The organism is Streptomyces sp. NPDC018964, from assembly GCF_044390325.1.
Classification (GTDB): Bacteria; Actinomycetota; Actinomycetes; order Streptomycetales; family Streptomycetaceae; genus Streptomyces.
On record NZ_JBIRYZ010000001.1, the window covers coordinates 564750 to 609672 of the forward strand.

Genomic DNA, 44923 nt, shown 5'->3' on the forward strand with positions numbered 1-44923 from the left:
GCCGCGCTGCGGCTGGCGTCGGTCGGAGGAGTGTGGCTGCTCAGTTTCCTGGTGGTGGCCCTGAACGTCGCCGTGGCCGTGCTGGTCGCGGTCCGGCGGGCCCGGGTGCCCGCCCTGGCCGGGCTCGTCGCCGCGGCCGCCGTCGCCTCCGCCGCCTGGGTGTTCTCGCCCCGGCCCGGCACCGACGACCGGGTGCGGATCGCCCTCGTGCAGCCGGGTGTCGTCGCCGGGCCCGACAGCGCGGACCGGCGTTTCGACCTCGAGGAACGGCTCACCCGCGAGCTCGCCGGGCAGGACGTGGACCTGGTCGTCTGGGGTGAGAGCAGCGTCGGCTTCGACCTCGGGGCCCGGCCCGACCTCGCGCGGCGGCTGGCCGCGCTGGCCCGCGATACGGGCGCCGGACTCCTGGTCAACGTGGACGCCCGGCGGTCGGACAAGCCCGGCATCTACAAGAGCTCGGTACTGATCGGCCCGGACGGCCCGACCGGCGACCGGTACGACAAGATGCGGCTGGTCCCGTTCGGCGAGTACGTCCCGGCCCGCTCCCTGCTGGGCTGGGCGACCTCCGTCGGCGAGGCGGCCGGCGAGGACCGCCGGCAGGGCTCCGAGCAGGTGGTGATGGACGCGGGGAACGGGCTGCGGATCGGCCCGATGGTGTGTTTCGAGTCCGCGTTCCCCGACATGAGCCGGCACCTCGCCGAGGACGGCGCCGAGGTGCTGCTCGCCCAGTCCTCCACGTCGACGTTCCAGCAGAGCTGGGCGCCCGCGCAGCACGCCTCGCTCGGCGCGCTGCGGGCCGCCGAGACCGGCCGCCCGATGGTGCACGCGACCCTGACGGGCGTCTCCGCGGTGTACGGGCCGGGCGGGGAGCCCGTCGGCCCGCGGCTCGGCACGGACACCGCCGCCGCGCGGGTGTACGAGGTTCCGCTGGCGCACGGCACCACGCCCTACGTCCGCTTCGGCGACTGGGCGCTGTACGGGGCTCCCGTGATCCTCGTGGTCTGGGGCGTCGCCGAGGCGCTGCGGGTCAGGCGGGGCGCTCGTGGACCGCTCGCACCACCCGCTCGCACAGCTCATGGGTCGCCAGCGCGTCCCGGGCGCTGAGCACCTCGCCCGCGCGGACCGCGTCCAGGAAGGCGAGCACCGCCTGCTCGATGCCGCGCTGCCGCGACACCGGGACCCAGTCGCCGCGCCGGCGCACGGTGGGCTGTCCCTTGTGGTCGATCACCTCGGCGAGGTTGACCACCTGACGCTTGGTGTCCTGCCCGGAGACCTCGAGGATCTCCTCGGCCGAGCCGCTGAGCCGGTTCATCACGCCGAGCGCGGTGAAGCCGTCCCCGGAGAGCTGGAGCACCACGTGGTGCAGCAGCCCGTTCTCGGTGCGGGCGCGCACGGTCACGTCGTCGACCGTGCCGGGCACCAGGAAGCGCAGGGTGTCGACGACGTGGATGAAGTCGTCGAGGATCATCGTGCGGGGGTCCTCGGGCAGTCCGACGCGGTTCTTCTGCATGAGGATCAGCTCGCGCGGGTGGTCGGCGCACTGGACGTAGCCGGGGGCGAAGCGCCGGTTGAAGCCGACGGCGAGGCTCGTGCCCCGTTCCTCGGCGAGCGCCACCAGCCGCTCGGAGTCGGCGAGTTCGTAGGCGAGCGGCTTGTCGACGTACGTCGGCACGCCCGCCTCCAGGAGCCGGGTCACGATCTCGGGGTGGACCTCGGTGGGCGCGTGCACGAAGGCCGCGTCGAGGTCCTGGGCGATCAGGGAGGCGAGGTCCGCGTGGCGCCGCGCGGGCGGGAGGTGGAGGCCGTCGGCGACCCGGTCGAGGGTCGCGGGGGTGCGGGTCTGCAGGTGCAGTTCCACTCCGGGCTGGTGGGCGAGCACCGGGAGGTAGGCCTTCTGCGCGATGTCACCGAGTCCGATGCAGCCGACCTTCACGGGGTGTTCTCCTCTAGCCCTTGCCTTGCGTGGTGTGCTGCGAAGCATACGGCTGCCGCGGCGGCCGCCAGTCGGCGATCGAGTCGAAGCCGCGCAGGAGCAGGGCCGGTCCGGCCTTCGACAACGCGGCGACCGCCTGGTCGCGTACGGCGACGCCGACGCGGTCGGTCATCAGGTTGAAGCGGGCCACCCTCACGGCCCGGCGGGCGATCCGGGTGGTGCGGGGCAGCCGGGCCGCGGTGTAGGCGGGCAGGTCACCGGCGTGGTGGGCGAGGGTGATCGCGTCCTCGATGGCCTGGTTGCCGCCCTGGCCCAGGGTCGGTGGCATGGCGTGCGCGGCGTCGCCGACCAGGGCCACCCGGCCGTGATGGTGGGTGGGCAGCGGCTCGGCGATGTGGTGGACGTCGTGACGGAGTACGTCCTCGGGGCGGGTGGCGGCCAGTACCTCGGGGATCGGGGTGTGCCAGTCGCCGTAGAGCCGCAGCAGTTCGGCCCGCTCGTCGTCGGGGGCGTGCTCTCCGGCGGGGGCCACGGCGGCGGCGTAGGCGTAGATTCGGCCGTCCTTGAGCGGATGCGTGCCCCAGATGCGGCCCCGGCCCCAGGTCTCGTGGGAGGCGAACTCCGCGCCGGGCAGCGGGATCACCATCCGCCAGGTGGTGAACCCGGCGTACACGGGCCCGGGGTGGCCGGGGAACAGCACGCGGCGTACGGCGGAGTGGATGCCGTCGGCGGCCACCACGAGGTCGGCCTCCAGTTCGCCGTCGGGGGTGCCGACGCGGGCCGGCCTGCCGGGGTCGCCGGGGACACCGGGGTCGAGGAGGCGGGCGTCGGTGGCCGTGCGGACGGCGTCCGGTGGGAGCAGTGCGGCCAGGCGGCCGACGAGGGTGGCGCGGTGCAGCAGGACGAGGGGGCCGCCGAAGCGCTCGGCCGCCGCGGCGGCGCTGGTACGGGACAGCCACCGTCCGCCCGGCGCGCGCAGCCCTCCGTCGCCCTGCCAGGCGGACAGGGCGCGGATGTCGTCACCGAGGCCGATCACGTCGAGGCCGCGCAGCGCGTTGGGGGCCAGGGAGATGGCCGCGCCGACCGGTTCCAGCGAGCCGGCCCGCTCCAGCACCGTCACGCGCACACCGCGCCGGTGCAGGGCGGCCGCCGCGGTCAGGCCGCCGATCCCTCCGCCGATGACGACCGCCCGCTCGATCCGCGTCATGACTCCTCCTCGCACCCCACCTGGACTACATCTGTAGTGAACGCAGGACTCCAACGTACTACACCTGTAGTGAGGTGGGTAGTTTGACCTCCATGTCCGTACGCACCGCAGGCGCCGCCCGTGCCGATCTCGTCGCCGACACCGCCCTCGCCCTGCTCGCCGAACGCGGGATGCGCGGCCTCACCCACCGGGCGGTCGACGAGGCAGCCGGACTCCCCCAGGGGTCCACCTCGAACCTGGCGCGCACCCGTCAGGCACTCCTCGATCTGGCGGTACGGCGGCTCGCCGAGCGGGAGGCGCGGGTCCTCGCACTGCACGAGATGCCCGACCCACGGGCCGGCGCCGGCTCACTGGTGGACGCCCTGGCGCTGGCCACGCACCGCGCGCTGACCCGTAACCGGGCGCTGACGATCGCCCGCTACGAGCTGGCCCTGGAGGCCACCCGCCGCCCCGAGCTGCGGGCGCACTTCGACGCGGCCGGCGCCCGCTTCCGCGATCAGCTGACCGCCCTCGTCACCGGGCTGGGCTCGACGGACCCCGACCGTCATTCCCTGTCGCTGATCGCCTGGGCGGACGGCCTGATGTTCTCCTGCGTGGCCGGTTCCTTCAGCGCACGCGTACCGAGCCTCGCGGAGGTGCGCGCGGACCTCGGGGAACTGCTGGCGGGAATGCTCGGCACCGAAAAGCCCTGGTGAAGGAAGCTCACGCCGGGCAAGGATGGCGGCATGACGACCGAACGCAGTGAACCCGCCGTCGACGCCGACGAACGCACCATGCTGGAGGGGTGGCTCGACTACCACCGCGGCACCCTCGCCCAGAAGTGCGAAGGACTGACCGACGAGCAACTGCGCACCGCGTCGGTGCCACCCTCGGAGCTGTCCCTGATGGGCCTGGTACGGCACATGTCGGAGGTGGAGCGAAGCTGGTTCCGCAGGGTGCTCGCGGGCGAGGACGCCGGCCCCCTGTACTACAGCGAGGCCGACCGGGACGGCGAGTTCCATCCGACCGAGGCGGACACCTGGCAGGAGGCGTACGCGACCTGGCAGTCCGAGATAGGCGCCGCCCGGCGCAACGCGGCCGGCTTCGCCCTCGACGATCCGTCCCGGGGCCGCCACCGGTTCAGCGAGGATCCGTACACCCTGCGTTGGATCTACACCCACATGATCGAGGAGTACGCGCGTCACAACGGCCACGCCGATCTGCTCCGCGAGCGCATCGACGGCGCCACCGGCGACTGACGTCACCCGCGGGACATCCGAAAGCCCCCGTACGGGGCGGGAGATCACCCGTGCGGGGCATGCTGTGCCGGTCCGGCCTCCCCCGGGCGGCCGGAGCCAGCAGAGTGGCGCGGGTGCATCGAACGACGACCACAGCAGCGCTTCTGGTGACCGTGGCTGTCTCGGCCCTCTCGGGCTGCGTGACGGTCCACCGTCCCCTCGCGCCCGGACCGGCGACGGCACCGTCGCGGGGGACGGAGCCACGTCCGGTCGGGGGGAACGAGACGGAGCTCGTGCAGGCACCGGCGCGCGAGGCCCTGGAGATGATCGGCCCGTCCCAGCCCTCGAAGACGCCCGCGCCCCCGTCGCACCGTGCCGCTCCCCGGGCCACCCCGGAGCGGGAGACACCGTCCGGCGACCGGAGCGGGCAGGTCCGGCCCACGCGCCCGAGAACCGGCGGGAGCCGTCGGCCGCGGCCTCCCGCGACGGACCTCCCCGACGTGGCGGAGCCGACGCGCCGTGGCACCCCCGGCGCACCGGACGTGTGCGCGCTGGGCAGGCAGTACGGCGGCTGGCGCCCGGACAGCCCGGAGGCGACCATCTGCGAGGAGGCGTACGGAGGCCGAACCGACCGGAGCGCGCACGGACGCCGGTCCTAGGAACGCGACCCCGGCGGCAGCCGGCCCCCGGGCGTCCCGTCCTCGTCCAGCCGGATCTCCAGCCGCCGGATGGCGGCCCGCACGCCCTCGCCGTAGCGGTCGTCGGCCAGGGTGCGGGCCGCGCCCCGGGCCCGGTGGAGATGGGTGCGGGCGGCGTCGGGGCGGCCGAGGCGGGCGTAGTCGGCGGCCAGGTTCAGCTGCAGGGACGGGTAGAGCGCGCGCACGGCGGGGGAACCCTCGTACGCGTCGACGCGGTCGTCCGCGACCTCCTCGGCCGCCGTCAGCGCCCGCAGGTCCCAGGCCAGTTCGTCCTCGGGGTCGTCCTGTGTGTCGGCGAGGTAGTGGGCCAGGGTGCAGCGGTGCAGCGGGTCCCCGTGCTCGCCGATCTCCGCCCACAGGCCGAGCAGCCGGTGCCGGGCCTCCTCGCGGTCCCCCGCGTGGTGCAGCATCACGACCTGACCGATCCGTGTGAGCACGGCGTCCGGTGCCGCCCGCTCCTGTCGCTCCGCCACCATGCCCTCCGCACCGCTCGCCGTCTGTCGCCCCCGACGCTAGCCGCAGGCCGGGGCAATACCGGACAAGCCGCTCCGTGGTATCCCGAGCGGGCCGGATGCGGGGCCGACGGAGCGGCCCGCACCCGGCGGGGCGGTGTCAGCCCAGGTCCGGGATCGTCCAGTCGATCGGCTCGTGGCCCTGCGCGGCCACCGCCTCGTTGATCTGCGTGAACGGCCGGGACCCGAAGAACTTCTTCGCGGACAGCGGCGAGGGGTGCGCCCCCTTGACCACCACGTGCCGGCTCTGGTCGATCAGCGGCAGCTTCTTCTGCGCGTAGTTGCCCCACAGCACGAAGACCGCCGGGTCGGGGCGGTCCGCCACCGCGCGGATCACCGCGTCGGTGAACTGCTCCCAGCCCTTGCCCTTGTGCGAGTTGGCCTCACCGGCGCGGACCGTGAGCACCGCGTTGAGCAGCAGCACGCCCTGCTCGGCCCACGGCATCAGGTAGCCGTTGTCCGGGATCGGCGTGCCCAGTTCGGCGTGCATCTCCTTGTAGATGTTGCGCAGGGACGGGGGGATCCTCACGCCCGGGCGGACGGAGAAGCACAGGCCGTGCCCCTGCCCCTCGCCGTGGTAGGGGTCCTGGCCGAGGACCAGGACCTTCACCTTGTCGTACGGCGTGGCCTCCAGCGCCGCGAAGACCTCCTCGCGGGGCGGGTAGACCGGACCGTTCGCCCGCTCCTCCTCGACGAACTCGGTCAGCTCCTTGAAGTAGGGCCGCTGCAGCTCGTCGCCCAGAACCCCGCGCCAGGACTCGGGCAGCATGGCGATGTCGGTCACGTCAATGTCCTTACGTGTGCGGTCGCTTCCAGACCACAGAACCTACAGGCGACCACTGACAACCCGCCCGGCGAACGGTCGCGTCCGGCTCTACCAGCTCGTCTTCCGGGAGAGCTCCCACATCGTCATGATCGTGGACGGGTCCAGCGCCCGCTCCGCGCCCGAGATGTCCCGGCTCGCCGCCACGTACGCCCGTCCCTGCCACAGCGGCAGCAGCCGCGCGTCGTCGACGAGGATCCGCTGGGCCTCCTCGAACTGCTTCACCACGTTGCCGCGGTCGCTCTCCCGGCGGGAGCTGGGCAGCAGCTCGGCCGTGATCTCGGTCACCTCGTAGGGCGTGCCGAGCGCGTTCTGCTTGCCCACGAAGGGGGCGATGAAGTTGTCCGCGTCCGGGAAGTCGGGGAACCAGCCGCGCCCGAACACCGGGTACTCGCCCTTCTGGTAACCCTCGACGTACGTCTTCCAGGGGCGGCTCCTGAGCGTGACGTCGAACAGCTTCGACGCCTCCAGCTGGCGCTCGAGCTCCTTGAACTCCAGCGCGGTCTCGGAGCCGTAGCGGTCCGTGGTGTACCAGAGGGTCAGCGGGACCGGCTCGGTGATGCCCGCCCCGGTGAGGATCCGCCGGGCCTTGGCCGCGCTGGGCTCGCCGTAGTCGTCGAAGAAACCGGTGGTGTGCCCGGTCAGGCCCTTGGGGACCATGGAGTACAGCGGGTCGACGGTGTCCTTGTAGACCTTGTGCGCGATCGCCGCGCGGTCGACGACCTGGGCGACGGCCTGCCGCACCTCCTTCTTGCCGGCCCACGGGTCCTTCGGGTTGAACACCAGGTAGTTGATGTCCGTCCCGGTGCCGTCGATCAGCTGGAGCTCCTCCTCCTTGGAGGTCTCGCCCTGGAGATCGATGATGTCGCCCGCCGCCAGACCGCGGTAGGTCAGGTCGATCCGGTCGTCCCGCAGCGCCTTGACCATGGTGCCCGAGTTCTGGAAGTAGCGGATGGTCACCGCGTCGTTCCGGTGCTCGGCGAAGCCCTCGTAGCGGTCGTTGCGGACGAGTTCGGCCTCCTCGCCCTCCTCGTACGACCGGAGGGTGTAGGGGCCCGAGCCGACGACGCCGTCGTCCTCGCGCAGGGCGTCGGCCGGGTAGGCGTCGGGGGCGACGATGGACATCGCCGGGGTGGCCAGCACGAACGGGAAGGTGGCGTCCGGCTTGTTGAGGTAAAAAACGACCTCGCGCTCGCTGGGCGCCTGCACCCGTTCGAGGCTGCCCAGCAGACCTGCCGGACCGCCGTTGACGTCGATCTCCCGGATCCGGTCGATGGAGTGCTTGACGGCCGCGGCGTCGAGGGGGCTGCCGTCGGAGAACGTCAGCCCCTCGCGCAGCTCGCAGCGGAACACCTGGTGGGAGGCGTCGGAGAACTCGCAGCTCCTGGCGGCGTCCGGCTGCGGGGTGCTCGCGCCGACCGGATAGCTCAGCAGGGTCTGGTAGATGTTGCGGAACAGCTCCCAGGAGCTGTCCCAGGAGGCGGCGGGATCCAGCGTGCTGGGCGAGCTGGTGGTTCCCACGACGATGGGTCCCCCGTCGTCCGAGGTGTCCGACGACAGGACGCCGCATCCGGCCACCAAGGACGATATGGACGCGATGGCCGCCACCCGTCGCAGGCATCGGTTCCGGTTGAACACGCGCATGCTCCTCGATCTGCCGTCCCAAGAGTCGGCAGACCATACCGCAGTGTTCGCCCCGTTGACCCCCCTCTGTACGGCCCTTGAGATCAACTCTCCGATGACTACGTTGTCACGCACCGTCGCGATCCCGGCGCGCCGGCGCGGGCGCCGTTCTCGTCGACGGACGCCCGTGCCGGACCGTCGGACAGGGGTCCCGCGCGGGCACGCGCGTCACCCGCGCGGGGCGTGGAACCCTCCCGCGCGGCGCACGTGCCGCACCGCGCGGGAGGTACGGGTTCAGGCGACGCCGGCGTTGAGGAAGATGCCGCCGTCGACGACCAGGGTCTGGCCGGTGATCCAGTCCGACTGGTCCGAGGTGAGGAAGGCGGCGGCGCCGCCGATGTCGGAGGGCACGCCGAGCCGGCCCAGCGGATAGCCGGCGGCGGCCTCCGCCTCCCGGCCCTCGTACAGCGCCTGCGCGAACTTGGTCTTCACCACGGCCGGGGCGATGGCGTTGACCCGCACCCCGGGCGCGAACTCGTGCGCCAGCTGCTGGGTCAGGTTGATCAGCGCGGCCTTGCTGACGCCGTAGGCGGCGATGAACGGCGAGGGCGCGATGCCCGCGACGGAGGCGATGTTGACGATCGCGCCGCCGTTGTCCTTCTGCCAGGCGTGCCAGGTCTTCTGCGCGAAGCCGAGCGCCGAGATCACGTTGGTCTCGAACACCTTGCGCGCCACGTTCAGGTCGAGATCGGCGATCGGCCCGAACACCGGGTTGGTACCGGCGTTGTTGACCAGGTAGTCGATCCGGCCGAAGGCCTCCATCGCACGCTCGACGGCGACGGCCTGGTGGGCCTCGTCGTGCGCCTTGCCGGCGACGTAAACGGCACGGTCGGCGCCGAGCTTGTCGACGGCCTCCTTGAGGGCGTCCTCGCCCCGGCCGGTGATGCAGACCCGGTCGCCGCGCGCGACCAGCGCCTCGGCGACGCCGTAGCCGATGCCGCGGCTGGCACCGGTGATCAGGGCGACCTTGCCCGAGAGTTCCACAGCAGTCATGTTCCCGGTCTTCCTAGTCGAGCGGTCCGCCGGCGACGTACAGCACCTGGCCGGAGACGAAACCGGCCGCCTCGCCGGTGAAGAAGGCGATGGCGTTGGCGATGTCCTCGGGCTCACCGACGCGGGCGACCGGGATCTGGGTGGCGGCGGCGGCCTTGAATTCCTCGAAGCCCATGCCGACGCGGTCGGCGGTGGCCTTGGTCATCTCCGTGGCGATGAAGCCGGGGGCGACGGCGTTGGCGGTCACGCCGAACTTGCCGAGCTCCTTGGCGAGGGTCTTGGTGAAGCCCTGCAGGCCGGCCTTGGCCGCCGAGTAGTTGACCTGGCCGCGGTTGCCGAGCGCGGAGGAGGACGACAGGTTGACGATCCGGCCGAACCCGGCGTCCACCATGTGCTTCTGACAGGCCCTCGACATCAGGAACGCGCCGCGCAGGTGCACGTTCATGACGGTGTCCCAGTCGGAGACGCTCATCTTGAACAGCAGGTTGTCGCGCAGCACGCCCGCGTTGTTGACCAGGACGGTCGGCGCGCCGAGCTCCTCGGCGACGCGCGCGACGGCGGCCTCGACCTGCGCCTCGTCGGAGACGTCGCAGCCGACCGCGATCGCCTTGCCGCCGGCGGCGGTGATCTTCTCGACGGTGTCCTTGCAGGCGGCCTCGTCGAGGTCGATCACGGCGACCGCGCGGCCCTCGGCGGCCAGGCGTACGGCGGTGGCGGCGCCGATGCCGCGCGCGGCGCCGGTGACGACCGCGACCCGCTGCTCAGTGGTGGACATTGCTGCTTCTCCTCGCGCTTGGGATGCGGCTCCTGCGGTCGGACCGGGATCGGTGAGCGACCGCTTAGTACCTTCAGCAGACGTGACGCTAGAAGCACTGGCACCCGGTGTCAACGGCACACCGCGCGTGTGTGATCCATTCCCCGCGCGGCGGCCCTCTTCCGCCCGCCGTGGCCGGGACGCGCCCGGTATCCGCGCGGAGCACCCGATCGGCCCAGCGCTGCGCGCCCTCGCGCCGGGCGGCCCCTAGCGTCGAGACGCGAGCCACCCGCGGCCGGAAAGGAGGCGTTCCATGCGCCGTCGCACCGGTGCCATGGGCACACTGATCGCGCTCGCCGCGATCGTGCCGTTGGCCGACCCCGCCCACGCCCAGGACCTGGACTGCGGCGACTTCACCTATCAGGAGGACGCACAGACCTTCTTCGAAACGGACCGGAGCGATCCGCACCGGCTCGACGAGGACCCGGGTCCGGACGACGGAGTGGCCTGCGAGGCGTTGCCCCGGCGCGGTCTCACCTCGTCCACCTTCCGGCCCGTCCCCTCCGCCCCGGCACCGACGGCCGTTTCGCCCACCCGGTCAGCGTCACCGGCGACCGTTTCGCCCACCCGGTCACCGCTGCCGACGACTGTTTCGCCCACCCGGTCACCATTGCCGACGACCGTTTCGCCCACCCGGACCGTGACCCCCACCACCGCGCCGACGACGCGGTCCGCGCCCGCGCCCCCCACCGCAACACCCACCGCAACACCCTCCGCACCCACGACTCCCGCAGCCGTCGCGCCGACGCGCGGGGTGCGGGGCGGGCTGGGCGGCTCGTCGGAGTCCGGACCGAGCGGCTGGGACCTGGGCGTCGGCGCGACGTTCGTGACGGGCGCCGCGCTCGCGGCCGGACACCTGGTGAGACGCCGTCGGAGCTGACGGGCGGTGGGCCACCGCGGGTGGCCGTCGGCCGGTCGCGCGTGCGCGGCGGAGCGGCCACGCACCACCCGCGGTCACGCACCACCCGCGGTGGCCCACCGCCCCGGTCAGCGCACGAGCAGCTCGAGCAGCCGTTCCGCTTCCGCCGCCGGATCGGCGGTGAGCCCGGTGTGCACGGGACCGGGCTGGACGATGGTGGACCGGGGCGCGATCAGCCAGCGGAAGCGCCGCCCGGCGTCGTCCCCGGCCGCCTGCCCGGCCGCGTCCCCACCCGCGCAGACGCCCTCGACGGCACGCAGCGCGGCCCGGACGCCGGGCAGGTCGGCCTCCGGGTCGAGGGCCAGCAGCCGCGCCTCGTCGAGGTGGGTGCGGGCCGCGACGAACGACTTGGGGCGGCAGTACACGAGCACCCCGGCGTTGACGCACTCACCGCGTTCGACGCGCGGCACGACCCGCAGCAGCGCGTACTCGAAGACGTGCCGGTCGCTCACTGGTCCCCCTCGAGGCCGTGGATGTGCTGGTGGACGGTGGCCGCGCGGGCGATCAGCGGCCGCGCGTAGGCCGACCGGAGCTCGTCCGGGGTGTCGAAGCCCGGCTCGCCGGTCAGCCAGAGGTCGGGGATCTCCGCGGTGACCTCGGCGAGCAGTTCCTCGGTGACCCGCGGCGCGAGCTGGGCCGCGGCGGACTCGATGTCCGGCGCGCAGGACTTCAGAGCGTGGTCGGAGGCGTCGTAGGGGCGGGCTGCGGAGGCCGTGGCGCCGGGCCAGTTGTGATGCCAGATCATGGTCGCGCCGTGGTCGATGAGCCACAGGTCGCCGCGCCACCGGAGCATGTTGGGGTTGCGCCAGGAGCGGTCGACGTTGTTCACCAGCGCATCGAACCAGACGATCCGCCCGGCCTCCTCGGGACCCACCTCGAAGGCGAGCGGATCGAAGCCGAGGGCGCCGGAGAGGAAGTCCATGCCGAGGTTGGTGCCGCCGCTGGACTTCAGCAACCGCTGCACCTCCTGCTCGGGCTCGCCGAGCCCCAGCACGGGGTCGAGTTCGACGGTGACCAGGCGGGGCACCCTCAGTCCCAGCCGACGGGCGAGTTCCCCGCAGACGACCTCGGCGACCAGCGTCTTGCGGCCCTGTCCGGCACCGGTGAACTTGAGGACGTAGGTGCCGAGATCGTCCGCCTCGATCAGTGCCGGCAGCGAGCCGCCCTCGCGCAGCGGCGCGATGAACCGGGTCGCGATGACTTCCTTGAGCATCGCCCCAGGCTACTGGCGCGTCACCGTATGTCGGAGGCGGCCCGTGCGGTCGGCGGCGACCCGTGCGGGAGGGCGCGGCCACGGGCCGGGGCCCGACAGCGAAACGACAGCCGTGGTTTACGCCCGCCCGACCGCGCACAGGCCAAGCTCTCGGTACCGCATGAACGGCGTGGGCCCGCCGACCGTACCTCTCCGCAGATCACGCATCCTCCCCGGAAGGAACACACCGGCATGACCAGCGCATCGCTCAAGTCCGCATCGGGACCCGCCCGTCGAACCGTCGTGGCGGCGGCCGGAACGGCGGGCCTCGCCGTCGCGCTGACCGCGTGCGGGGGCTCCGACGACGACGCGTCGGGCTCCTCCGCGGACTCCGGCTCCACCGGCGCCTCGTCGGACGGCGGCGGCACGAGCGGCGGGGGTTCGGGCGGCGGCGAGAACGCCGGCGCCGGTGCCGACCCGCTCGCCGCGACCGCCGACATCCCCGAGGGCGGCGGAAAGGTCTTCGCCGACCGTAAGGTGGTCGTCACCCAGCCGACGGCGGGCGAGTTCAAGGCGTTCTCGGCGACCTGCACCCACCAGGGGTGCGCGGTGAAGAGCGTCGCCGACGGGGTCATCAACTGCCCCTGCCACAACAGCAACTTCTCCATCAGCGACGGCAGTGTGCAGAGCGGCCCGGCGACCAAGCCGCTGCCCGCCGTGGAGATCACGGTGAGCGGGGACTCGATCACCCTCGCCTGAGCCGTCGGCACCGGGCACGACACGAGAGACGAAGGGGCCGTATGACCGCCACGCAGCGCCGGGGCCGGAAGATCATGATGACGCCCGGTGAGCTGGACGACTTCCTCACCGTCCAGCGCACCTGCCGGGTCGCCACCGTGTCCGCGGACGGAGCACCGCACGTCAGCACGCTCTGGTTCGCCTGGGACGGCACCTCGCTGTGGCTGTACTCCGTGGTGCGCAGCAGGCGCTGGGCGGATCTGCGGCGGGATCCGCGGGTGGCGGTCGTGGTCGACACGGGCGAGGAGTACGACGAGTTGCGCGGCGCGGAGCTGTCCGGGCGGGTGGAGTTCGTGGGCGAGATCCCGCGCACCGGCGAACTGCGCGCGGAACTCGACGTTCCGGAAACGCTGTTCGCCCGCAAGAACTTCGGCCTGGACGAGATGCCCCACGACGGGCGGCACGCCTGGCTGCGCCTGACCCCGGAGAAGATCGTGTCCTGGGACTTCAGGAAGCTGCCGACACTGCCGTAGGGCTCTCCGCCGCCGCCCGCAGCGCCCGCACCGCCGCCCGGATCGACGGGCGGCGGTCGGCGTCCGCGCGCCAGACGACGAAGACGTGCCGCCGTACGCGCTGCCGGAGCGGGACGGTCACCACCCCGTCGGGCAGCGGGTCGCGGCCCAGCAGCGGGGCGATGCAGACGCCGAGCCCCGCCGCGACCAGGCCGAGCTGGGTGTGGCTCTCGGCGGCGCGGTGGCCGATGACCGGCTCGATGCCCTTGGAGCGCAGGGTGAACATCAGCCACTCGTGGCAGAACTCGCCCTCGCCCCAGGTGATCCACTCGTCCTCGGCGAAGTCGGCGAGGTCCACCTCGTCGCGGCCGGCGAACCGGTGGCCGGCCGGGAGCGCCACATCGACCGGGTCGTCCAGCAGGGGCGCCTTGACCAGGCCGTCGGGCAGCGGCATCGGCTTGTTGTACCAGTCGAGCACCACCGCGAGGTCGAGGTCCCCGCGCGCCACTCCCCGGATGCTCTGCTCCGGCTCCTGCTCGCGGGAGCACACGCGCAGCGCGGGGTGCCGCTCACGCAGGTCCCGCAGGGCCACCGGGAACAGCCTCCGCGCGGCGGTCGGGAACGCCGCGACCCGCAGCTCACCGGCGACCTGTCCAGGCTGCGCCTCCAGGTCGGACTGGGCCAGTTCGACCTGGGAGAGGATGCGCGCCGCGTGCTCGGCGAGCAGTCGGCCCGCGTCCGTGAACCGGACGCCCCGCCCGTTCTTGGCCAGCAGTTGCTGACCGACCTCGCGCTCCAGCTTGGACATCTGCTGCGAGACGGCCGAGGTCGTGATGTGCAGTTCCTCGGCCGCGCCGCTGACCGAGCCGTGCCGGGCGAGTGCGTCGAGGGTGCGCAGGTGCTCCAGCTTCAACATGTAAGCGATGCTACGAGATACCGGGTGCGAAATCTCGATTGTGCTACGAGATGGATGCCCCGCATCGTTGCGTCCATGAGCAGCGTCACCGCGACCACCACCGCACCGGCCCCGGCCGGCCCCGCCCCGGAACCCGTCCGACCCCGCCTGGACTGGCGGCTGCGTTTCGGCGCGCTCTCCCTGATCTGGGGGTTCAGCTTCCTCCTCATCAAGGTCGGCACCCAGGGCTACGCCCCCTTCCAGGTCACCTTCGGCCGACTGGCCTTCGGTACCGCCGTCCTGGCGGTGGCGATGGCGGTGCGGCGGGAGGGGCTGCCGCGCGGTGCGCGCACCTGGGGTCACCTCGCGGTCGCCGGGTTCCTGCTGAACGCCCTGCCGTTCTCGCTGTTCGCCTTCGCGGAACTGACCATCCCGTCCACGCTGGCCGGCATCTGCAACGCGACCTCGCCGCTGTGGGGCATGGCCCTGTCACTGGTGGCGCTGTCCGAGGACCGGCCGACCCGGGTGCGGGTGGCGGGGCTCGGCCTCGGCTTCCTCGGGGTGCTGACCGTGCTGGGCGCCTGGCAGGGCTTCGAGGGCCTGGACGCCCGCGGCACGACGCTGGCCCTGCTGGCCTCGCTGAGCTACCCCGTCGGCTGGATCTACGTCCGCCGCACCCTGGCGGGCAGCAGCCACTCGAACCTCTCCCTGACCGGCGGCCAGTTGCTGCTGGCCACGGTCCAACTGGCCGTCGTCACGCCGCTGTTCACCACACTGCCGACCAGGTTCGCCGTCGGCCCGCTGCTGGCGATCGCCGCGCTGGGCACGCTGGGCACGGGTCTGGCCGTGCTCATCCAGTACGGCCTGGTCGCCGAGGTCGGCCCGACGACCGGCCAGATGGTCACCTACTTCGTCCCGGTGATCGCCGCCGCGGCCGGCATCGCCCTCCTCGGCGAGACCCTGACCTGGTCGACACCGGTGGGCGCGGCGATCGTCCTGGCGGGCGCGGCCCTCACCCAGGTGAGACCGAGGAAGCCCGCGTAGCCCCCACCCCGTCGCCGCGGGCAGTGGTGCCTCCCTCGGTGCCTCAAAGGCCTGGGAGGCGCCCCCGGGACGATGGGGTCCCTCGCTCGAGCGGAGCCGGGAGCAGGGGAGGCCCCCCGCAAACGCCGGACCGCGCGAGCACCCCCGCCCGGCCCGCCCTCCGGAGCTCACCACCGACGCAGCCGACCGCGGGCGGCCCGCCCCTGGACACCCACCTCAGGCATACGTCCGCCCTGGCCCCCCGGCCGGACCGATCGCCTCGGTGATCGCCTCGGCCAGCGGCCCGATCTCCTCCTCGCCGAGCGTCGAGACCGTGATCCGGATCCCCGGCTCCGCGCTCATCCGGAAGCGGGCGCCGGGCGCCACCGCCCAGCCCGCGTGCAGCAGGCGGGCGACCGCGCCGGTCTCGTCGGGGACCGGCACCCACACGTTCATGCCGCTGCGCCCGCGCGCGGCGACCCCGCGCCGGGCCAGCTCCCCGATCAGCGCCTCCCGGCGCCGCCCGTACCGCGCGGCCACGGCCGCCGGGTCCACCGCGCCCTCGCTCCACAGCCGCACCACCGCGCGCTGGACGATCCTGCTGACCCAGCCCGGCCCGAGCCGCTGCCGTCCGCGCACCCGGTCGAGGGTGACCGCGTCCCCGGTGAGCACCGCGAGCCGCAGGTCGGGTCCGTAGGCCTTGGCCGCCGAGCGCACGAAGGCCCAGCTGCGGATCGTGCCCGCCAAGGCGTGCAGCGGCAGGTCGACGATGTGGTGCCCGTGGTCGTCCTCGACGAGCAGCGTCTCCGGGTGGCCGGCGAGCACCGCGCGCAGGGCACGCGCGCGTGCGGCGCTCAGCGCGGCGCCGGTCGGGTTCTGCGCCCGGTCCGTGACGATCAGGGCCCGCGCCCCGCCCGCCAGTGCCCTCCGTACGTCATCGGGCAGCGGGCCCTCGTCGTCGACCCCCACGGGGACGGTCCTCAGCCCCAGCGCCGGGACCAGGTCCAGCAGGCTCCCCCACCCCGGATCCTCCACCGCGACCGCGTCCCCGGGCCTGAGGTGCGCCGTGAGCACCCGCTCCATCGCGTCCAGCGCGCCCGAGGTGACCGCGACGGGCCCGTCGGGAACGCCGTCGGCGTCCAGCCCGGCCCGCGCCAGCCGCGCCAGTTCGGGCTCCACGGGCGCGTGCCCGTACAGCACCGGCTCCCGCTCGCCCTCCCCGGCCGCCGCCGCGAACGCCCCGGCCAGCGCGGGCAGCAGCGCCGGGTCCGGGTTGCCCTCGGACAGGTTCCGCACGCCCGGCGGGACCTCCACCCGGATGAGTTCACGCGCGGTGGTGGCCGGCTTGGACCGCACCCGGCTCCCCCGCCGGCCCGCGGTCTCGATCACCCCGCGCTCGCGCAGGGTCCGGTACGCGGCGGCGACGGTGTTCGGGTTCACCCCGAGCCGCTCCGCCAACTCCCGCAGGGGAGGCAGCGGTTCACCCGGCTCCAGCGCCCCCTCCCCCACCGCGCGCTCGATGCTCGCGGAAATCTCCGCTGCGCGCCGCCCACTGATCCGATACTCTCCTAGCACAAACTCGATTATGCACTAGTGCAATGGAGAACGCCATGCAGGGGACCCGGCAGCAGCAGCCCTCCGCCACCTACCCGCCCACCGAGCGCACCGTCCCCACCCGCTCCCCCCACCGTGCCGCGTACGACAAGGAGCTGGTGCACGCGATACTCGACGAGGGCTACGTCTGCCATCTCGGCTTCGTCCGGGACGGCGCCCCGGTGGTGCTGCCCACGTTGTACGGCCGGGTCGGCGAGCGTCTCTACGTGCACGGTTCGACCGGCTCGCGCCCGCTGCGCGCGGCGGGCCAGGCCGACCCCGGGCTCCCGGTCTGCCTGACCGTCACCCACGTCGACGGGCTGGTGCTGGCCCGCTCGGCCTTCCACCACTCGATCAACTACCGCTCCGTGGTGGTGCACGGCACGGCGCGCGACGTCACCGACCCCGAGGAGAAGCGGCGGGCCCTCGACGCCCTGGTCGACCACGTCGTACCGGGCCGCGCCGCCGACTCCCGCCCTGCGAACAGGAAGGAGCTGGCCGCCACCGCGGTGATCCGCCTCGACCTGGACGAGGTCTCCGCCAAGCTCCGCACCGGCGGCGTCAACGACGAGCCCGAGGACCTCGCCCTGCCCCACTGGGCCGGCGTCGTCCCGCTGCGCAAGGGCTACGGCCCCCCGCTCGCCGACCCGCACCTGGCCCCCGGCACCGAACTGCCCGGCTACCTGACGTCCCCGGGACGCTGATCCGCGCCCGGGGCGTGGGACAGTCGGTCCATGGACCGATCGCCTGCGCCCGCGGACGGGGCGCCTTTGACCGCCGAGGAGTACGAGGCGGTGCGCCACGCCGTCTCAGCCACCACCGGACACCGGGCCGGCGGGGAGCCGTACACACTCAACTCGCTGTTCGAGAGCTGGCGGAACGTCGTGACGGACGTGGAGGAGGGCTATGCGTGGTGCGCGCCGGAGTTCGACGCGGAGCTCCGGTGCCGGCACGCGCTGGCGGGCGCCTGGCGGCTCCTGCCTCCGCGGGTGCGGGTGACGCGGCTCCCGGAACTGGCCGGGCTCGACGACCGTTTCCGCGCGGCCACCGTTCCGTGGCCCGGCCGGGACGAGGATCCGCACCAGTGGTGGAGGCTACGTGTTCCCCGGATCCTCGAAGCCGAACGAGGGGAGCGTCGAGTACGTGGCTGGCCCGTCGGCTGGGAGATGCTGCCGTTCCCCAAGCCGGACGCCGTCGAGATCGTCGAGTGACCGCGTCGCTCGGACGACGGAGCACCGGAGCGGGCCCCTCCCGGCCGGAGGGTCCCCGCCCCGAAGGACCCCCTCGCCGTCACCCGGGCACGGCCGCCGGCTCCCCCTCACGGGCCCGCGCGCCCCGCGCCTCGCCCACCGCGAGCCCCGCGACCGAGCCCAGCATCAGCAGGGTGCCGGCCAGCGTGGCCGCCGTCAGCCGCTCACCAAGGAGGGCCACCGCGAGCACCGCCGCGCTCACCGGCTCCAGCAGCATGATCACGGAGACGGTGGCCGACCGTACGACGGCCGCGCCGGCGAAGTAGAGGCCGTACGCGAGCGCCGTCGGCACGGAGGCGACGTACGCCAGCAGGCACAGCAGCGCGCCGGGGTCGTCGGTGTGCGGCACCAGTCCCTCGGCCGCGGCGAACGGCAGCAGCACCAGGCTGGTGACCGCGAACGCCCCGACGGTCGTACCGGAGGAGTCCGTGCCGCCGTCACGTCCCCACCAGCGGGTGAGCAGCGTCATCACCGAGTACCCGGCCGCGGACGCCAGGGCGAGCAGGACGCCCCACGGGTCCACGGCCGCGCCCCCGCCGCCGAGGACGAGCACGACGAGTCCGGCGAGCGCGCCCACGACGGCGGCCAGTCCGCCGCGCCCGAGGCGCTCCCCCAGGGTCAGCCGCGCGCCCAGCGCGATCAGTACGGGTCCGGCGCCGAGGGTGACGACGGTGGCCACGGCGAGTCCCGTGGCGGAGACGGCCGCGAAGTAGGCGGTCTGGAAGACCGCGAGCCCGGTGCCGGTGGCCCCGGCCCGCAGCGCCCGGCGGCCGAACGGCTCGGGTGCGGCGGACCGGGGTCGGCGGGACAGCGGCCGGACGGCGAGCAGCAGGACCAGGCCTGCGGCGCAGCGCCAGAAGGACAGGGCGACGGGACCCATGTCGCTGGTCCGGTAGACCAGCGACGCGGCGGCGCCCGCGGTGCCCCAGGCGGCACCGGCGACGATCAGATAGAGGAGGCCTCGCCCGACGGGCAGGCCGGAGACGGTGTTCGGCACGTGTTCTCTCCGCGGATGTACGCACCACGCGCGTCGGCGTGGGCGCGGAAGTTCGGGAAGGGATCCCGGGTCAGTCCCGGCCGGGGCCGGGGCGGCGGGATCCGCGGACTCCGTCTGCGGGCAGCACCGTCACGCCCGGCGACCAGCCGGGCGGATGTACCGGAGGGCCCGCCTCAGGCGGCCGGAGGCGGGAGGACACGTGCGCGTGCGTGCATGATCAGCACCCTAGGCGGTCGTTCCCGGCGTGGACAACTCCCGTTCGGTCCCGCCACTCGCCACCGGCTCCCCGGAGCCCTTCACCGGGGTCGAGGACTGGGCGATGAAAGCGCCCGCCAGGACCACCGCGCCGCCCACGATCTGCGGTGCCGACAGGTGTTCGCCGAGCAGGACCCAGGCGAGGACGGTGGCGATGACCGCCTCCAGACAGGCCACGACACCGGCGACCTGCGGGGAGAGCCGGCGCACCGACACCACCCCGGTGACGTACGCGGCCACCGTGGCGACGAGGACGATCCAGGCCAGCAGGACGAAGGCGGCGACCGGTGTGCCGTCCAGCTCCGCGCTGCCGGCGAGCACGGACCAGTCCATGGACCAGGGGCGGGCGACGACGGTCAGGACGGCGGCGCCGACCAGCAGCCCGTAGGCGATCACACCGAGCGGGTCGGGGGCCTCCTCGCCGTCGCCTCCCCGGTCGGACAGGACGAAGTAGCCGACCTGGCAGCAGGCCGCGCCGAGCGCGAGCAGCAGACCGAGCGCGTCGAAGCCGAGGCCCGCCCACACCTCCACGACACAGGCGAGCCCGCCCACCGCCAGGACCACGCCGACCGCGGCGGCACGGGTCACCGGCCGCCGCTGCACGAACCGCACCCAGCCGAGCACGAGCGCGGGCGCCAGGTACTCGACCAGCAGCGCGACCCCGACGGGGATGCGGGAGAGGGCGGCGAAGTAGCAGGCCTGGACGCCGGCCACGGCGAACAGGCCGAACCCGGCGAGCAGTCCGGGCCTGTCGCGCAGGAGTCCCCGGTGGCGCACCGCCGACGGCAGCATGACGAGCGCCGCGCCCGCCACTCGCAGCCATACGACGTGGAGCGGGTCGAGGCCCGCCTCGATCAGCGGCTTGGCCGCCACACCGGAACCTCCGAAGGCCAGCGCGGACAACAGCGCGAGGCCGAGTCCGACGCCTTTTCGGTGGTCACCCAGGGTGCTGGCAGAGGTAGGCACCGGCACATGATGACAGGCCCCGACAGGAGCGTCACCCTTTGTGGCACCTGTCTCACCGGCTGGACGGCACCTCGAGCCGGGCGACGAGTTCGCGGGAGTCGATTCCGGCGCGTTCGAGGACCTCGACGGCACGCGCCCGCGGGTCGACGACGATCGCCGCGAGCAGGTCCGTACCGCACGCCGGGCCGCGGCCGTGGCGGGCGGCGCGCTCGTGGGCGTACTCCATGCAGCTCGCGGCCAGCGGCGAGAGGCCCGCGGCCTCGGTCACCACGGGGATGCCGCCGGAGTCCTCGACCGCGCCCTGCCAGCGCAGGCCGTAGCCGATGCTGCGCTGGACCAGGTAGCCGAGCAGCCGGGCGATCCGCGGGCCCTCACCGAAGACGGCCCTCACCTCGGCGTCGGACTCCAGGAGCGAATGCAGCAGGTGGGCGGTGTCGATCTGACGGTCCCCGTCCCGGACCGCTCTGCGCCGGGCACCGGCCACCACCGCTGCCAGTTCGGCGCCGAGCCTGGCATCGTTCTCCGCGCGGTGGACGCCCTGCTCCTGGAGCTCCTGGGCCTGTTGCCGGGGGATACGGGGTTGCACGTCCCCACCCCATCAGTCCCACGGGCCCGGGGCATCCCCGGCGGGAAGCATCTTGGCGTCCCACGGGAAGCGGACGCCCCGGGCCGGAATCTCCTCCTTGCGAAGGAGATCAGGGTGTTTCCGCCCGAGGGGCGCGCGCCGGTTTGCGTCACGCCCCTCGACGGTCCTCACCGACCCGTCAGTCCTCGTCGGCGAGGATCAGGTACAGCTTCTTGCGGGCCTCGTTGATGACGGTGAGAGCCTTTTCCCGCTGCTCCTTGCTGCCCGTCTTCCAGACCTGTCCGAAGGCCTCCATCAGGCCGAAGCCGGCCTGCCGGATCTCACTCAGCGCCTCCCAGTCGATCCCGCGCGAGGCCTCCTCCCAGGGAGCCTCGGGACCTTCCCCGGCCGCCGAGCGGCCGGTGTCGGTGAGCGAGAACAGCTTCTTGCCGCCCTCGGACTCGCTGGTGATCAGCCCCTCGTCCTCCAGCAACTGGAGGGTGGGGTACACCGAGCCGGGACTGGGTTTCCACGCCCCGCCGCTGCGCTCGGCGATCTCCTGGATCATCTCGTAGCCGTGCATCGGACGGTCCTTCAGCAGGGCCAGGATCGAGGCCCGCACATCACCGCGCCGCGCCCTTCCCCTCGGTCCGCCGCGCCCTCGCCCGCCCCAGGGGCCGCCGTGCCCGAAGCCCGGGCCGAAGGGGCCGCCGGGGCCACCCGGGCCACCCGGACCGAAGGGCCCGAAGGCCGCCCGCAGCCGCTCGAAGTCGCCCCGGCCGCCCCGCGGGCCGCCGTGTCCGTGCTCGTGACCATGGGCACGCATCGCAACCACTCCATTCCATCGTTGATCCATCGCGATGCTTCAACGATATATCGGAACAGTTCGTTCGACAACCCTCGGCCGGGCCGCCACCCGCGGATTGGCCTTGGCCCGGGACCGCGCGCCACCCGTACGGTCAGGGCATGCGGATTCGAATCGTCGACGCCTTCACCGACCGGCCCTTCGCCGGCAACCCCGCCGGAGTGCTACTGCTTGACGCCTTCCCGGACGACCCCTGGCTGCAGAACGTCGCCCTGGAGGTCAACCACGCCGAGACGGCCTTCGCCCACCCGCTCCCCGCGGGCGGCGAGGCCGACTGGGCGCTGCGCTGGTTCACCCCCACCACCGAGGTCGCGATGTGCGGCCACGCGACACTGGCCACCGCGCACGTCCTGTACACCACCGGCGCGCACCGGGGCCCGGTGCGCTTCGCCACCCGCAGCGGCGTCCTCATCGCCACGCCCGGCGAGGCCGGCTCCGTCACCCTGGACTTCCCCACCGCCCCGCTCACCGCGGTCGACGTCCCAGAGGGCGTCGCCGAGGCGCTGGGCGCCCGGCCGCTCACGGCGTTCGACACCGGCCCGAACATCGGGGACCTGCTCGTCGAGGTCGCCGACGAGCGGACCGTCCACGCCCTGCGGCCCGACCTCAAGGCCCTGTCCGCCTACTCCGAGCGCGGCCTCATCGCCACCGCCCGCGCGGAGAACCCCGCCCTCGGCTACGACTTCGTCTCCCGCTGCTTCTTCCCGAACGTCGGCATCGACGAGGACCCGGTCACCGGCAGCGCGCACACCGCTCTGGCCCCGTACTGGTCCGAGCGCCTCGGCCGTTCCACCCTCACCGGCCTCCAGGCCTCGCCGCGCTCCGGCCGCGTCCGCACCGAGGTGCGCGGCGGGCGCACCCTGCTGGGCGGACGGGCCGTGACGGTCATCGAGGGGGACCTGCTGGTCTGAACCCGGTACGGCGAAGGGGCGTACGGCCGCTCCGCACGCCCCTTCGCCGCCGCCTCACGCCGTCGGCAGCCAGTCCACCTCGCCGGCCAGCAGCGCGTACCCCACGAACGCCCCGACGTCGAGCAGCGTGTGCGCGACCACCAGCGGACCGACGCGCCCCCAGCGCCGGTAGAGGTACACGAACACCACGCCCATCACCATGTTCCCGATGAAGCCGCCGATGCCCTGGTAGAGGTGGTACGAGCCGCGCAGCACCGAACCGGCCGCCAGCGAGGCGCCCGGGGACCAGCCCAGCTGGTCCAGCCGGCGCAGCAGGTAGCCGACGACGACGACCTCCTCGAGGATCGAGTTCTGCATCGCCGAGAGGATCAGCACGGGGTACTTCCACCACACCTCGGGCAGCGCCTCCGGCACCACGGTGAGGTTGAAGCCGAGGCCGCGCATGGCCAGGTAGAAGGCGATGCCGCTGCTGCCGATGCCCGCCGCGACCGCCGCTCCGCGGCCGAGGTCGGACCAGGGCCGGGTGCGGTCGAAGCCGAGGGTGCGCAGCCCCGCGCCCTCGCGCAGCAGGAAGTGCGCGACGAGCGCCACCGGCACGAGCGCCGTGGTGATCCCGAAGAGCTGCCAGGCGAGGTCCAGCCAGGGGCGGCCCGGCGCTGCCGAGGCGTTGAGGGTGGCCGCCTGGTCCTTCAGACCGCCCGGTTCGGTGACCGAGCCGACGAAGCTGATCAGGGCCGACACTCCGCTCGCGCCGAGCGACAGCGCGAGCACGAGGAGCGTCTCGTCGCGGAACGTCGTCCGCGAGGGCCTCCGCTCAGGGTACGAATCGGCCGCCGGGCCCGCCTCCGCCTGCACACCTGCCTCCACATCACCGATCGGTCCGATCAGTATGAGGGCAGCGGCTGTGCGCCCGGCCGGGGGGCCGGTGACGGCGTCAGGCCGCGGGCACCCGTTCCGGCAGTCCCACCGGCCAGCTGTGCACCGGCTCGCCCTGCTGCGTCAGCTCCCGGTAGCGGAGGGTGGTGGCGGCCAGGGCGGCCTCCCGGCCGAGGCCCAGGTCCAGGGCCCGGTGGAAGGTCGCGGCCTGCCAGGTCGCGCCGTTCACCCTCCGCCGGCACCGCTCCTCGATCACCCCGAGGTACAGATCGCGGTCGGCGGGCTCGATCCCCCACGCGTCCAGCCCGGCCTCGGCGAGCGGCAGCAGTTCGTCCCGTACGAGGGTGACCGCGTCCACCTCGCCCAGCCCACCGAGACGGCCGCGCCGGGGCCAGACGAGGCGGGCGTCGATGCCGTGCTCGCAGGCGGCGTCGAAGTTGGCGGCCGCCGCCTCGAACGGCAGCCGGGTCCACACCGGCCGGCTGTCCTCGGCGAGGGCGCGGACCACGCCGTAGTAGAAGGCCGCGTTGGCGATGACGTCGGTGACGGTGGGGCCGGCGGGCAGGACGCGGTTCTCCACGCGCAGGTGGGGGACGCCGTCGGCGACGCCGTAGACGGGACGGTTCCAGCGGTAGACGGTGCCGTTGTGCAGGACGAGTTCCGCGAGTGAGGGGACGCCGCCCCGGTCCAGCACCTCGAGCGGGTCCTCGTCGTCGCAGATGGGCAGCAGGGCCGGGTAGTAACGCAGGTTCTCCTCGAACAGGTCGAAGGCCGACGTCACCCACCGCTCCCCGAACCAGGTGCGCGGCCGCACGCCCTGGGCCTGGAGCTCGGGCGGGCGCGTGTCGGTGGACTGCTGGAACAGCGGGGGCCGGGACTCGCGCCACAGTTCGCGCCCGAACAGGAACGGCGAGTTGGCGCCGACGGCGACCTGGACGGCGGCGACGGCCTGGGCCGCGTTCCACACGCCGGCGAAGCGCTCCGGGGTGACCTGGAGGTGCAGCTGCACCGAAGTACAGGCGGCCTCGGGAGCGATGGACTTGGAGGTGCAGCTGAGGCGCTCGACACCGTCGATGTCGAGCGTGAAGTCCTCACCGCGCGCGGCCACGATCTGCTCGTTGAGCAATGCGTAGCGGTCGACGTCGGAAAGATTCGAGGAGACCAGGTCGTCCCGGTCCAGTGTCGGCAGGATGCCGATCATCACGATCCCCGCGTCCACCTCACCGGCTTTCCGGTCGGCGTACGCGAGCGAAGTGCGCAGCTCCTCGTCGAGTCGGTCGAATACCCGCCCGCCCAATCGGTGAGGGGCGATGTTCACTTCCAGATTGAACATGGCGAGCTCTGTTTGGAAGTCCCTGCTGGCGATCCTTTCGAGGACTTGCGCATTCAACATTTTCGGCATGCCGTCGGCGCCCGCGAGATTCAATTCGATCTCCAGCCCCATGAGGTTCTTGGGGCGGTCGAACCGCTTCTCCGCCAGGAGTCGCTCCAAGCCCGTCAGGCAGCTGCGGAGCTTCTCCCGGTAGCGCTGGCGATCGGAGAGGTCGAACTGACCTGCCACGACCTTCTCCCCCATCGAAGCGTCCTTCCTCGCACGGGCGGACCCAAGATCGTCCGCCGGGGTCCCGGTCCACAGGCAAGGATGCCCCGTCGATGCGATCGATAACGCCCCGGACGGCACCATCGACCGCTAGTCTGGTCGACGGTGACCAGTGGCACATTCACGGGGCATGGCGCGGAAGGCGACTTGCGGGCCTGTTGCGAACTCGTGAAAAACGTCGACGAGAATTGGCCGACCGCTTCGCGGTCATTTTCCGAGGTCATCGGCGTGCACCCTGCCTGAAATCGGGATGTTTTTCGCGTTTCACCGGCCAGAAGTACCCTTGTTCCGCCGGTCGAAAACAGCTAGCGGAAACACAGTCTGAACACGCGTCGTATAAACTTTGCGCACAAGGCAGAAGGTTGGCGCCCACGGCTCGAGTGATCCAGCCGAGAGGTGGCGTACGGCACTCCTCGCCCCCGTCTCCCGGACTCGGGTCCCGGCCCCTGCCTCTCTGACCTTCGCGAGCTGACAGCGCCGTCCGCCACGCCCCGCCCCGCCCTCGCGCCACTGTGCCTTCGAATGAGAGGCGACCCACCATGCCGCTGCATGTCCCTCCGGCTCCCACGCCCGCACTGCGTTCCGTCCTGACCGCGCTCTCCTCTCCGGCCGCGGTCCGCGAAGCCCGAACCCCCTCTCTGCTCGTCGCCCAGGGACCCACCTCGGCCGAGCTGCCCCTCCCCGTGCACGTCCTGGACCGGACCGCCCCCGACGGCGGAACCACGACCCGGCTGGCCGGCTGGCGTTTCCTGATCCGTACCGGTGACCGCGCGGTCGCCGCCGCGGACACCGTGCTCACCGCCGACGGCTGGACGTTCTCCCGCTTCTTCGAGGGCCCCTACATCACCTCCACCGAGTTCGCGCTGCGTCAGGCCGAGGCCATGACGCAGCCGTACCAGCCCCGGCTGCTCTCGGTGCCGGGGCTCTACATGCTGGCGCTCTGGCTGCACGGCGATCCCACCGCGGACGGCGCCACCGGCCACCCGGCCGCCGACGATCTGCTCGTCCCGCTCGCCCCGGCACCGCCCGGCATCGCGGCCCACCGCCCGCACCGGTTCGCCGACCTGCTCCCGGTCCTGACGCACCGGGTGGCACCGACCCGCCTGCTCGGCTCACCCGCCTGAGAAGACACCGCGTACCCCGCCGCCCAAAACTCCCGACGCGGCGGGGTACGTGCCGTTCCCAGGGGACTAGCCCCATCCGACCACGGCGAACCACCCGAATTGACAGTGCAGTTGAGATGAACCGTCCGCACGGGTGACGCGTCCTCAACCTGTGAGGAGCGGTGCCGCGAAATCCCTGCGGATCCTCGTCCGTGGGGCAACACTGGTTTCCGACCGACCTATCACAACGGGGGGGCGGCCATGAGCGAAGCTTCACGCCGCGGAACTGAAACGACAGCCGACTCACAGGTCACCACAGAGCGAGAGATCCCATCCATGTGCCAGCACCAGCCACCGTGCCCCTCAGCCGACTCCGCCGACCGGGAATCCGCCCGTCTCGTGGCACACCACCCGGAGCAGGGCTGGAGCCTGCTGTGCAACGGTGTCGTGTTCTTCGAGGACACCGGTGAGCTCCTGCCCGACGGCAGCGTCATCGCCCCGCAGCGTCCCCGGGACGCCAGCCTGACCACCGCCTGAGCACGACCGGGCGGAACGGGGTCCGCCCGGGGACACCGGGGCCGGACGCGGAACATCCCGCGCGCCGGCCCCGACGCGTGTCGGGGCGGATCACTCACGGTGACCCGGCGCGTGAAAGGGGTAGACCGGCCGCTCCCCCGCAGGAGTCCGCCCCGCGACGCCTTCCCACGGGCCTCCGCCTTCCGGAGGGCTCCTGGACGTTCCGCGGGTTTCGTCACGGAGACGGGGCAAGCGGCAGCACGGGGCCGGTACCGGGGGCGGAGTCACGATCACGGAGATCGCCCGGCGGGCCGGCGTCTCCGTGCCGGCCGCCTCCCGCCCGGTCAGCGGCCGCTCCGGCGTCTCCCCGGGAACACCCGCGCCCGGGTCGAGGACCCGCTGCGCCGTCACGGCAACCGCAAGCGCCCTGCCGCCTCCCCCTCCCGTACGGCCCTGCTCGGCCTCGTCTTCGGCGACCCCCGGGCCGTGGAGATCGTCCGCGGCGCCGGGACGGGCACGGTGGTGACGGCGGTCCACGGGCGCTCCGGTGACGCCCGGGAGCGGGTGCGCAACCTGCGGGCCCGCGCGTCCGACGGCGTCATCCTCGTGACCTCGGTGCCGGAGTCCGCGCCGCACGAGGAGTTGCGCATCCCGGAGGTGCCGCCGGTGGTCGTGGGCCCGGCGGGCTCCCCCGCGTGGAACCGGGCACGGGCATCGTCGTCCGCGCGAACACGGCCGCTCCCGCCGAGCGGGGCTGACGCGCCCGCGACACCGCCTATCGTGACCGGCATGCAGTCCTACACGATCGGCCAGGCAGCGAGGCTGCTCGGCGTGAGCCCGGACACCGCCCGCCGCTGGGCGGACGCGGGACGTATCACCACCCACCGCGACGACGGCGGACGCCGGCTCGTCGACGGACGGGCCCTGGCGGCGTTCTCCGTCGAACTCGCCAGGGCCGGTGCCGTCGAGGAGGGCACCCCGTACACCTCCGCCCGCAACGCCTTCCCCGGCATCGTCACCGCGATCAAGCTCGGCGACGTCGCCGCCCAGGTCGAGATCCAGGCCGGACCGCACCGCCTCGTCTCGCTGCTCACCCGGGAGGCCGTCGAGGAACTGGGGCTGGAGGTCGGCATGGAGGCCACGGCCCGCGTGAAGTCGACGAACGTCCACATCGACCGCACCTGACGACCACAGCACACCCGAGCGAACGCACATGCACCCCCTCTGACATCTTCCCCTGGCTCATGCAATGGGAAATGAGTGAACACCTGGCAGATGCGTCAGTATGATCGGCGTATCGGGAGGGCTCTGCGAGCTCTTCCCCGGCCCCAGAGGGAGTACTCCGAGATGCCCCGTCCCCATCGGCCCCGCCGGATCACCGGCGCCGGGGCAGCCGCCGCCCTACTGGTACTGAGCGCCTGCTCCGCGTCCGGCTCGGACTCGTCCGCGGAGTCCGGCGGGCAGGGCGTCACCGGCGCGGTCACCGTCTTCGCGGCCGCCTCGCTGAAGGAGAGCTTCACGACACTGGGCGAGCGCTTCGAGGAGGAGCACCCGGGGACCGAGGTCACCTTCAACTTCGGCGGCAGCGACGGCCTGGCCGCCGGCATCGACAGCGGTGCCCCGGCCGATGTCTTCGCGGCGGCCAGTGCGAAAACGATGAAGCTCGTCACGGACGAGGGGCTCACGGCGGGCAGCCCGAGCACGTTCGCCCGCAACCGGCTGGAGATCGCCACCGTGCCGGGCAACCCGCACGCGATCGACTCCCTCGAGGATCTGACCGCGTCCGGCCTCAAGGTGGTGCTGTGCGACGAGACGGTGCCCTGCGGAGCCGCCGCGCGGACCGCCCTCGCCGCCGGCGGCGTGGAGCTGGAGCCGGTCTCCTACGAGCAGGACGTCAAGAGCGCCCTGACGAAGGTCGAACTGAAGGAGGCCGACGCCGCCGTCGTGTACCGCACGGACGTGAAGGCGGCCGGTGACAAGGTGGAGGGCGTGGAATTCCCGGAGTCCGCCGAGGCCGTCAACGACTATCCGATCGCCCTGCTCGAGAACGCCCCGAACCCCTCGGCGGCGGAGGAGTTCGTGGCCCTGGTCAAGTCGCCGGAGGGCCGGAAGGTACTGGGCGGGGCGGGGTTCCTGAAGCCATGACCACCCGTCGGGAAACCCCTCGGAAGGCACGCCCCCGCGCCCCCGGCCGCGGGGTCCCCCTCGCCCTCCTCGCGCCCGCCCTCCTGGGCCTGGCGTTCCTCCTCGTGCCCCTCCTCGCCCTCCTCCTGCGCGCCCCCTGGCGCAGCCTCCCCGAGCAGCTGACCAGCCCCGAGGTGTGGGAGGCGCTGCGCCTGTCGCTGCTGTGCGCCACGACGGCGACCGCGCTGAGCCTGGTCGTCGGCGTTCCGCTGGCCTGGCTGCTGGCCCGTACGGACTTCCCCGGCCGCGGCCTGGTCCGCGCCCTGGTGACGCTCCCGCTGGTGCTGCCCCCGGTCGTGGGCGGTGTCGCCCTGCTGCTCGCCCTGGGTCGCAACGGCGTCGTCGGTCAGTGGCTGGACGCGTGGTTCGGCGTCACCCTGCCCTTCACCACCACGGGCGTCGTCCTCGCCGAGACGTTCGTGGCGATGCCGTTCCTCGTCATCAGCGTCGAGGGCACGCTGCGGGCCGCCGATCCGCGCTACGAGGAGGCGGCCGCCACCCTGGGCGCCTCCCGCTTCACCGCGTTCCGCCGGGTCACGCTGCCGCTGATCGCTCCCGGCGTCGCGGCCGGTGCCGTACTGGCCTGGGCGCGGGCCCTCGGGGAGTTCGGCGCGACGATCACCTTCGCCGGCAACTTCCCCGGCCGCACCCAGACCATGCCGCTCGCGGTCTACCTCGCCCTGCAGAACGACCCGGCCGCCGCGATCGCCCTCAGCCTGGTCCTGCTGGCGGTGTCCGTCGCCGTACTGGCCGGGCTGCGGGACCGCTGGATGAGGGCCGTCTGATGGTCATGCCGAAGAATGCCGGGAAGACGCCGGACCCGGCCGCCGAGGGCCTCGACGCGCACCTCGTCGTGGATCGCGGCTCCTTCCGCCTGGACGTCGCGCTGACCGCCGCGCCCGGTGACGTCGTCGCCCTGCTGGGCCCGAACGGGGCCGGCAAGACCACCGCCCTGCGCGCCCTCGCGGGCCTCGCCCCGCTCGGCGCCGGACACCTGCGGCTGGACGGCGCGGACCTGCGCCACACCCCGCCGGAGTCCCGCCCGGTGGGTGTCGTCTTCCAGGACTACCTGCTCTTCCCGCACCTGACCGCGCTCGACAACGTGGCCTTCGGGCCGCGCTGCCGGGGCGCCGGCAAGGCGGAGGCACGCGCGCAGGCCGCCGAATGGCTCGACCGCATGGGGCTGGCCGAGCACGCGGGCGCCAAGCCCCGGCGGCTGTCCGGCGGCCAGGCCCAGCGGGTGGCCCTCGCCCGCGCCCTGGCCACCCGTCCCCGGCTGCTGCTCCTGGACGAACCGCTCGCCGCGCTGGACGCCCGCACCCGGCTGGAGGTGCGCGCGCAGCTCCGCCGCCATCTGGCCGCGTTCGAGGCCGTCGCCGTCCTGGTCACGCACGATCCGCTGGACGCCATGGTGCTCGCCGACCGCCTGGTCGTCGTGGAGCGGGGCCGGATCGTGCAGGAGGGCACGCCCTCCGACATCGCCCGCCACCCACGCACCGAGTACATCGCCCAGCTCGTCGGCCTCAACCTGTACCGCGGGCGGGCCGACGGCCACACGGTGCGGCTCGACGCGGGCTCCGCCGTGAGCACCACGGAGGACCTCTCCGGTCCCGCCTTCGTGGCGTTCCCGCCCGGTGCCGTCACCCTGTACCGGGACCGGCCGACCGGCTCCAGCGCCCGCAACCTCTGGCGCTGTGAGGTCGCCGGTCTGGAGACCCACGGGGACCAGATCCGCGTGGAGCTCACCGGCGAACTCGCCCTGGCCGCCGACCTCACCACGGTCGCCGCGGCCGAGCTCGACCTGCACCCGGGTGCGACGGTCTGGGCGACGGTCAAGGCGACGCAGACGCACGCGTACCCGGCGTAGCCGCACATGCCGGAGGGGCCCCTCCACAAAGGGGCCCCTCCGGCGCGTGTCAGCCCTCGTACGCGTCCAGCGGCGGGCAGGAGCAGACCAGGTTGCGGTCGCCGAAGGCCTGGTCGATGCGGCGCACCGGCGGCCAGTACTTGTCGGCGGCGCTCACTCCGGCCGGGAAGACGGCCTCCTCGCGGGCGTACGCGTGCTCCCACTCCCCGCCGAGCGCGGCGGCGGTGTGCGGGGCGTTGCGCAGCGGGTTGTCGTCCGCGGGCCACTCGCCGGAGCCGACCTTCTCGATCTCCGCGCGGATCGCGATCATCGCCTCGCAGAACCGGTCGAGTTCGGTGAGGTCCTCGGACTCGGTGGGCTCGATCATCAGCGTGCCGGCCACCGGGAAGGACATCGTCGGCGCGTGGAAGCCGTAGTCGATCAGCCGCTTGGCGACGTCGTCCACGCTGACGCCGGTCGCCTTGGTCAGCGGACGCAGGTCGATGATGCACTCGTGCGCGACCAGCCCGCCGGGGCCGGTGTAGAGCACCGGGTAGTGCGGCTCCAGGCGCTTGGCGATGTAGTTGGCGCTGAGCACGGCCACCTGGGTGGCCCGCTTGAGGCCCTCGCCGCCCATGAGACGGACGTACGCCCAGGAGATCGGCAGGATGCCCGCCGAGCCCCACGGCGCCGCCGAGATGGGGCCGACGCCGGTCTCCGGGCCGGCCTCCGGCTGGAGCGGGTGGTTGGGCAGGTACGGCGCCAGGTGCGCCCGTACGCCGACCGGACCGACGCCGGGGCCACCGCCGCCGTGCGGGATGCAGAAGGTCTTGTGCAGGTTCAGGTGCGAGACGTCACCGCCGAAGTGGCCCGGCTTGGCCAGACCCACCAGGGCGTTGAGGTTGGCGCCGTCCACGTACACCTGGCCGCCGGCCTCGTGCACCTCGGCACAGATGTCGGCGACGTGCTCCTCGAACACGCCGTGCGTCGAGGGGTACGTGATCATCAGCACGGCGAGCTCGTCGCGGTGCTGCGCGATCTTCGCCCGCAGGTCCGCGACGTCGATCTCACCGTCGTCGGACGTCTTGACGACGACGACCTTCATGCCGGCCATCACGGCACTGGCGGCGTTGGTGCCGTGCGCGGAGGACGGGATCAGGCAAACGGTGCGCTGCTCGTCGCCGTTGGCCCGGTGGTAGCCGCGTACGGCGAGCAGGCCGGCCAGTTCGCCCTGGGAACCGGCGTTGGGCTGGAGGGACACCTTGTCGTAGCCGGTGACCTCGGCGAGACGCTCCTCCAGCTCGTGGATGAGCGTGAGGTAGCCCCGCGCCTGCTCGGCGGGCACGAAGGGGTGCAGCTGACCGAACTCGGGCCAGGTGACCGGCTCCATCTCGGTGGTCGCGTTGAGCTTCATGGTGCAGGAGCCCAGCGGGATCATGCCGCGGTCCAGCGCGTAGTCGCGGTCGGAGAGCCGGCGCAGGTAGCGCAGCATCGCGGTCTCGGAGCGGTGCTGCCGGAAGACCGGGTGGGTCAGGTACTCGTCGTCGCGCAGCAGGGCGTCCGGCAGTGTGTCCCGCGCGGCCGCGTCCAGCGCCTCGGCGTCGCCGTCGACGCCGAAGGCGCTCCACACGGCGGTCAGCCGCTCCCGGGTGGTGGTCTCGTCGCAGGCGATCGAGACGTGATCGGCGTCGACGAGACGCAGGTTGACGCCGTTGTCACGGGCGGCGGCGACGACCTCGGCGGCCCGCCCGGGGACGCGCACGGTCAGCGTGTCGAAGTAGGAGCCGTGCACGATCTCGGCTCCGCCGGCCCGCAGCCCTTCGGCGAGGACGGTGGCGTACCGGTGGGTGCGCCGGGCGATCAGCCGCAGCCCCTCCGGGCCGTGGTAGACCGCGTACATGCCGGCCATGACGGCGAGCAGCACCTGGGCGGTGCAGATGTTGCTGGTGGCCTTCTCGCGGCGGATGTGCTGCTCACGGGTCTGCAGGGCGAGGCGGTAGGCCTTGTTCCCGTCCGCGTCGACGGAGACGCCGACGAGCCGTCCGGGCAGGCTGCGCGCCATCTTCTCCTGCACGGCCATGTAGCCGGCGTGCGGCCCGCCGAAGCCCATCGGCACACCGAAGCGCTGCGTGGTGCCGACCGCTATGTCCGCGCCCAGCTCACCGGGCGACTTCAGCAGCGTGAGGGCGAGCAGATCGGCGGCGACGGTGACGAGCGCGCCGAGCTCGTGCGCCTGGTCGATCACCGGCTTGATGTCGCGTACGGCGCCGGAGGCGCCCGGGTACTGGATCAGCACGCCGTTGATCTCGCGTCCGGCGACCTCGGCGGGGATGCCCTCGCTCAGGTCGGCGACGACGACCTCGACGCCGGTCGGCTCGGCGCGGGTCTCGATCACGGCGATGGTCTGCGGCAGCGCGTCCACGTCGACCAGGAACAGGCCCTTCTTGTTCTTGCCCATGCGCCGGGACAGCGCCATCGCCTCGGCGGCGGCGGTGCCCTCGTCGAGCAGCGAGGCCCCCGAGGTCGGCAGGCCGGTGAGCTCGGCGACCATGGTCTGGAAGTTCAGCAGCGCCTCGAGCCGGCCCTGGGAGATCTCCGGCTGGTACGGCGTGTACGCCGTGTACCAGGCCGGGTTCTCCATCACGTTGCGCAGGATGACGGGCGGGGTGAAGGTCCCGTAGTACCCGAGCCCGATCATGGAGCCGAGCACCTCGTTGCGGTCGGCCAGCGTGCGCAGCTCGGCCAGCACCTCGGCCTCGCTCCGGGCACCCGGCAGGTCCAGCGCGTCGGCGTTCTTGATCACGTCCGGCACGGCGGCGGCCGTCAGCTCGTCCAGCGAGCCGTAGCCGACCTGGGCGAGCATCTTGGCCCGCGCCTCGTGGTCGGGGCCGATGTGGCGCTGCTCGAAGGGGATTCCCCGTTCGAGCTCGGAGAGCGGAGTGCGAGGAGCGGTCATTGAGGAGGCCTCCTGGTCCGACGACCTTCGAGGGGCACCACGGCGCGGGTGCCCGAACGGCCTCCCCCTCTGTCATCTCGACCTGAGAGCTTCACCGGACGGCCCGAAGGCGCCCGGCTTTCACCGTCGGTGAGAGCGGAAGCCGTCGACACCCGCCCTGCTTTCCAGAGTGACCTCGTCCGTGCGGTACGTGTGCCTGAGAGATTCCGGGGAGGATTTGCTCCTTCGGCGCCCCCGATGGTGTCCGGAGGGCTCTCCCGCACGGGGTCAGCAGCCGTTTGCCAGCGTACCAGCGAGCACCACACCAGAACCTTCGAGTGGCCGTTCAGCCGATTGTGCCGTTTTGTAGTGCTTATGGATGAGTTTGCGACCAGTGGAGGGCCTGTGCAGACCGACATCGATCCGCGCCATCTGATCGGCCGCAAGGCGTTCGACCGCAACGGAACCCGGATCGGCACGATCGACGAGGTCTACCTCGACGACGCCACCGGCATACCGGAGTGGGCGGCGATACGCACCGGCCTGTTCAGCAGGGACGCCTTCGTCCCCCTGGAACCCAGCGAACTCATCGACGGCGCCCTCCACGTCCCCTTCGAACGCGCCCTTATCAAGGACGCCCCCGACTTCGGCGTGGGCCGCCACCTCTCCCCCGAGCAGGAACTCCAGCTCTACCACCACTACGGCCTGGACCTCGCCGCTCCCCCTCCCCTCCCTGACCGCGACTTCGGCAAACTCGCCGAGAACGACAAGTCGGCCTGATCCGCCCGCTCACCCGCCCTCCGCCCGCACTCCTCCGCCGGCCCCCGCGCCCTCGGCCTCCCCGGGTCTTCGGGGCACCAGCGGCAGCGGCTGCGCCGGTTGCAGAGCCGGGTCGTCGACGCGGAAGGTCTTCACCCGGCCCGGCTCCGAGTCGGGTGTCTCGAAGCGCACCGTGACCCGGCCCAGCCCACTGCCCTGCACCCATCCGGGCCCGTGCACGGCGTGCCGTACGTCGTGCCCCGCCGGCCAGCGCCGCTCGGCGGGTGTCTCCGGCTCCGGCGCGGGCGCGGCCTCGGCCTCGGTCTCCTCGTGCGGGAGGTCGTCGGCGGGTACGCCCGCCGCCTGCGCGAACAGGTCCTCCTGCGTGTAGTCGGCCAGCCCGCTGACCCCGACCCCCAGCAACCGCACCCCGCCCGTCGTGTCGACCGAGTCCAGCAGCCGCGCGGCCGCCTCCCGCACCACCGCCGGATCGTCCGTGGGGCCCCGCAGCGTCTCGGACCGGGTGAGGGTCGAGAAGTCGTACCGGCGCACCTTCAGCACGATGGTCCGCCCCGACAGGCCCGCCTCCCGCAGCCTGCGCACGCACCGGTCCGCGAGTCGCCGCACCTCCGTCCCCACCCGCACCCGGTCGTGGATGTCCACGTCGTATGTGTCCTCGACCGAGATCGACTTGGCCTCCCGCTCGGCCACCACGGGCCGCTCGTCCCGGGCGAGCGCCATCGCGAACAGCGCGTGCCCGTGGGCCTTGCCCAGCAGCCGTACGAGCTCGTCCTCCCCGGCCTCGGCGAGCTCGTCGACCGTGTGGATCCCCGCCCGCCGCAGGTGATCACCGGTCGCCGGCCCGACGCCCGGCAGGGTGCGGACCGGCAGCGGCCCCAGCAGGGCCCGCTCCGTGCCCGGCTCGATCAGTACCAGTCCGTCCGGCTTGGCCTGTTCCGAGGCGATCTTCGCCAGCATCTTGGAGGCCGCGAGCCCCACCGACCCGGTGAGTCCCGTGACCGCTCGTATGTCCGCGCGCAGCTTCGCCCCGGCCAGCCGCGCCGACCGCTCGTCCCAGGCCGCGCCGCCGGCCTCCAGGTCCACGAACGCCTCGTCCAGACTCAGCGGCTCCACCAGCGGTGACAGGGCCTTCAACAACCCCATCACCTGCTCGCTGACCGACCGGTAGAGGGCGAACCTCGGCACCAGGTACGCGGCGTTCGGCGCGCGCCGCCGGGCCTGCGCCATGGGCATCGCCGAGTGGACGCCGAAGACCCGTGCCTCGTACGAGGCGGTGGCCACCACACCCCGCGGCCCGAGCCCGCCCACGACGACCGCCTTCCCGCGCAGGCTCGGTTTGGACGCCTGCTCCACCGAGGCGAAGAAGGCGTCCATGTCGAGGTGCAGGATCGTGGGCGCGGATCTCACATCTCCGATGCTGCCCTACGCCACTGACAACGGCCGTTCCCTGAGGGTCTCCGAAGGCCCCGGACGGCCTCAGACCGCCTTGTTCCGCCGCCGGGCCAGCTCGTCCATCGGGTTGTGCCCGACCAGGGTCTCCCCGGTGTCGACGCGCTCCCCGTGCAGCTGGGACAGCGCGCTCTCCACGTCCCGCCACACCACGCCCACGGCGATGCCGAAGACGCCCTGGCCGCCCTGGAGCAGGGCGTGCACCTCATCGGGCGAGGTGCACTCGTAGACCGTGGCCCCGTCGCTCATCAGCGTCATGCGCTCCAGGTCGCTGAAGCCTCGCTCACGCAGGTGCTGGACCGCGGTACGGATGTTCTGCAGGGAGACGCCCGTGTCCAGGAACCGCTTGACGATCTTCAGCACGACGACGTCGCGGAAGCTGTACAGCCGCTGCGTGCCCGATCCATGGGCCGGCCGCACGCTCGGTTCGACCAGACCCGTACGGGCCCAGTAGTCGAGCTGCCGGTAGGTGATACCCGCGGCGGCGCAGGCCGTGGGCCCCCGGTAGCCGATCTGCTCGGACGCCATGGATGTCGCCCCTCCGCTGCTCGGCACAGCCGTCGGCCGCTGCGGAGCCTGGTCGATCGCGCCGCCATGGGCGGGATGGCCTCCGCTCGGACGGAGCCGGGAGCTCTGGGGAGGGTACGGTCCGCCCGCCCCGAAACCGCGCCCGGGGACACCCCCAGCCGTACTGTCGCCGCTGCTTCTCACGCCGACCTCCGTCCTTGACCTGCCTCCTCGAAGGTAGGCAGTCACCAAGGGTGCGTCAACGATCGCCACACTCGGCACGCCGAGTGATAATCACCCTAAGAGTGGTTTCCCGTACCTCACCGCGGGGAAAGGCTAGCCGAATGCGCTCGGTGCGAACCGCGACGGCCGACCCGGGTGGCGGCCGCCGAGCGCCCTCACTGGTTACTGCTCCCGAAGTCCTCCGGCGAGATCTGGTCGAGGAACTCGCGGAACTTCTCCACCTCGTCCTCCTGCTCGTCCGGGATGGCGATACCGGCGTCGTCGAGCACCGTGTCACTGCCGTAGATCGGCGTACCCGTCCGCAGGGCCAGCGCTATGGCGTCGGAGGGGCGGGCACTCACCTCGACGCCGCTGGCGAACACCAGCTCCGCGTAGAAGACGCCTTCGCGCAGATCGGTGATGCGCACTTCCGTGAGCTCCTGTCCGACGGCTTCCAGCACGTCCTTGAACAGGTCGTGGGTCAGCGGCCGTGCGGGAGCCATGCCCTGCTGGGCGAAGGCGATGGCCGTCGCCTCCCCCGGTCCGATCCAGATGGGGAGGTAGCGGTCGCCGCCCACTTCACGCAACAGCACGATCGGTTGGTTGGAGGGCATCTCGACCCGGACACCTACGACATCGAGCTCGTTCACACAGCAACCCTAGGCCGTGCCCGGGACGTTTGGGTAGTCGGGTGGGGAACGGGTGGCCGATCCGAGCCCCGCGCCGCCCCGTCTCAAGGCAGCCGTATGCCGAGTGCCGCCTGCACCAGCGCCGCGTGCAGCTTCACCGTGAGCCCCGCCAGCTCCTTCGTGCGCGCCTGCGCGTGGGCCCTGGTCTGCGGGTTCCGGTGGCGCTTCAGCGGGGCGACGACCTGGTCCACCAGCCCGGCCTCGCGGTCGGCGGCGGCCTTCATCGCCCTCAGGTGACGCGGCTCGATCCCGAACCGCCCCAGCTCGGTGATGAGCTCGGCGACGGTGACCGACTCGACGTCGTACATGCCGGCCTCGACCGGGGCGAGCAGCCCGTACGACTCCCACTCGGCGAGCGTCCGCTCGTCGATGCCGGCCGCGGCCAGCAGCCGGCCGCGCCCGATGCGCGCCGCCCCGGACCCCTCGGCGACGGGCTCCTGAACGGTCTCCCCGTCCCCCGGACGGCCCAGCACCGGCAGCTGGACGGCCTCACCGCGCTCCATGGCGTCGAGGTGCTCACGGATCACCTTGAGCGGCAGGTAGTGATCGCGCTGCATGCGCAGCACATGGCCGAGGCGCTCGACGTCCCCGGCGCTGAACTTGCGGTATCCCGACGGGGTCCGCTGCGGCTCGATCAGCCCCTCCGACTCCAGGAAGCGGATCTTGGAGATGGTGACCTCGGGAAACTCCTCGCGCAGCACGCCCAGCACCGCGCCGATGCTCATCAGTCCGGTGCCCGCGGCGGCGGCGCCGTCGCCGGCACCGCCGCTCGGTGTCTGAACCATGAACCTTCCCTGGGTCCCCCGGACGGATCCGGGGAGGTCAGTAGCCCCGCTGGCTCGCGTAGAAGACCAGCCGGTACTTGCCGATCTGCACCTCGTCGCCGTTGGACAGGGCGACCTGGTCGATCCGCTCCCGGTTGACGTACGTACCGTTCAGGCTGCCCACGTCGGCCACGGTGAAGGAGCCGTCCGGACCGCGCCGGAACTCCACGTGCCGACGGGAGACCGTCACGTCGTCCAGGAAGATGTCGCTCTGCGGGTGACGCCCGGCCGTGGTCAGGTCGCCGTCCAGTAGGAAGCGGCTGCCCGAGTTGGGCCCGCGGCGCACGACCAGGAGCGCGGAACCCATCGGCAGTGCGTCGACGGCCGCCTGTGCCTCGGGAGAGAGCGTCGGCGTCGGCGTCTGGCCGGTGGCCTCCGCGTCGTAGGCCTCGAGACCGGAGATCGAGATCGTGGACGTCGTCTCCGAGGGGCGCTCCGGGGTGACCCCGGGCCTCAGCGGCGCGCCGCAGTTGGAGCAGAAGCGGCTGTTCTCCGCGTTGCGGTTGCCGCACCTCGTACACACCAGGGCCGACATGGACGGATCCTCCTGCCGCGGCTGCCCCCCAGGGGCGTGGGACGCGTACGGGTCGGAGACCCCTGCCCCCGTACCCGAGGTCGACGGCTGCCCGAAACCTATGCCGCCGGACTGCGCGGGGTCAACGGACGGCGCGCCCTGACCCACCTGGTCCCGGTACAGCGGACGCTGACCTTCCGCCTCAGGCTGTGCGCGATGACGAGCGGTCGCGTTGTCGCTGCCCTCTCGCCGCGCGCTCTTGCCGAACAACTTCGCAAACAACTTCACGGGCGATTCCCCTTGACCGAAACAGACCCGCCCGTGGGGCAGGACGAACCCTGACTGAACACATTGGCCGACCCGGACATCTTCACAACGTCCGCCTCCGCCAGACAGTTTCCACCACGCACCACCCATTCGGTGCGCCGACCCCCCGCAACCTCATGCCCTTGCCGAACGCCCTCCATGCACTCCCGGTTCACCGGGAGGACGACTGAGCGTAGTCAGGCCGCTTCACCGCCCGCAAGGCATCCACGACGATCTTGGTCGACCGCTCCACGGTAACGGTGGCCTGTTCTTTCTCGAGAGTCTGCACCACACCTCCGGGGATGTTGAGCGCCGGCTCGAGGTCCTGCGGCTTGCCTATGACCTTGAAACGATAGGGCGCGGTGATCTTGTTCCCGTCCACACCGACACCGTTTCCGGAGTCCGTCAGGTAGGTCCCCGCCACCACCCGCACACCGTTCACCTGGATCGCCTCGGCACCGGCCGCGCGCAGCTCCTGGATGGCGTCGAGCAGCATGTCCGCCTCGACCATCCCCTTCGTGTCCTCGATGGTCATCATGATCCCGGGCCCCTGCGCGGCCACGGTGCCCGCCAGCACACCGAGTTGCCGTTCCTTCTCGATCGTCTGCCTACGGGCCTCTTCGGCCTGGTCGGAACTGTTCTCCAGTTCGTCGCGCTGCTTCTCGAGTCCCTGCTTCTCGTCCTCAAGACGCTCTGTGCGGTCGTCGAGTTCATCGAGGATGCGCACAAGATCTTCCTGGCGTGCCCCGCGCAGCGCGCTGTCGCCGTCGCTGTTCGACGCCACCTGGACGGCCAGACCGAAGCCCAGGCCGAACAGCAGCAGGGCCACGATGAGTTGGGCCCGGGTCACCCGCGGCGGCCACAGCCCCTTCACCAGCCGCTGCCGGCCGGTCAGACCGGGCGCGGGCTTCGGAACGTCCTCCTCCGCGGGTGCGGGTGCCCTCGTGGGCCCCTCGGCGGGTACCTCCGCGGGCAGTTCCCTGCGCAGGCCGGCCGCGAGTGCGGCGTCCGGAGCGGGACGCTGCGGGGACACCGCCGGGCGCGTCGTCTCGTTATGCTCGTGCTCGCTCATCGGCCTCACGCCCGGAACACGTGCCTGCGGATCGCCGCGGCGTTGGAGAAGATGCGGATGCCGAGGACCACCACGACGCCCGTCGACAGCTGGGCTCCCACGCCGAGCTTGTCGCCGAGGAACACGATCAGGGCGGCGACGACGACGTTCGACAGGAACGACACCACGAAGACCTTGTCGTCGAAGATGCCGTCGAGCATGGCCCTCAGCCCTCCGAACACGGCGTCGAGGGCCGCGACGACGGCGATCGGCAGGTAAGGCTCGACGACCGCCGGAACCTCGGGCCGGACCAACAGTCCGGCCACGACTCCCACGACGAGGCCCAGTACGGCGATCACGATGCGTCCTTCTCGGTTATCGGCTGTGCGGTACGTACGATCACACTCGGTGCGGCGGACAGCCGGACGTCGTCCTCCACGGAGATGGCCGTCCGGATCCCGTAGTTCTCCTGCAGGGCATGCAGATACAGCCCGTCCTCGCTGTTCTGGAACCGGTCGCTCAGTTCTCCGCCGTCCCCCACCGCGAGCACCGTGTACGGCGGCACCAGCGGCCTGTTGTCGACCAGTATCGCGTCTCCCGCGGCCCTGATCGCCGACAGGGCTGTCAGCCGCTGCCCGTTGATGGAGACGGCCTCGGCGCCGGACTCCCACAGACCGTTGACCACGCGCTGCATGTCACGGTCACGAACCCGCCCGGTGTCGGAGAAACCGGAGGTCGCCCGGGCGTCCCCGTCACCGCCCGTGCTCGCGTCCTCGGCGTCGTCCACCACGAGCCGCACACCTGGCCCGTGCACCGCGGTGGCACCCGAGAGGATGCCCACCAGTGTGGACCGGTCGCCTCCGCCACTGTCCCGGAGCGCCTCGCGCTGCCGCTCGCTCACGTCGGCACGCAACTCGTCGACGCTGTCCTCGAGCCTGTCCGCGGCCTCGGTCTCCTGATCGATCCGGTCGATCAGTTCCTCACGCTCCTTGGCCACGGCGGGAGCCGCGACCCGGGCCTGCGCGGCACCGACGGTCACGATCAGGGCGGCGAGCACCAGACCGCCGGCCAGCCCCAACTTCGCCCTGAGCGTCTTCGGCATGCCACCGCCGCCGTCGGCCTTCCGCCGCGCGGCGGCCTCGGCGTATCCGTCGTCGAGGCTGTGGTCCATGACGTTGGTGATCAACGACATGGAGGCGTCCGGGCGAGCGGGCCGCGCGGGTGTGCTCCGAACGGGGGGTTGCTGCGGCATGCCGCACATCGTCGCACGCCGCAGCCACTACCTCCGAACGGACCTACCGGCGTGCCGGACAGGCCCCGTTGGGGACACTTGTCCGGCACGCACGCGTACCGCTCGTTTTACCACTCGCGCCGGCCGCTCACCGACCCGCGCTGTCCACGACCGCCGACCACTCGTCGAGCAGGGCCTGCGCGGAGGCGTCGTCGGGTCCCTCGGCCCACAGATGGGTGACCGCCTCGGCCGGGTCGGGCAGCACCATCACCCAGCGGCCGTCGGCCTCCACCACCCGCACGCCGTCGGTGGTGTCCACGAACCGGTCACCGGCCGCCTCCACGACCCTCCGCATCACCAGGCCCTTGACGGCCCACGGGGTCGCCAGATCCCGCTTGAGCACATGCGCCCGCGGGATGCGCGCGTCGATCTGGCTGAGCGTGAGCTGGGTGCGCGCCACCAGTCCGATGAGCCGCACGAAGGCCGCCGTGCCGTCGTAGACACTGCTGAACTCCGGGACGATGAAGCCGCCCTTGCCGTCGCCTCCGAAGATCGTCCCTTCCTCACCGCCCACGCGCGTGAGGTCGTCGGGCGAAGTGGTCGTCCATTCGACCTGTGTGCCGTGATAGGCCGCGACCTGCTCGGCGATCCTGGTGGTGGTCACCGGGAGCGCCACCCGGCCGCTGCGCCGCTCGGACGCGATGAGATCGAGCATGACGAGCAGCGCCCTGTCGTCCTCGATGATCCGCCCCTTCTCGTCGACCAGGGACAGCCGCTCACCGACGGGGTCGAACCGTACGCCGAAGGCGGCACCGGAGGACGCCACGATCTCCCCGAGCCGGACCAGCCCCGAACGCCGCATGTCGGCCGTCTCGGTCGGCCTGGACTCGTCGAGACCGGGGTTGATGGTCAGCGAGTCGACGCCCAGTTTGCCGAGCAGACTCGGCAGCACCAGGCCGGCACTGCCGTTGGAGGCGTCGACGACCACCTTGAGTCCGGACTCCGCGATGCCGGTGATGTCGACGTTCCGCAGCAGAGAGCCCGTGTACGAGTCGAAGACGCTGGCCGGGAAGTGCAGATCCCCGATCTCCCCGGGGAACGCGCGCCGGTACTCCTGACGCGCGAACACCCGGTCCAGTTTCCGCTGGCTGCCCTGGGAGAGGTCGGCGCCCTGGCCGTCGAAGAACATGATGTCGACGGAGTCCGGCACACCGGGCGTGGTCCGGATCATGATGCCGCCCGCGCTGCCCCTCGCGGTCTGCTGCCGCGCCACGGGCAGCGGCACGTTCTCCAGGTCCCGTACGTCGATGGCGCTGGCCTGCAGCGCGGAGATGACCGCCCGCTTCAGCGCACGGGCACCACGGGAGTGGTCGCGGGCCGTGGTGACGGTCGAGCCCTTCTTCAGGGTCGTCGCGTACGCACCGGCCAGCCGCACCGCGAGTTCAGGTGTGATCTCGACGTTCAGGACCCCGGACACGCCCCGGGCTCCGAAGAGGTGCGCCTGTCCCCTGGATTCCCAGATCACCGAGGTGTTGACGAACGCGCCGGCCTCGATGGTCTTGAACGGATAGACCCGCACATTGCCCTGGACGATCGATTCTTCGCCGATCAGGCACTCGTCACCGATGACGGCACCGTCCTCGATCCGCGCGGCCCGCATGATGTCGGTGTTCTTGCCGACGACACAGCCTCGCAGATTGCTGTGCGGTCCGACGTACACGTTGTCGTGGACGACGGCCTTGTGCAGGAAGGCGCCGCTCTTCACGACGACGTTGGATCCCACGACCGTGTGTTCGCGGATCTCCGCGCCGGCCTCGACCTTGGCGTAGTCGCCGATGTACAGCGGTCCGCGGAGCACGGCGTCGGGGTGCACCTCGGCGCCCTCCGCCACCCACACGCCCGGGGAGATCTCGAAACCGTCGATGTCGACGTCGACCTTGCCCTCCAGGACGTCGGCCTGCGCCTTCACATAGCTTTCGTGTGTGCCGACGTCCTCCCAGTAGCCTTCGGCGACATAGCCGTAGACGGGCTTGCCCTCCTTCATCAGCTGCGGGAAGACGTCACCGGACCAGTCGACGGGCACATCGGGCTCGACGTAGTCGAAGACCTCGGGCTCCATGACGTAGATGCCGGTGTTCACCGTGTCGGAGAAGACCTGTCCCCAGGTCGGCTTCTCGAGGAAGCGTTCGACCTTGCCTTCCTCGTCCACGATGGTGATGCCGAATTCCAGCGGATTGGGGACGCGGGTCAGGCAGACCGTGACCAGAGCGCCCTTTTCCTTGTGGAAATTGATCAGCTCGGTGAGGTCGAAGTCAGTGAGGGCGTCACCGGAGATGACGAGGAAGGCGTCGTCCTTCAGGGCCTCCTCGGCGTTCTTCACGCTCCCTGCGGTACCGAGTGGCTTCTCCTCGTTGGCATAGGTGAGCTCCATTCCGAGTTCTTCGCCGTCACCGAAGTAGTTTTTGACGAGCGATGCAAGGAACTGGACGGTCACAACGGTTTCGTTGAGCCCATGCTTTTTGAGCAGCCGCAGAACATGCTCCATGATCGGCCTATTGGCCACCGGCAGGAGCGGCTTGGGCATGCTTGAGGTCATGGGGCGAAGGCGGGTGCCTTCACCCCCGGCCATCACGACGGCCTTCATGTCGGAAGCGTCCTCCTCGAAGAGACGACGGTCTAGCCGACTTCACCCGCCAGGGTTGTCCCGCACTTTTCGACTGCGGGCCGTCGCACCACCTTGTGCGCGCAAATCAGCGAGTTCAATCGGCCACGGCGTCCGCACGAACCAGGCGGCGGACTTGGACCACGTAGAGCACTCCTGCCCACCAATACAGAGTTGTACCCCATCCGGCGAACGCCCATCCGAAAATAGCAGCGAGTGACGAGATCCAGCCAGTTCCGTCACTGAGCAGGAGCAGTGGGAAGGCATACATGAGGTTGAAGGTGGCGGCCTTCCCCAGGAAGTTCACCTGCGGTGGCGGATAGCCGTGCCGTCGCAGGATGCCCACCATGACCAGGAGAACCAGCTCACGCGCCAGCAGAACGGCGGTCAGCCAGAGCGGCAGAATCTCGCGCCAGGTGAGGCCGACCAACGTCGAGAGAATGTAGAGCCGGTCGGCGGCGGGGTCGAGCAGCCGGCCGAGGCTGCTGATCTGGTTCCATCGTCGCGCCAGCTTGCCGTCCAGGTAGTCGCTGACGCCGCTGAGGGCCAGCACCAGGAGGGCCCAGCCATCGCTCTTCGGACCGCCGAACTCCGGCCTGAGGATCAGCCACAGGAACAGTGGTACGCCAACGAGCCGCGCCATGCTGAGCATGTTCGGGATGGTGAGGACGCGGTCTGTCTGGACCCGCGTCTCCTGGACCTCCACCCGGGATCCTCCTGTGGGAAAAGTGTCGATGATGCCCCCTGACCTTACCTCAACGCAAAAAAGCTCTGGCCCTCGGGCTGTATGCCCAAGAGCCAGAGCTCTAAAAGGAGTTCGGCGGCGTCCTACTCTCCCACAGGGTCCCCCCTGCAGTACCATCGGCGCTGTAAGGCTTAGCTTCCGGGTTCGGAATGTAACCGGGCGTTTCCCCTACGCTATGACCACCGAAACACTATGAAACTGACAACCGCACCACGCCGTGACCATGGCATGGGGTTGTTCGTGGTTTCAGAACCAACACAGTGGACGCGAGCAACTGAGGACAAGCCCTCGGCCTATTAGTACCGGTCAACTCCACACGTTA

The 44923-nt window shown here is 72.0% G+C and carries 46 protein-coding genes, 1 rRNA gene, 1 pseudogene and 1 riboswitch (1 of these 49 running past the window's edge); of the genes and pseudogenes, 19 read left to right on the forward strand and 29 right to left on the reverse strand.

The window, feature by feature from the left end:
- A protein-coding gene (lnt, locus tag ACH5AO_RS02535) for an apolipoprotein N-acyltransferase (protein WP_398920967.1) crosses the window boundary here: on the forward strand, positions 1 to 1104 show its 3' portion. 462 nt of this gene lie to the left of the window's left edge; 1104 of the gene's 1566 nt are visible here — the last part of the coding sequence; the start codon falls outside the window, past its left edge; its stop codon occupies positions 1102 to 1104.
- Here lnt and ACH5AO_RS02540 read toward each other — a convergent pair.
- Together ACH5AO_RS02540 and ACH5AO_RS02545 are read right to left on the reverse strand one after the other, a co-directional pair.
- Positions 1028 to 1933 (reverse strand): Gfo/Idh/MocA family protein, encoded by a 906-nt coding sequence (locus tag ACH5AO_RS02540; protein WP_398920969.1) that lies wholly within the window; start codon positions 1931 to 1933, stop codon positions 1028 to 1030. The two genes, lnt and ACH5AO_RS02540, sit on opposite strands and share 77 nt — an antisense overlap.
- 13 nt (positions 1934 to 1946) lie before the next feature.
- A complete protein-coding gene (locus ACH5AO_RS02545) occupies positions 1947 to 3140 on the reverse strand; it encodes an FAD-dependent monooxygenase (protein WP_398920971.1) in 1194 nt (397 codons plus the stop codon).
- Between the two features lie 92 nt (positions 3141 to 3232).
- On the opposite strand from ACH5AO_RS02545, the gene ACH5AO_RS02550 reads away from it, so the two are divergent.
- The 3 genes from ACH5AO_RS02550 to ACH5AO_RS02560 all read left to right on the forward strand — a co-directional run bounded on the left by ACH5AO_RS02550 (position 3233) and on the right by ACH5AO_RS02560 (position 5016).
- A complete protein-coding gene (locus ACH5AO_RS02550) occupies positions 3233 to 3835 on the forward strand; it encodes a TetR/AcrR family transcriptional regulator (protein WP_398920973.1) in 603 nt (200 codons plus the stop codon).
- 30 nt (positions 3836 to 3865) lie between these two features.
- Positions 3866 to 4378, forward strand: coding sequence for a DinB family protein (locus tag ACH5AO_RS02555; protein ID WP_398920975.1), 513 nt, complete (start codon positions 3866 to 3868; stop codon positions 4376 to 4378).
- 479 nt (positions 4379 to 4857) lie between these two features.
- Positions 4858 to 5016, forward strand: a complete 159-nt coding sequence (locus tag ACH5AO_RS02560) for a hypothetical protein (protein WP_398920977.1) — start codon at positions 4858 to 4860, stop codon at positions 5014 to 5016.
- Here the strand turns inward: ACH5AO_RS02560 and ACH5AO_RS02565 are convergent.
- The 5 genes from ACH5AO_RS02565 to fabG form a co-directional block, all read right to left on the reverse strand.
- Entirely contained in the window at positions 5013 to 5531 is a 519-nt protein-coding gene (locus tag ACH5AO_RS02565; protein ID WP_398920979.1) for a hypothetical protein, read from the reverse strand. The genes ACH5AO_RS02560 and ACH5AO_RS02565 overlap by 4 nt on opposite strands.
- Before the next feature lie 136 nt (positions 5532 to 5667).
- Positions 5668 to 6351 (reverse strand): uracil-DNA glycosylase, encoded by a 684-nt coding sequence (locus tag ACH5AO_RS02570; RefSeq protein WP_398920981.1) that lies wholly within the window; start codon positions 6349 to 6351, stop codon positions 5668 to 5670.
- 90 nt (positions 6352 to 6441) lie between these two features.
- Positions 6442 to 8034 (reverse strand): ABC transporter substrate-binding protein, encoded by a 1593-nt coding sequence (locus tag ACH5AO_RS02575; RefSeq protein WP_398920983.1) that lies wholly within the window; start codon positions 8032 to 8034, stop codon positions 6442 to 6444.
- 273 nt (positions 8035 to 8307) lie between these two features.
- Positions 8308 to 9066, reverse strand: coding sequence for an SDR family oxidoreductase (locus tag ACH5AO_RS02580; protein WP_398920985.1), 759 nt, complete (start codon positions 9064 to 9066; stop codon positions 8308 to 8310).
- A 13-nt stretch (positions 9067 to 9079) separates the two neighbouring features.
- Positions 9080 to 9841, reverse strand: a complete 762-nt coding sequence (fabG, locus tag ACH5AO_RS02585) for a 3-oxoacyl-ACP reductase FabG (protein ID WP_398920987.1) — start codon at positions 9839 to 9841, stop codon at positions 9080 to 9082.
- 292 nt (positions 9842 to 10133) lie between these two features.
- On the opposite strand from fabG, the gene ACH5AO_RS02590 reads away from it, so the two are divergent.
- Complete coding sequence (locus tag ACH5AO_RS02590; RefSeq protein WP_398920989.1) at positions 10134 to 10760, forward strand: excalibur calcium-binding protein; 627 nt, start codon at positions 10134 to 10136, stop codon at positions 10758 to 10760.
- 107 nt (positions 10761 to 10867) lie between these two features.
- Here the strand turns inward: ACH5AO_RS02590 and ACH5AO_RS02595 are convergent, their stop codons facing one another.
- Positions 10868 to 11251, reverse strand: coding sequence for a DUF3037 domain-containing protein (locus tag ACH5AO_RS02595; protein ID WP_398920991.1), 384 nt, complete (start codon positions 11249 to 11251; stop codon positions 10868 to 10870).
- Complete coding sequence (locus ACH5AO_RS02600; protein ID WP_398920993.1) at positions 11248 to 12012, reverse strand: HipA family kinase; 765 nt, start codon at positions 12010 to 12012, stop codon at positions 11248 to 11250. Before ACH5AO_RS02600 ends, ACH5AO_RS02595 begins: the two co-directional genes overlap by 4 nt.
- A 231-nt stretch (positions 12013 to 12243) precedes the next feature.
- Here ACH5AO_RS02600 and ACH5AO_RS02605 point away from each other — a divergent pair, with 231 nt between their 5' ends.
- Together ACH5AO_RS02605 and ACH5AO_RS02610 are read left to right on the forward strand one after the other, a co-directional pair.
- Positions 12244 to 12750, forward strand: coding sequence for a Rieske (2Fe-2S) protein (locus ACH5AO_RS02605; protein WP_398920995.1), 507 nt, complete (start codon positions 12244 to 12246; stop codon positions 12748 to 12750).
- 41 nt (positions 12751 to 12791) lie between these two features.
- The gene (locus ACH5AO_RS02610; RefSeq protein ID WP_398920997.1) at positions 12792 to 13262 is read left to right on the forward strand and encodes a pyridoxamine 5'-phosphate oxidase family protein; all 471 of its coding nucleotides are present in this window, start codon (positions 12792 to 12794) and stop codon (positions 13260 to 13262) included.
- On the opposite strand, the gene ACH5AO_RS02615 is transcribed toward ACH5AO_RS02610, so the two are convergent.
- Entirely contained in the window at positions 13237 to 14157 is a 921-nt protein-coding gene (locus tag ACH5AO_RS02615; protein ID WP_398920999.1) for a LysR family transcriptional regulator, read from the reverse strand. The two genes, ACH5AO_RS02610 and ACH5AO_RS02615, sit on opposite strands and share 26 nt — an antisense overlap.
- 75 nt (positions 14158 to 14232) lie before the next feature.
- Between ACH5AO_RS02615 and ACH5AO_RS02620 the strand changes: the two genes are divergently transcribed.
- Entirely contained in the window at positions 14233 to 15180 is a 948-nt protein-coding gene (locus ACH5AO_RS02620) for a DMT family transporter (protein ID WP_398921001.1), read from the forward strand.
- 216 nt (positions 15181 to 15396) lie between these two features.
- Here ACH5AO_RS02620 and ACH5AO_RS02625 read toward each other — a convergent pair whose 3' ends face one another.
- Positions 15397 to 16734 (reverse strand): aminotransferase class I/II-fold pyridoxal phosphate-dependent enzyme, encoded by a 1338-nt coding sequence (locus ACH5AO_RS02625; protein ID WP_398921003.1) that lies wholly within the window; start codon positions 16732 to 16734, stop codon positions 15397 to 15399.
- 35 nt (positions 16735 to 16769) lie between these two features.
- On the opposite strand from ACH5AO_RS02625, the gene ACH5AO_RS02630 reads away from it, so the two are divergent.
- Positions 16770 to 17456 (forward strand): pyridoxamine 5'-phosphate oxidase family protein, encoded by a 687-nt coding sequence (locus tag ACH5AO_RS02630; protein ID WP_398921005.1) that lies wholly within the window; start codon positions 16770 to 16772, stop codon positions 17454 to 17456.
- Positions 17457 to 17486: 30 nt separating this feature from the next.
- Complete coding sequence (locus tag ACH5AO_RS02635; protein ID WP_398921007.1) at positions 17487 to 17963, forward strand: hypothetical protein; 477 nt, start codon at positions 17487 to 17489, stop codon at positions 17961 to 17963.
- Between the two features lie 79 nt (positions 17964 to 18042).
- Here ACH5AO_RS02635 and ACH5AO_RS02640 read toward each other — a convergent pair whose 3' ends face one another.
- The 4 genes from ACH5AO_RS02640 to ACH5AO_RS02655 all read right to left on the reverse strand — a co-directional run bounded on the left by ACH5AO_RS02640 (position 18043) and on the right by ACH5AO_RS02655 (position 21611).
- Positions 18043 to 18999 carry a DMT family transporter gene (locus ACH5AO_RS02640; protein WP_398921009.1) on the reverse strand — a complete coding sequence of 319 codons (957 nt, stop codon included), beginning with the start codon at positions 18997 to 18999 and terminating at the stop codon, positions 18043 to 18045.
- A gap of 225 nt (positions 19000 to 19224) precedes the next feature.
- Entirely contained in the window at positions 19225 to 20226 is a 1002-nt protein-coding gene (locus tag ACH5AO_RS02645) for an EamA family transporter (RefSeq protein ID WP_398921011.1), read from the reverse strand.
- 46 nt (positions 20227 to 20272) lie between these two features.
- On the reverse strand, positions 20273 to 20806 hold the full coding sequence (locus ACH5AO_RS02650) for a Clp protease N-terminal domain-containing protein (protein ID WP_398921014.1): 534 nt from the start codon (positions 20804 to 20806) through the stop codon (positions 20273 to 20275).
- A 178-nt stretch (positions 20807 to 20984) separates the two neighbouring features.
- Positions 20985 to 21611: a PadR family transcriptional regulator gene (locus ACH5AO_RS02655; RefSeq protein ID WP_398921017.1), complete on the reverse strand. Its 627-nt coding sequence runs from the start codon at positions 21609 to 21611 to the stop codon at positions 20985 to 20987.
- A 140-nt stretch (positions 21612 to 21751) separates the two neighbouring features.
- Here ACH5AO_RS02655 and ACH5AO_RS02660 point away from each other — a divergent pair, with 140 nt between their 5' ends.
- On the forward strand, positions 21752 to 22561 hold the full coding sequence (locus ACH5AO_RS02660; RefSeq protein WP_398921019.1) for a PhzF family phenazine biosynthesis protein: 810 nt from the start codon (positions 21752 to 21754) through the stop codon (positions 22559 to 22561).
- A 54-nt stretch (positions 22562 to 22615) separates the two neighbouring features.
- Here the strand turns inward: ACH5AO_RS02660 and ACH5AO_RS02665 are convergent, their stop codons facing one another.
- Both ACH5AO_RS02665 and ACH5AO_RS02670 read right to left on the reverse strand, forming a co-directional pair.
- On the reverse strand, positions 22616 to 23416 hold the full coding sequence (locus ACH5AO_RS02665) for a CPBP family intramembrane glutamic endopeptidase (protein WP_398921021.1): 801 nt from the start codon (positions 23414 to 23416) through the stop codon (positions 22616 to 22618).
- A 79-nt stretch (positions 23417 to 23495) separates the two neighbouring features.
- On the reverse strand, positions 23496 to 25013 hold the full coding sequence (locus ACH5AO_RS02670; RefSeq protein WP_398921024.1) for a glutamate-cysteine ligase family protein: 1518 nt from the start codon (positions 25011 to 25013) through the stop codon (positions 23496 to 23498).
- 563 nt (positions 25014 to 25576) lie between these two features.
- On the opposite strand from ACH5AO_RS02670, the gene ACH5AO_RS02675 reads away from it, so the two are divergent.
- The 7 genes and pseudogenes from ACH5AO_RS02675 to ACH5AO_RS02705 all read left to right on the forward strand — a co-directional run bounded on the left by ACH5AO_RS02675 (position 25577) and on the right by ACH5AO_RS02705 (position 30707).
- On the forward strand, positions 25577 to 26161 hold the full coding sequence (locus tag ACH5AO_RS02675) for a hypothetical protein (protein ID WP_398921026.1): 585 nt from the start codon (positions 25577 to 25579) through the stop codon (positions 26159 to 26161).
- A 315-nt stretch (positions 26162 to 26476) separates the two neighbouring features.
- On the forward strand, positions 26477 to 26677 hold the full coding sequence (locus ACH5AO_RS02680) for a DUF5999 family protein (protein ID WP_398921028.1): 201 nt from the start codon (positions 26477 to 26479) through the stop codon (positions 26675 to 26677).
- A 268-nt stretch (positions 26678 to 26945) separates the two neighbouring features.
- Positions 26946 to 27352 (forward strand): annotated as a pseudogene (locus ACH5AO_RS02685) (LacI family DNA-binding transcriptional regulator); the annotation flags it as partial.
- Positions 27353 to 27445: 93 nt separating this feature from the next.
- Positions 27446 to 27841, forward strand: a complete 396-nt coding sequence (locus tag ACH5AO_RS02690; protein ID WP_398921090.1) for a molybdopterin-binding protein — start codon at positions 27446 to 27448, stop codon at positions 27839 to 27841.
- A gap of 162 nt (positions 27842 to 28003) precedes the next feature.
- Positions 28004 to 28801 (forward strand): molybdate ABC transporter substrate-binding protein, encoded by a 798-nt coding sequence (modA, locus tag ACH5AO_RS02695; protein ID WP_398921030.1) that lies wholly within the window; start codon positions 28004 to 28006, stop codon positions 28799 to 28801.
- On the forward strand, positions 28798 to 29625 hold the full coding sequence (gene modB / locus ACH5AO_RS02700; RefSeq protein WP_398921033.1) for a molybdate ABC transporter permease subunit: 828 nt from the start codon (positions 28798 to 28800) through the stop codon (positions 29623 to 29625). Before modA ends, modB begins: the two co-directional genes overlap by 4 nt.
- Before the next feature lie 5 nt (positions 29626 to 29630).
- The gene (locus ACH5AO_RS02705; protein WP_398921036.1) at positions 29631 to 30707 is read left to right on the forward strand and encodes an ABC transporter ATP-binding protein; all 1077 of its coding nucleotides are present in this window, start codon (positions 29631 to 29633) and stop codon (positions 30705 to 30707) included.
- Between the two features lie 49 nt (positions 30708 to 30756).
- Here the strand turns inward: ACH5AO_RS02705 and gcvP are convergent, their stop codons facing one another.
- Positions 30757 to 33642, reverse strand: a complete 2886-nt coding sequence (gene gcvP, locus ACH5AO_RS02710; protein ID WP_398921038.1) for an aminomethyl-transferring glycine dehydrogenase — start codon at positions 33640 to 33642, stop codon at positions 30757 to 30759.
- A gap of 174 nt (positions 33643 to 33816) precedes the next feature.
- Positions 33817 to 33912: riboswitch (glycine riboswitch) on the reverse strand.
- Between the two features lie 114 nt (positions 33913 to 34026).
- Here gcvP and ACH5AO_RS02715 point away from each other — a divergent pair.
- On the forward strand, positions 34027 to 34401 hold the full coding sequence (locus tag ACH5AO_RS02715) for a PRC-barrel domain-containing protein (RefSeq protein WP_398921039.1): 375 nt from the start codon (positions 34027 to 34029) through the stop codon (positions 34399 to 34401).
- Positions 34402 to 34410: 9 nt separating this feature from the next.
- Here the strand turns inward: ACH5AO_RS02715 and ACH5AO_RS02720 are convergent, their stop codons facing one another.
- The 11 genes from ACH5AO_RS02720 to rrf all read right to left on the reverse strand — a co-directional run bounded on the left by ACH5AO_RS02720 (position 34411) and on the right by rrf (position 44788).
- Positions 34411 to 35808, reverse strand: coding sequence for a DNA polymerase IV (locus ACH5AO_RS02720; RefSeq protein WP_398921041.1), 1398 nt, complete (start codon positions 35806 to 35808; stop codon positions 34411 to 34413).
- Positions 35809 to 35877: 69 nt separating this feature from the next.
- Positions 35878 to 36561: a MerR family transcriptional regulator gene (locus ACH5AO_RS02725; protein ID WP_398921044.1), complete on the reverse strand. Its 684-nt coding sequence runs from the start codon at positions 36559 to 36561 to the stop codon at positions 35878 to 35880.
- 194 nt (positions 36562 to 36755) lie between these two features.
- Complete coding sequence (locus ACH5AO_RS02730) at positions 36756 to 37229, reverse strand: bifunctional nuclease family protein (RefSeq protein WP_030833746.1); 474 nt, start codon at positions 37227 to 37229, stop codon at positions 36756 to 36758.
- 83 nt (positions 37230 to 37312) lie between these two features.
- Complete coding sequence (locus tag ACH5AO_RS02735) at positions 37313 to 38053, reverse strand: MerR family transcriptional regulator (RefSeq protein WP_398921046.1); 741 nt, start codon at positions 38051 to 38053, stop codon at positions 37313 to 37315.
- Positions 38054 to 38090: 37 nt separating this feature from the next.
- Positions 38091 to 39023: an FHA domain-containing protein gene (locus ACH5AO_RS02740; protein WP_398921048.1), complete on the reverse strand. Its 933-nt coding sequence runs from the start codon at positions 39021 to 39023 to the stop codon at positions 38091 to 38093.
- 61 nt (positions 39024 to 39084) lie between these two features.
- Positions 39085 to 39984, reverse strand: coding sequence for a DUF881 domain-containing protein (locus tag ACH5AO_RS02745; RefSeq protein ID WP_398921049.1), 900 nt, complete (start codon positions 39982 to 39984; stop codon positions 39085 to 39087).
- 5 nt (positions 39985 to 39989) lie between these two features.
- Positions 39990 to 40322, reverse strand: a complete 333-nt coding sequence (locus ACH5AO_RS02750) for a small basic family protein (RefSeq protein ID WP_003988855.1) — start codon at positions 40320 to 40322, stop codon at positions 39990 to 39992.
- On the reverse strand, positions 40319 to 41215 hold the full coding sequence (locus ACH5AO_RS02755) for a DUF881 domain-containing protein (protein ID WP_398921051.1): 897 nt from the start codon (positions 41213 to 41215) through the stop codon (positions 40319 to 40321). The genes ACH5AO_RS02750 and ACH5AO_RS02755 overlap by 4 nt, the downstream gene beginning before the upstream one ends.
- Before the next feature lie 127 nt (positions 41216 to 41342).
- Entirely contained in the window at positions 41343 to 43838 is a 2496-nt protein-coding gene (locus ACH5AO_RS02760; RefSeq protein WP_398921053.1) for a sugar phosphate nucleotidyltransferase, read from the reverse strand.
- 115 nt (positions 43839 to 43953) lie between these two features.
- On the reverse strand, positions 43954 to 44562 hold the full coding sequence (locus ACH5AO_RS02765; RefSeq protein WP_142196604.1) for a CDP-alcohol phosphatidyltransferase family protein: 609 nt from the start codon (positions 44560 to 44562) through the stop codon (positions 43954 to 43956).
- A gap of 109 nt (positions 44563 to 44671) precedes the next feature.
- Positions 44672 to 44788: ribosomal RNA gene (gene rrf / locus ACH5AO_RS02770) — 5S ribosomal RNA — on the reverse strand.
- Between the last annotated feature and the right edge of the window lie 135 nt (positions 44789 to 44923).

Bases quoted from the DNA above. Each gene is read 5' to 3' on its own strand.
- ACH5AO_RS02545 (WP_398920971.1), bottom strand. From the start codon at position 3,140: ATGACGCGGATCGAGCGGGCGGTCGTCATCGGCGGAGGGATCGGCGGC.
- ACH5AO_RS02550 (WP_398920973.1), top strand. From the start codon at position 3,233: ATGTCCGTACGCACCGCAGGCGCCGCCCGTGCCGATCTCGTCGCCGAC.
- ACH5AO_RS02555 (WP_398920975.1), top strand. From the start codon at position 3,866: ATGACGACCGAACGCAGTGAACCCGCCGTCGACGCCGACGAACGCACC.
- ACH5AO_RS02565 (WP_398920979.1), bottom strand. From the start codon at position 5,531: ATGGTGGCGGAGCGACAGGAGCGGGCGGCACCGGACGCCGTGCTCACA.
- ACH5AO_RS02575 (WP_398920983.1), bottom strand. From the start codon at position 8,034: ATGCGCGTGTTCAACCGGAACCGATGCCTGCGACGGGTGGCGGCCATC.
- ACH5AO_RS02580 (WP_398920985.1), bottom strand. From the start codon at position 9,066: ATGACTGCTGTGGAACTCTCGGGCAAGGTCGCCCTGATCACCGGTGCC.
- fabG (WP_398920987.1), bottom strand. From the start codon at position 9,841: ATGTCCACCACTGAGCAGCGGGTCGCGGTCGTCACCGGCGCCGCGCGC.
- ACH5AO_RS02590 (WP_398920989.1), top strand. From the start codon at position 10,134: ATGCGCCGTCGCACCGGTGCCATGGGCACACTGATCGCGCTCGCCGCG.
- ACH5AO_RS02600 (WP_398920993.1), bottom strand. From the start codon at position 12,012: ATGCTCAAGGAAGTCATCGCGACCCGGTTCATCGCGCCGCTGCGCGAG.
- ACH5AO_RS02605 (WP_398920995.1), top strand. From the start codon at position 12,244: ATGACCAGCGCATCGCTCAAGTCCGCATCGGGACCCGCCCGTCGAACC.
- ACH5AO_RS02610 (WP_398920997.1), top strand. From the start codon at position 12,792: ATGACCGCCACGCAGCGCCGGGGCCGGAAGATCATGATGACGCCCGGT.
- ACH5AO_RS02615 (WP_398920999.1), bottom strand. From the start codon at position 14,157: ATGTTGAAGCTGGAGCACCTGCGCACCCTCGACGCACTCGCCCGGCAC.
- ACH5AO_RS02620 (WP_398921001.1), top strand. From the start codon at position 14,233: ATGAGCAGCGTCACCGCGACCACCACCGCACCGGCCCCGGCCGGCCCC.
- ACH5AO_RS02630 (WP_398921005.1), top strand. From the start codon at position 16,770: ATGCAGGGGACCCGGCAGCAGCAGCCCTCCGCCACCTACCCGCCCACC.
- ACH5AO_RS02635 (WP_398921007.1), top strand. From the start codon at position 17,487: ATGGACCGATCGCCTGCGCCCGCGGACGGGGCGCCTTTGACCGCCGAG.
- ACH5AO_RS02655 (WP_398921017.1), bottom strand. From the start codon at position 21,611: ATGCGTGCCCATGGTCACGAGCACGGACACGGCGGCCCGCGGGGCGGC.
- ACH5AO_RS02660 (WP_398921019.1), top strand. From the start codon at position 21,752: ATGCGGATTCGAATCGTCGACGCCTTCACCGACCGGCCCTTCGCCGGC.
- ACH5AO_RS02670 (WP_398921024.1), bottom strand. From the start codon at position 25,013: ATGGGGGAGAAGGTCGTGGCAGGTCAGTTCGACCTCTCCGATCGCCAG.
- ACH5AO_RS02675 (WP_398921026.1), top strand. From the start codon at position 25,577: ATGCCGCTGCATGTCCCTCCGGCTCCCACGCCCGCACTGCGTTCCGTC.
- ACH5AO_RS02680 (WP_398921028.1), top strand. From the start codon at position 26,477: ATGTGCCAGCACCAGCCACCGTGCCCCTCAGCCGACTCCGCCGACCGG.
- ACH5AO_RS02690 (WP_398921090.1), top strand. From the start codon at position 27,446: ATGCAGTCCTACACGATCGGCCAGGCAGCGAGGCTGCTCGGCGTGAGC.
- modA (WP_398921030.1), top strand. From the start codon at position 28,004: ATGCCCCGTCCCCATCGGCCCCGCCGGATCACCGGCGCCGGGGCAGCC.
- modB (WP_398921033.1), top strand. From the start codon at position 28,798: ATGACCACCCGTCGGGAAACCCCTCGGAAGGCACGCCCCCGCGCCCCC.
- ACH5AO_RS02705 (WP_398921036.1), top strand. From the start codon at position 29,631: ATGCCGAAGAATGCCGGGAAGACGCCGGACCCGGCCGCCGAGGGCCTC.
- gcvP (WP_398921038.1), bottom strand. From the start codon at position 33,642: ATGACCGCTCCTCGCACTCCGCTCTCCGAGCTCGAACGGGGAATCCCC.
- ACH5AO_RS02735 (WP_398921046.1), bottom strand. From the start codon at position 38,053: ATGGTTCAGACACCGAGCGGCGGTGCCGGCGACGGCGCCGCCGCCGCG.
- ACH5AO_RS02740 (WP_398921048.1), bottom strand. From the start codon at position 39,023: ATGGGTGGTGCGTGGTGGAAACTGTCTGGCGGAGGCGGACGTTGTGAA.
- ACH5AO_RS02745 (WP_398921049.1), bottom strand. From the start codon at position 39,984: ATGAGCGAGCACGAGCATAACGAGACGACGCGCCCGGCGGTGTCCCCG.
- ACH5AO_RS02755 (WP_398921051.1), bottom strand. From the start codon at position 41,215: ATGCCGCAGCAACCCCCCGTTCGGAGCACACCCGCGCGGCCCGCTCGC.
- ACH5AO_RS02760 (WP_398921053.1), bottom strand. From the start codon at position 43,838: ATGAAGGCCGTCGTGATGGCCGGGGGTGAAGGCACCCGCCTTCGCCCC.